The 57006-nt window shown below is 58.8% G+C and carries 49 protein-coding genes, 2 tRNA genes and 3 rRNA genes (1 of these 54 cut by a window edge); 35 read left to right on the top strand and 19 right to left on the bottom strand.

Annotation, left to right across the window (positions count from 1 at the left end):
• A protein-coding gene (locus tag ACSQ87_RS23135) for a PepSY-associated TM helix domain-containing protein (RefSeq protein ID WP_436274469.1) crosses the window boundary here: on the bottom strand, positions 1-530 show its beginning. 670 nt of this gene lie to the left of the window's left edge; the window shows 530 of its 1200 coding nt (coding positions 1-530); the start codon lies at positions 528-530; the stop codon falls past the left edge of the window.
• Positions 531-885: 355 nt separating this feature from the next.
• Entirely contained in the window at positions 886-1344 is a 459-nt protein-coding gene (locus ACSQ87_RS23130) for a VOC family protein (RefSeq protein WP_436274468.1), read from the bottom strand.
• A gap of 268 nt (positions 1345-1612) precedes the next feature.
• On the opposite strand from ACSQ87_RS23130, the gene ACSQ87_RS23125 reads away from it, so the two are divergent.
• The 3 genes from ACSQ87_RS23125 (at position 1613) to ACSQ87_RS23115 (ending at position 4341) form a co-directional block, all read left to right on the top strand.
• A complete protein-coding gene (locus tag ACSQ87_RS23125) occupies positions 1613-2827 on the top strand; it encodes an SfnB family sulfur acquisition oxidoreductase (protein ID WP_436274467.1) in 1215 nt (404 codons plus the stop codon).
• 2 nt (positions 2828-2829) lie between these two features.
• Positions 2830-3495, top strand: a complete 666-nt coding sequence (locus ACSQ87_RS23120) for a methionine ABC transporter permease (protein ID WP_033059210.1) — start codon at positions 2830-2832, stop codon at positions 3493-3495.
• Positions 3496-3570: 75 nt separating this feature from the next.
• A complete protein-coding gene (locus ACSQ87_RS23115; protein ID WP_436274466.1) occupies positions 3571-4341 on the top strand; it encodes a MetQ/NlpA family ABC transporter substrate-binding protein in 771 nt (256 codons plus the stop codon).
• A 222-nt stretch (positions 4342-4563) separates the two neighbouring features.
• Here ACSQ87_RS23115 and ACSQ87_RS23110 read toward each other — a convergent pair whose 3' ends face one another.
• The 4 genes from ACSQ87_RS23110 to msuE form a co-directional block, all read right to left on the bottom strand.
• Positions 4564-5667 (bottom strand): sigma-54 interaction domain-containing protein, encoded by a 1104-nt coding sequence (locus ACSQ87_RS23110; RefSeq protein ID WP_223431744.1) that lies wholly within the window; start codon positions 5665-5667, stop codon positions 4564-4566.
• A 23-nt stretch (positions 5668-5690) separates the two neighbouring features.
• Entirely contained in the window at positions 5691-6878 is a 1188-nt protein-coding gene (locus ACSQ87_RS23105) for an acyl-CoA dehydrogenase family protein (protein ID WP_436274465.1), read from the bottom strand.
• Between the two features lie 139 nt (positions 6879-7017).
• Positions 7018-8163: an FMNH2-dependent alkanesulfonate monooxygenase gene (ssuD, locus tag ACSQ87_RS23100; protein WP_436274464.1), complete on the bottom strand. Its 1146-nt coding sequence runs from the start codon at positions 8161-8163 to the stop codon at positions 7018-7020.
• A 10-nt stretch (positions 8164-8173) separates the two neighbouring features.
• Positions 8174-8737 (bottom strand): FMN reductase, encoded by a 564-nt coding sequence (msuE, locus tag ACSQ87_RS23095; RefSeq protein WP_436274463.1) that lies wholly within the window; start codon positions 8735-8737, stop codon positions 8174-8176.
• Positions 8738-9154: 417 nt separating this feature from the next.
• Between msuE and ACSQ87_RS23090 the strand changes: the two genes are divergently transcribed.
• The 4 genes from ACSQ87_RS23090 to ACSQ87_RS23075 all read left to right on the top strand — a co-directional run bounded on the left by ACSQ87_RS23090 (position 9155) and on the right by ACSQ87_RS23075 (position 13376).
• Positions 9155-9424 (top strand): lipoprotein, encoded by a 270-nt coding sequence (locus tag ACSQ87_RS23090; protein WP_033059223.1) that lies wholly within the window; start codon positions 9155-9157, stop codon positions 9422-9424.
• A 101-nt stretch (positions 9425-9525) separates the two neighbouring features.
• The gene (locus ACSQ87_RS23085) at positions 9526-10140 is read left to right on the top strand and encodes a LysE family translocator (protein ID WP_123368927.1); all 615 of its coding nucleotides are present in this window, start codon (positions 9526-9528) and stop codon (positions 10138-10140) included.
• A gap of 204 nt (positions 10141-10344) precedes the next feature.
• The gene (locus ACSQ87_RS23080; protein ID WP_223431749.1) at positions 10345-11502 is read left to right on the top strand and encodes a cysteine desulfurase family protein; all 1158 of its coding nucleotides are present in this window, start codon (positions 10345-10347) and stop codon (positions 11500-11502) included.
• 65 nt (positions 11503-11567) lie between these two features.
• Positions 11568-13376: an aminopeptidase P family protein gene (locus ACSQ87_RS23075; RefSeq protein WP_436274462.1), complete on the top strand. Its 1809-nt coding sequence runs from the start codon at positions 11568-11570 to the stop codon at positions 13374-13376.
• Here the strand turns inward: ACSQ87_RS23075 and ACSQ87_RS23070 are convergent.
• A complete protein-coding gene (locus tag ACSQ87_RS23070) occupies positions 13369-14289 on the bottom strand; it encodes a LysR family transcriptional regulator (RefSeq protein WP_223431751.1) in 921 nt (306 codons plus the stop codon). The genes ACSQ87_RS23075 and ACSQ87_RS23070 overlap by 8 nt on opposite strands.
• Positions 14290-14393: 104 nt before the next feature.
• Between ACSQ87_RS23070 and ACSQ87_RS23065 the strand changes: the two genes are divergently transcribed.
• Positions 14394-15392, top strand: a complete 999-nt coding sequence (locus ACSQ87_RS23065) for a zinc-dependent alcohol dehydrogenase family protein (protein WP_436274461.1) — start codon at positions 14394-14396, stop codon at positions 15390-15392.
• Here ACSQ87_RS23065 and ACSQ87_RS23060 read toward each other — a convergent pair.
• Positions 15389-15979, bottom strand: coding sequence for a 2-hydroxychromene-2-carboxylate isomerase (locus ACSQ87_RS23060; RefSeq protein WP_223431753.1), 591 nt, complete (start codon positions 15977-15979; stop codon positions 15389-15391). The genes ACSQ87_RS23065 and ACSQ87_RS23060 overlap by 4 nt on opposite strands.
• Positions 15980-16015: 36 nt before the next feature.
• The gene (locus ACSQ87_RS23055) at positions 16016-16744 is read right to left on the bottom strand and encodes an SDR family oxidoreductase (protein ID WP_102616716.1); all 729 of its coding nucleotides are present in this window, start codon (positions 16742-16744) and stop codon (positions 16016-16018) included.
• 107 nt (positions 16745-16851) lie between these two features.
• Between ACSQ87_RS23055 and ACSQ87_RS23050 the strand changes: the two genes are divergently transcribed.
• Positions 16852-17412, top strand: coding sequence for a TetR/AcrR family transcriptional regulator (locus ACSQ87_RS23050; protein WP_223431754.1), 561 nt, complete (start codon positions 16852-16854; stop codon positions 17410-17412).
• Between the two features lie 15 nt (positions 17413-17427).
• On the opposite strand, the gene ACSQ87_RS23045 is transcribed toward ACSQ87_RS23050, so the two are convergent.
• Together ACSQ87_RS23045 and rhtA are read right to left on the bottom strand one after the other, a co-directional pair.
• Positions 17428-17709, bottom strand: coding sequence for a hypothetical protein (locus ACSQ87_RS23045; RefSeq protein WP_149420568.1), 282 nt, complete (start codon positions 17707-17709; stop codon positions 17428-17430).
• Between the two features lie 168 nt (positions 17710-17877).
• A complete protein-coding gene (gene rhtA, locus ACSQ87_RS23040; protein ID WP_436274460.1) occupies positions 17878-18765 on the bottom strand; it encodes a threonine/homoserine exporter RhtA in 888 nt (295 codons plus the stop codon).
• Between the two features lie 660 nt (positions 18766-19425).
• Between rhtA and ACSQ87_RS23035 the strand changes: the two genes are divergently transcribed.
• The 5 genes from ACSQ87_RS23035 (at position 19426) to rrf (ending at position 24711) form a co-directional block, all read left to right on the top strand.
• Positions 19426-20964 (top strand): 16S ribosomal RNA (locus ACSQ87_RS23035).
• Positions 20965-21125: 161 nt separating this feature from the next.
• Positions 21126-21202, top strand: a tRNA-Ile gene (locus ACSQ87_RS23030).
• A gap of 27 nt (positions 21203-21229) precedes the next feature.
• Positions 21230-21305, top strand: a tRNA-Ala gene (locus ACSQ87_RS23025).
• 251 nt (positions 21306-21556) lie between these two features.
• A 23S ribosomal RNA gene (locus ACSQ87_RS23020) occupies positions 21557-24448 on the top strand.
• 147 nt (positions 24449-24595) lie between these two features.
• Positions 24596-24711 (top strand): 5S ribosomal RNA (rrf, locus tag ACSQ87_RS23015).
• The 16S, 23S and 5S rRNA genes sit together here with 2 tRNA genes alongside, the layout of an rRNA operon.
• A 115-nt stretch (positions 24712-24826) precedes the next feature.
• Here rrf and ACSQ87_RS23010 read toward each other — a convergent pair.
• Positions 24827-25750: a TIGR03571 family LLM class oxidoreductase gene (locus ACSQ87_RS23010; RefSeq protein ID WP_436274459.1), complete on the bottom strand. Its 924-nt coding sequence runs from the start codon at positions 25748-25750 to the stop codon at positions 24827-24829.
• Positions 25751-26022: 272 nt separating this feature from the next.
• Between ACSQ87_RS23010 and mrdA the strand changes: the two genes are divergently transcribed.
• Positions 26023-27915 (top strand): penicillin-binding protein 2, encoded by a 1893-nt coding sequence (gene mrdA, locus ACSQ87_RS23005; protein WP_223433190.1) that lies wholly within the window; start codon positions 26023-26025, stop codon positions 27913-27915.
• Between the two features lie 12 nt (positions 27916-27927).
• Here the strand turns inward: mrdA and ACSQ87_RS23000 are convergent, their stop codons facing one another.
• Positions 27928-28887, bottom strand: coding sequence for a LysR family transcriptional regulator (locus ACSQ87_RS23000; RefSeq protein WP_095131011.1), 960 nt, complete (start codon positions 28885-28887; stop codon positions 27928-27930).
• A 156-nt stretch (positions 28888-29043) separates the two neighbouring features.
• Between ACSQ87_RS23000 and ACSQ87_RS22995 the strand changes: the two genes are divergently transcribed.
• The 7 genes from ACSQ87_RS22995 to ACSQ87_RS22965 all read left to right on the top strand — a co-directional run bounded on the left by ACSQ87_RS22995 (position 29044) and on the right by ACSQ87_RS22965 (position 35913).
• Positions 29044-30345, top strand: a complete 1302-nt coding sequence (locus tag ACSQ87_RS22995) for an MFS transporter (RefSeq protein WP_008145464.1) — start codon at positions 29044-29046, stop codon at positions 30343-30345.
• The gene (locus ACSQ87_RS22990; RefSeq protein ID WP_056741989.1) at positions 30342-31097 is read left to right on the top strand and encodes a class II aldolase/adducin family protein; all 756 of its coding nucleotides are present in this window, start codon (positions 30342-30344) and stop codon (positions 31095-31097) included. Before ACSQ87_RS22995 ends, ACSQ87_RS22990 begins: the two co-directional genes overlap by 4 nt.
• Positions 31094-32023 (top strand): 2-hydroxyacid dehydrogenase, encoded by a 930-nt coding sequence (locus ACSQ87_RS22985; RefSeq protein WP_436274458.1) that lies wholly within the window; start codon positions 31094-31096, stop codon positions 32021-32023. The genes ACSQ87_RS22990 and ACSQ87_RS22985 overlap by 4 nt, the downstream gene beginning before the upstream one ends.
• A 127-nt stretch (positions 32024-32150) precedes the next feature.
• Positions 32151-33530: an MFS transporter gene (locus ACSQ87_RS22980; protein WP_056741987.1), complete on the top strand. Its 1380-nt coding sequence runs from the start codon at positions 32151-32153 to the stop codon at positions 33528-33530.
• An 18-nt stretch (positions 33531-33548) separates the two neighbouring features.
• Positions 33549-33941 carry a RidA family protein gene (locus ACSQ87_RS22975; protein ID WP_415767983.1) on the top strand — a complete coding sequence of 131 codons (393 nt, stop codon included), beginning with the start codon at positions 33549-33551 and terminating at the stop codon, positions 33939-33941.
• Positions 33934-34554, top strand: coding sequence for an RraA family protein (locus ACSQ87_RS22970; protein WP_436274457.1), 621 nt, complete (start codon positions 33934-33936; stop codon positions 34552-34554). Before ACSQ87_RS22975 ends, ACSQ87_RS22970 begins: the two co-directional genes overlap by 8 nt.
• 48 nt (positions 34555-34602) lie before the next feature.
• Positions 34603-35913: an OprD family porin gene (locus ACSQ87_RS22965; RefSeq protein ID WP_436274456.1), complete on the top strand. Its 1311-nt coding sequence runs from the start codon at positions 34603-34605 to the stop codon at positions 35911-35913.
• Between the two features lie 9 nt (positions 35914-35922).
• On the opposite strand, the gene ACSQ87_RS22960 is transcribed toward ACSQ87_RS22965, so the two are convergent.
• Positions 35923-36855 (bottom strand): LysR family transcriptional regulator, encoded by a 933-nt coding sequence (locus ACSQ87_RS22960; protein WP_033061190.1) that lies wholly within the window; start codon positions 36853-36855, stop codon positions 35923-35925.
• Positions 36856-37017: 162 nt separating this feature from the next.
• Here ACSQ87_RS22960 and ACSQ87_RS22955 point away from each other — a divergent pair, with 162 nt between their 5' ends.
• The 7 genes from ACSQ87_RS22955 (at position 37018) to qhpG (ending at position 46595) form a co-directional block, all read left to right on the top strand.
• Complete coding sequence (locus ACSQ87_RS22955) at positions 37018-38328, top strand: MFS transporter (protein WP_436274455.1); 1311 nt, start codon at positions 37018-37020, stop codon at positions 38326-38328.
• Between the two features lie 24 nt (positions 38329-38352).
• Entirely contained in the window at positions 38353-39582 is a 1230-nt protein-coding gene (locus ACSQ87_RS22950; RefSeq protein WP_436274454.1) for a Zn-dependent hydrolase, read from the top strand.
• Positions 39583-39749: 167 nt separating this feature from the next.
• Entirely contained in the window at positions 39750-40775 is a 1026-nt protein-coding gene (locus ACSQ87_RS22945; RefSeq protein WP_436274453.1) for a histone deacetylase family protein, read from the top strand.
• A gap of 193 nt (positions 40776-40968) precedes the next feature.
• Positions 40969-42873, top strand: a complete 1905-nt coding sequence (locus tag ACSQ87_RS22940; protein ID WP_436274452.1) for a sigma-54-dependent Fis family transcriptional regulator — start codon at positions 40969-40971, stop codon at positions 42871-42873.
• A complete protein-coding gene (locus ACSQ87_RS22935) occupies positions 42873-44591 on the top strand; it encodes an ABC transporter ATP-binding protein (RefSeq protein ID WP_436274451.1) in 1719 nt (572 codons plus the stop codon). Before ACSQ87_RS22940 ends, ACSQ87_RS22935 begins: the two co-directional genes overlap by 1 nt.
• Positions 44581-45258 carry a subtilisin-like serine protease QhpE gene (gene qhpE / locus ACSQ87_RS22930; protein WP_436274450.1) on the top strand — a complete coding sequence of 226 codons (678 nt, stop codon included), beginning with the start codon at positions 44581-44583 and terminating at the stop codon, positions 45256-45258. Before ACSQ87_RS22935 ends, qhpE begins: the two co-directional genes overlap by 11 nt.
• Positions 45255-46595, top strand: coding sequence for a flavin-dependent monooxygenase QhpG (gene qhpG, locus ACSQ87_RS22925; RefSeq protein ID WP_436274449.1), 1341 nt, complete (start codon positions 45255-45257; stop codon positions 46593-46595). Before qhpE ends, qhpG begins: the two co-directional genes overlap by 4 nt.
• A gap of 169 nt (positions 46596-46764) precedes the next feature.
• Here qhpG and ACSQ87_RS22920 read toward each other — a convergent pair whose 3' ends face one another.
• On the bottom strand, positions 46765-48255 hold the full coding sequence (locus tag ACSQ87_RS22920; RefSeq protein WP_046048401.1) for an aldehyde dehydrogenase family protein: 1491 nt from the start codon (positions 48253-48255) through the stop codon (positions 46765-46767).
• 275 nt (positions 48256-48530) lie between these two features.
• Here ACSQ87_RS22920 and ACSQ87_RS22915 point away from each other — a divergent pair, with 275 nt between their 5' ends.
• The gene (locus ACSQ87_RS22915) at positions 48531-48785 is read left to right on the top strand and encodes a DUF1652 domain-containing protein (protein WP_008145342.1); all 255 of its coding nucleotides are present in this window, start codon (positions 48531-48533) and stop codon (positions 48783-48785) included.
• Between the two features lie 50 nt (positions 48786-48835).
• Here ACSQ87_RS22915 and ACSQ87_RS22910 read toward each other — a convergent pair whose 3' ends face one another.
• On the bottom strand, positions 48836-49192 hold the full coding sequence (locus ACSQ87_RS22910; protein WP_223433205.1) for a hypothetical protein: 357 nt from the start codon (positions 49190-49192) through the stop codon (positions 48836-48838).
• A gap of 343 nt (positions 49193-49535) precedes the next feature.
• On the opposite strand from ACSQ87_RS22910, the gene peaA reads away from it, so the two are divergent.
• From peaA to peaD, 4 genes are all read left to right on the top strand, one after another.
• On the top strand, positions 49536-51116 hold the full coding sequence (gene peaA / locus ACSQ87_RS22905) for a quinohemoprotein amine dehydrogenase subunit alpha (RefSeq protein WP_436274448.1): 1581 nt from the start codon (positions 49536-49538) through the stop codon (positions 51114-51116).
• Positions 51117-51211: 95 nt separating this feature from the next.
• Complete coding sequence (gene peaB / locus ACSQ87_RS22900) at positions 51212-52642, top strand: quinohemoprotein amine dehydrogenase maturation protein (RefSeq protein ID WP_046048405.1); 1431 nt, start codon at positions 51212-51214, stop codon at positions 52640-52642.
• A gap of 1 nt (position 52643) precedes the next feature.
• Positions 52644-52967: a quinohemoprotein amine dehydrogenase subunit gamma gene (gene qhpC, locus ACSQ87_RS22895; RefSeq protein WP_008027961.1), complete on the top strand. Its 324-nt coding sequence runs from the start codon at positions 52644-52646 to the stop codon at positions 52965-52967.
• A gap of 24 nt (positions 52968-52991) precedes the next feature.
• Positions 52992-54110 carry a quinohemoprotein amine dehydrogenase subunit beta gene (gene peaD, locus ACSQ87_RS22890; RefSeq protein ID WP_436274447.1) on the top strand — a complete coding sequence of 373 codons (1119 nt, stop codon included), beginning with the start codon at positions 52992-52994 and terminating at the stop codon, positions 54108-54110.
• Positions 54111-54249: 139 nt separating this feature from the next.
• Here peaD and ACSQ87_RS22885 read toward each other — a convergent pair whose 3' ends face one another.
• Genes ACSQ87_RS22885 through ACSQ87_RS22875 form a run of 3 tightly spaced genes read right to left on the bottom strand, consistent with a single transcriptional unit; the run spans position 54250 to position 56032 of the window.
• Positions 54250-54651, bottom strand: coding sequence for a lysozyme inhibitor LprI family protein (locus ACSQ87_RS22885; RefSeq protein ID WP_436274446.1), 402 nt, complete (start codon positions 54649-54651; stop codon positions 54250-54252).
• 57 nt (positions 54652-54708) lie between these two features.
• Positions 54709-55107, bottom strand: a complete 399-nt coding sequence (locus ACSQ87_RS22880; protein WP_436274445.1) for a GFA family protein — start codon at positions 55105-55107, stop codon at positions 54709-54711.
• Positions 55100-56032, bottom strand: coding sequence for an ADP-ribosylglycohydrolase family protein (locus ACSQ87_RS22875; RefSeq protein ID WP_436274444.1), 933 nt, complete (start codon positions 56030-56032; stop codon positions 55100-55102). Before ACSQ87_RS22875 ends, ACSQ87_RS22880 begins: the two co-directional genes overlap by 8 nt.
• 196 nt (positions 56033-56228) lie before the next feature.
• Here ACSQ87_RS22875 and ACSQ87_RS22870 point away from each other — a divergent pair, with 196 nt between their 5' ends.
• Positions 56229-56717: an SRPBCC family protein gene (locus tag ACSQ87_RS22870; RefSeq protein ID WP_436274443.1), complete on the top strand. Its 489-nt coding sequence runs from the start codon at positions 56229-56231 to the stop codon at positions 56715-56717.
• Positions 56718-57006 lie beyond the last annotated feature (289 nt).

Raw genomic sequence — 57006 nt, 5'->3', positions numbered from 1 at the left:
CGCAAGAAACCTTTCCAGAAACGCTTGTAGACCACCAGCCCGGTGACCAACGAAGCCAGCAGCGGCAAGCTCAGGAATGACACCAGATACCAGCCCCAGCTGTAACCGTTGGTGAAGGGCACCAGCCACCAACCATGCAGGGCGCGGGTAAACGCCTTGAAATTGAATTGTGGGGCCGTGCCCTGAATCACGCCGCTGTAGGGATTGACGTAAACCGTCACGGAGCGACCGTCGGGATAGGTGACGTCCACATCGAGGGCGAAGTGCGATTCATCGGGTCGGCTGATGGCCTCAACCAGAGTGTTGGGCTCAGCCTTCTTGATGGCGGCGATGATCTGGTCATAACTGAGCAGCGGCGCATCGTCCGAAGGTTGGCTGGCGCGCATTTGCGGGTTGGCCAGCCAGACGATTTCCTGGCTGACCACCGCCAGGGTGCCGGTCACGCAGACGATCAGTACGAAAAACCAGATCGGCAATGCCAGCCAGCTATGGACCAGAAACCAGAGTTTTGAACGGGATTTCTTCGACATGATTAAAGGTCTTGTTTCGATGAGCGGGCCTCTGCTGCGGGCTTCCCAGCGATGAGGTCCATGAAAGGCCAGGCCGTGGCTTTTGCCTACGCGGGCCGACTGCATCTAAATAAGACGGATGAGCATCGAAAATCCCGAAGGGGGATATGAAAGAAAATGTTTCGTGTTCCGGTAAGCACATAACCCTGTGGGAGCGGGCTTGCTCGCGAAGGCGTCGTGTCAATCGACATCAGTTTGACTGACACACCGCTTTCGCGAGCAAGTCGAATCGTCGCACCGCCGCTCCCACAGTGGATCGGTGTTGAACATTAATTCTGCGTACACAGCCGATCCCCTGTGGGAACGATCATTGGGTTCAACCCTGGCTGAACATCTCCTTCGCCCGCTGCTCGATCTGCTCCTGAGTCAGATCTTCCTTGCGCGTGGCCAGAAACCACAGATGCCCGTAGGGATCCTTCAAGGTCCCCGAGCGGTCGCCATAAAACTGATCCTTGACCTCGGACACCACTGTGCCGCCAGCCGCAATCGCCTGTTTATAAGACTTGTCCACATCATTCACATACAGATGCAGCCCCACGGACGGCGACTTGTCCGGATTGCTCAATGGACCCTGATCGCAAGGCGTGCCGAGCATGATTAGGCAATCGCCGATGCGCAGTTCGGCGTGGCCGATGCCGCCATCGGGCATGGACAGGCGCATGACTTCGGTGGCGCCAAAGGCTTTCTTGTAGAACTCGATGGCTTCGGCCGCTTTTTGAATGCCCAGATACGGGGTGATGCTGTGATAACCCTCTGGAATGGGTTTGACGCTCATGGCTGTTCTCCCTGTTTTTGTTGTCAGTCGAGAAAGATCCTGTGCCGTTTTCCGGCCGAGTAACTATAGGTCAGCCTCTTTTCTGCAACCGAGTGTCCGACGAGCAGCAGTGCCACTGTTCAGCCATCAACAGCGAAGCAGCAGATTGCTCTTGCTCGTTATCTTGAGGTCGCGAAAGTACCGCTGAACTCCCCGAAAACATTGGCTCGGACGGTCAGGCACAGAAGCTGCAATGCCCTCTGGTAAACATTGGTACCGAGAGACTTGTATGCCTGAATCTGCCGTTTATCCGATCAACCCGCCGGCCGCCCATCGGATCGCCAACGAAGCCGAAGCCTTGCGCGTCGCCGAACGCATTGCCGCGGTGTTGCTGGAGCAAGACGCCGAGCGCGATCGCACCCGCCAAGTGCCCGCCGAGATCGTCGATCTGTATTCCAACAGCGGCTTGTGGGGCATCAGCGTGCCGAAAGAGTTCGGCGGCGCGCAGGTGTCCTATGCGGTGCTGGCGCAGGTCATTGCGATCATCTCGGCGGCCGATCCGTCCCTGGGGCAAATCCCGCAAAATCACTATTGCCTGCTAGAAGACATTCGCTTGCAAGGCACACCTGAACAGCAAGCGCACTTCTTCGGTCTGGCGCTGCAAGGTCACCGCTTTGCCAATGCCTTGTCGGAAACCGGCGGCAAGAACGTGCAGGACATTCAGGCGACCCTCCGCCGTTTCGGTGACGGCCATGTGATCAACGGCCGCAAGGGTTATTGCACCGGTTCGCTCTACGCCCACTGGCTGGCGGTGCTGGCGCTGGATGAAGAGCAGAAGGGCCAGTTGGCCTTCGTCGAGCGTGGCACCAAAGGGTTGGTGATCGTCGACGACTGGGACAGCATCGGTCAGCGCACCACCTCCAGCGGCACGGTGCTGGCTGAGGACCTGCACGTCTCGGCGTTCAATCTGTTCCCGACGTATCGCTCTTATGAAACACCCACCCTGGCAGGACCGTTCGCGCAGTTGACCACCGCCGCCATTGACGCCGGCATCGCCCGCGCGGCCCTGCGCGACACCATCACATTCGTTCAGCAATTCGCCCGGCCGTGGATCGATGCGGGTGTGGAAAAGGCCAGCGAAGATCCGCTGACCATCATTCAGGTCGGCGGCCTGGAGATTCGTCTGGAAGCGGCCGAAGCCTTGCTGGAACGCGCCGGTTGGGCGCTGGATGCCGCACGTTCGGCACCTGATGAAGACAACGTCGCGCAAGCTTCATTGGCCGTCGCCAAAGCCAAAGTGCTGACCACCGAAATCGCCATCGAGGCCAGCAACAAACTCTTCGAACTCGGCGGCACCCGCTCGACCCTGAGGAAACACAACTTCGACCGCCACTGGCGCAACGCCCGGGTCCATACCCTGCACGACCCAGTGCGCTGGAAGTACCACGTGGTCGGCAACTGGCTGCTCAATGGCGTCAAACCACCGCGCCACGACTGGTCGTGACCATGGCTGAGTGGCTGAAAAATATCTATTGGGCCGACATTGCCCAAGCCTGCCTCGACACCCTGAGCATGCTCGGTGCCGCCCTCGGTTTTACCGTGCTGCTGGGCCTGCCGCTGGGTGTGGTGCTGTTCCTCACCGGCAAGCGCCAATTGCATGAAGCGGTCGGTGTTTATCGGGTGCTGTCGGTGATCGTGAACATGCTGCGTTCGCTGCCGTTCATCATTTTGCTGATCGTGCTGATTCCCCTGACCACGTTGTTGGTCGGCACTTCACTTGGTGTGCCGGGGACTATCCCGCCGCTGGTCGTCGGTTGCACGCCGTTCTTCGCGCGCCTGGTTGAAACTGCCTTGCGCGAAGTCGATCGCGGGGTCGTGGAAGCGACTCAGGCCATGGGCGCCAACACGTGGCAGATCATCCGCCATACCTTGTTGCCCGAAGCACGGGGAGGGTTGCTGGCGGCGGTCACGGTGACCGCGATTGTGCTGGTGGATTACACGGCAATGGCCGGGGTGATCGGTGGCGGCGGTCTTGGCGACCTGGCGATCCGCTACGGCTATCAGCGTTTTCAGACCGACGTAATGGTGGTCACCGTGGTGCTTCTGCTGATCCTGGTCCAGGCCCTGCAAATGACCGGCGACCGACTGGTGGCGCGCTACAGCCGACGATAAAAACTCGATCTAACCCTTAAAAATCGGCCCAACGTCCGCCCCACGACGGCCACTCAATCTGCCTAGGAGCACAGCATGAAAAAGACCCTGGCCATTCTGGCTGCCGTCCTGTCGTTCAACGCTCACGCCAACGAAAAACTCATCGTCGGCGCCACCCCGGTGCCGCACGCGGAAATCCTCGAATTCGTTAAACCGACCCTGGCCAAGGAAGGCGTGGACCTGGACATCAAGGTTTTCACCGACTTTATCCAGCCCAACCAGCAATTGGCCCTGAAGAACCTCGACGCCAACTATTACCAGTACCGGCCATTTCTCGATGACTTCAACAAAACCCGCCATACCGATCTGGTGCCGGTGGTCGGCGTGCACATCGAACCGTTTGGCGCTTACTCGACCAGGATCAAAAACATCGCCGAATTGAAGGATGGCGCCACGGTGTCGATCCCCAACGATCCGGTGAACACTGGTCGCGCGTTGGTTTTGTTACACGAAGCTGGCCTGATCAAACTCAAGGACCCGAGCAACACCCTGGCCACTCAGCGCGACATCATCGAAAACACCAAGCACCTGAAAATTCGTGAACTGGAAGGTGCGCTGCTGGCACGTTCGGTGAGCCAGGTGGACCTGGCGTTTGTCTTCGCCAACTACGCACTGGAAGCGGGGATTGATACCAACAGCGCGTTGATTGTCGAGAAGGGCAAGAGTCTGTACATCGAGTTTCTGGTCGCGCGCCCGGACAACATCAATGATCCAGGCTTGCAGAAACTGGCCAAGGCGTTGAATTCCGATGAGGTTCGGCAGTTCATTTTGACGCGCTACAAAGGACAGATTGCACCAGGGTTCTAAGCGAATTAATTGTGGCGAGGGAGCTTGCTCCCGGTGGGCTGCGAAGCAGCCCAAAACCGGAAAATGCGGTGCTTCAGACAGACCGTGCGAGCCGGGTTTACGACTGCTGCGCAGCCGAGCGGGAGCAAGCTCCCTCGCCACAGGAGTGCGATCAATTCGACTCCAGCAGCTGCGCCCCTTGGAACGCAGCCATGACAACAAGCTGCACTGCAATCTGGTGGGTTAGATCGATAACTGCATGACACGCTCGCCCTGGAGATTTTCCGTGGGCCGGCGTTTGTTCACCGCCAGTTCGCCGATCTTGATCAGTCGCGTGCGCGTTACGTTGCGGCTCAGCCCCAGCAAAGCAGCGGTGTGCACCTGGTTGTAATGGCTGAATCGATAGGCCGCCCGCAGTAAAGCGTCTTCGACTTTCTCATGCAGCGCTCCAGCCTGTTCTTCGAAGAGCTTTTGAAAGGCCCGATCGAGCAGCGCTTCCGGTGAGTCGTCGACGTTGTTGTGGTAATCATCCTGACGCTCGATGCGCATGTTCGACAGGCGCAGGTCGTCGCGTTCGATCACGCCGTTTCGGCAGATCAGCAGGGTGTGGTGAATGACGTTTTCCAGCTCGCGGATGTTGCCCGGCCAGCTGTAGCTGCGCAGTTTCAGTTCGGCGTCTTTGCTGATGGTGATGGTGCCGTAGCCGAGACGCTGGCTGTAGGCTTCGACGAAGTGTCGGGTCAGCGGCAGGATGTCGCCGGGGCGGTCGCGCAGCGGGCTCAACTCCAGGCTGACCACGTCGAGGCGGTAGTACAAATCCTCACGGAAATGCCCGGCGTTGATGGCTTTCTCCAGTTGCACGTTGGTCGCGGCCAGCACCCGCACGTTGATGGGGATGCTCTTGCGCGAACCCAGTCGCACCACTTCGCGCTCCTGCAACACTCGCAACAACTTGACCTGAATCGCCATCGGCAAATCGCCGATTTCATCGAGGAACAACGTGCCGCCGTCGGCCTCTTCGAACCATCCGGCCTTGGCGCTCAACGCACCGGTAAAGGCGCCTTTTTCATGGCCGAACAACTCGGCCTCCACCAGGGATTCGGAGAACGCGCCGCAGTTCACCGCCACGAATGGCCGGTTGCGCCGGGCGCTGAGGTTGTGGATATGCCGCGCCACCAGCTCCTTGCCGGTGCCGGTTTCGCCGATGATCAGCACGCTGGCTTCACTCGGTGCGACTTGTTGAATGTGGGCGAGCAAGGCCTGGGATTTAGGGTCTTCGAACACCTGCGCCGTGGCACGAATTGAGGTGGCCAGGGCGGGCGAGGGCGGTAAGGTCAGCAGTTGCATGGGCAGGCTCCATGAGTAGAAGGCTATGAATAGAAAGTCGGAATCGGCAGGGACTGGTTGAGCGCCCAGTCACCGAGTTCATGGAGTTTGTAATCCACCGGGTCGTGCAGTGTTTGCGTGCGCAAGTTACGCCAGTGGCGATCCAGTCGCAGTGACGCATGGGTTGAACGGGCGCCGGTCACTTCGAACAACCGGCTACAGAGTTCCAGACCGTTGCGGGTGGCAGCGACCTTGGCCGTGGCGATGGCGTTAGCCAGGTGTCCACGTTCTTCGGCGCTGAGGTTCGGGCCTTTGGCCCAGGCCTTGTCGAGCAACCCGGCAGCGCGCTCCACCAGCAGTCGAACACTTTCGAGGGCGACCCAGAATTCGCCGTAGTGGCCGAGTACATAAGGATCCTGGCGCACATCCTGAGCACTGGATTTGTGCCACGGACGGGTCTCGGTGAGGGTGTATTGTCGCGCCTCTTCGAAGGCACCTTCGGCGATGCCGAGGAACATGTGGGTGAAGGTCAGCTGGGCAATCAACGGCCGCAGGCAGGCGAATGGCGTACTCAACGGACCCGGATCGAGGAGCAATTCCGACTCTTCGACCCGTACCCGTTCGAACGTCGCGCTACCGCTGTCGGTCTGGCGCTGGCCCATGTTGTTCCAGTCGTTATGCAAGGTGATGCCGCTGCGACCGCTGGGAATCGCGGCGATCAACAGCTTGCCGCCAGCGCTTTCATCCACCGCCGAGGCGATCAGCATTTCCGAATCGCTGGCGCCGGAGCAGAAACTTTTCTTGCCGGAAAACTCACGCCAGCCACCAAGGTTTTTCACCACGGTGCGGGTGTCCAGCGGATTGAGGGCGTTGCCCCAGAACCAGTTCTTGCGCGCGGTCTGTTCGAACCATGGCTGCCACTGCTCGGACCGGGCGAACAAGCGCACGGTGGCGAGCATCAGGTGATGGAAGCCGAAGACATGGGCAATCGAACTGTCGACCTTGGCGAACTCACGCACGATGCTCAGGGTGTCACTCCAGCTGGCGCCGTGGCCGCCGTATTGGGTGGGAATGCTTAACGCGAGCAGACCGCTGTGGCGCAAGGCATCACGTTCGGCTTTGGGTGTACCGCCACGTTCATCGCGCTCGACAGCGGTCAGGACAAACTCGGCGGCCAATCGGCGGGCGGTCTGCAGGGGAGATATCAGGGCGCTTTGCGGTTTGGCAGTCACAGAGATAATCCTTATTAAAATCGACACAAATCCCCTGTGGGAGCGGGCTTGCTCGCGAAGAGCGTCCGAACCGTCAACATTGATGTTGAATGTTATGGCCTCTTCGCGAGCAAGCCCGCTCCCACAGGGATTGCCCTGGTCAGGCCGTTGATTTAGCCGGCAACACATCATTGGCGATCATTTCGCCGAACGGCCCGGTGAGATTAGTGACGCCGCGCCCGGCCAGGCTGGCATACGGCTCAGGCAACAGCGGGAACACCAGCTCGGCAAAACGATAAGCCTCTTCGAGGTGCGGATAGCCGGAGAAGATGAAGCTCTCGATCCCCAGGTCCGCGTACTCCTTGATTCGCGCCGCCACTTGCTGCGGATCGCCCACCAACGCCGTCCCGGCACCGCCACGCACCAGGCCGACGCCGGCCCACAGGTTGGGGGAGATTTCCAGATTGTCACGACGCCCGTCATGCAACGCCGCCATGCGCCGCTGACCTTCTGAATCGAAACGCGAGAACGACTTCTGCGCGGCTGCAATGGTCTCGTCGCTGATGTGCTCGATGAGTTTGTCCGCGGCTTTCCAGGCCTCTTCGGCGGTCTCGCGAACGATCACGTGCAAGCGAATCCCGAACTTCACCGTGCGACCGTTTCGCGCGGCACGCTCACGCACATCGGCCAGTTTTTCCGCCACGGCGGCGGGTGGTTCGCCCCAGGTCAGGTAGACATCAACCTGCTCGGCGGCCAGTTCATGCGCTGCCTCGGAAGAACCGCCGAAGTACAGCGGCGGATAGGGTTTTTGCACCGGCGGATACAGCGCCTTGGCGTTCTGCACTTGCAGGTGTTTGCCTTCGAAATCCACCGATTCGCCTTGCAGCACCCGGCGCCAGATTTTCAGGAATTCGTCGGTCACTTCGTAGCGTTCGCTGTGATCGAGGAAGATGCCATCGCCACGGTTTTCATCCGGGTCACCGCCGGTGACCACGTTGATCAGCAAGCGGCCATTGGACAGTCGATCCAGTGTTGCGGCCATGCGCGCCGAGACTGTCGGCGAGATGATCCCCGGCCGAATCGCCACCAGATAACGCAGGCGTTCGGTCAGCGGCACCAGCGCCGAAGCAATCACCCACGAATCCTCGCAGGAGCGTCCGGTGGGAATCAATACACCGTGGTAGCCGAGGCTGTCGGCCGCCTGGGCCACTTGTTTCAGGTAGTTGAGTGTCACCGGGCGAGCGCCCTGAGTGGTGCCCAGGTAATGGCCGTCGCCGTGAGTCGGCAGGAACCAGAAAACATCCATGAAGAAGTCCTTAAGCGATTTTCAGCAGATTTTTTGGGTGCACGCCAAACAACGGCGCGGCGCGTTCTGCAGCAAGACGAATGCGGGCGTTCAAGGGCTCACTGGTTATTTGGTAATTGGAGAAGTCGGCTTCGGTGGCGTAGACGCCAATTGGCAAGGTCAATGCCTGGAAGAAACTGAACAGCGGCCGCAACTGGTGATCGAGGACCAGCGCATGGCGTTCGCTGCCACCGGTGGCGGCCAGCAATACCGGCGTGTCGATCAGCGCGTTGAGGTCGATCAGGTCGAACAGATGCTTGAGCAAGCCAGGGTAGGAACCGCGATAAACCGGCGCGGCGACGATCAGCAGGTCAGCGTTCTCGATCGCTTTCAGCTCGGCTTCGATCTCGGCGCTCAACTCCTGACGGGACAGCGCGGCACCCAACGGTCGGGCGATGTCACCCAGTTCAATCAGCTTGCTTTCAATCGGCAATTGCTCGGCCAGTTGCGCCAACAGCGCCTGGGTCAGCACCAACGTGCGGGACGGACGCCAGGTACCGCCGGAGAGGGCAACGACTTTCAATGGGCGCGACATGATCAGTTCCTTTTTAAACAGTTGCTCAGGGAGCAGTGAGTAGTCACTGACAGAGAGCAAGAGCTGTACCAATCCCTCGGAGCCCCGATTTACGGGGCTTTCAGCGTGTTGGCCGGTAGACACTGTACGAATGGCAGAGCTGTTTGTTGAATGACTGTTGCCTGGCAAACAGTTGCTTGGCAAACAGTTGCTTGGGCAACAGTGCGTGAAGCGATGACAGTTGTTATAAAGGCTCTGTGTTATTCCGTAAAAGACATAAAATTAATATTTATAGATCGTTTAGAGATATAAGGCGCTCTATCTGAGCGGCATTAGGCAAAGTTGATAGCCACTATCGAGAGCGTTGATTTCTGCTGATCGGATGCCCGGCGTAGCCTGTGTTTATTGCCCGAACCCAGATACACCAGGACGCTCACCATGAAACCTCTAATCGCTACTTTCTTGCTGCTTGCAGTCTCCGTGCTCGCCGGATGCGCCAGCCATGTTTCCCCGGAACTACGGCCGTACACCGCGGAAGAAACCAAGGAACTGGCACTTGAGGCGTTGAATCGTCGAGGTTTGTCCTTCGACGAATACCACGCGAAAAAAGCCGAATTGCTCGGCCAACCGCAAAAATCGTTCAGTTTCGACAAACAAGGCGAGATGAACGCCGAACGTGCTGTACAGCTTCATGGTCGTCCTAGCTGATCGAAAACTGTACCGCTCGAAGTTTCACGCAACTGTCCGTGGGTTTCCCTGAAGTCCTGCGATAGGGTCAACACCTGACTGACCCCAATGGACTGCCACCCATGACACTCTCGCTCGATCTGCTGCTGGGCTTTGCCCTGTTTGCACTTGTCACCTCGATTACTCCCGGCCCCAACAACACAATGTTGCTGGCATCGGGCGTGAACTTCGGCTTTAACCGCACCATCCCGCACATGCTTGGCATCACCTGCGGCTTCTTCGTGCTCGTGGTGGCGGTAGGCTTTGGCTTGGGCGCGGTGTTTCAGACCTATCCTTTGCTCTACAGCGTGCTGCGTTACGTCGGCGCGGCGTATTTGTTGTATCTGGCGTGGAAAATCGCCCATTCGGGACCGGTTTCCGAGAGTGAAAAGGGCGAGAACAAGCCGATCAGCTATTTGGGCGCCGCAGCGTTCCAGTGGGTCAATCCCAAGGCCTGGATCATGGCCATCGGTGCCATCAGCACCTACACGCCAATGCAGGGTTATTTCACCAACGTGATCGTGATTGCGGCCGTGTTCGCCTTGATCAACCTGCCGAGCGTCAGCGTCTGGGCAGGCTGTGGCACGTTGTTGCGCAACGTGCTGAAAGATCGTCGCTGGTTGCGTCTGTTCAACTGGGGCATGGCCTTGCTGCTGGTGGCTTCGCTGTATCCGTTGTTACTCGAAAGCTTTAGCTGACGCATTGCTTCAACCGGTTGCCCGATGCCTGTTAAGCTCGACTTCAGGAGCGTTCCTACGCACTTTTAAATGAAGTTGTACTTCTTTAACGGCCTCCGATCAGGTATTTCTAACGCTCTGAACGATCGGCGCAGCTCACGAGGCTGCGCTTTGACGTTTCAGTGACGAGCCTCCTGATCCCGGAACATGCTCTGCGAGTCTTCTATGAATAAACGTCCTCTGTATTTCGACTACGCCGCCACCACGCCGGTGGATGAGCGAGTCATCAAAGTCATGGTCGAGTGTCTGGGCTTTACCGGCAACTTCGGCAATCCGGCGTCCAGCTCCCATGCGTTCGGTCAACAGGCCCGGCAATCGGTCGAGCAGGCGCGGCGTCAGGTCGCCGAACTGGTCGGCGCCCAGGCGGACCAGATCGTCTGGACCTCGGGCGCCACTGAATCCAACAATCTCGCGCTCAAGGGCGTGGCCCAGGCTCGCGGCGTTTCTGGCGGCCACATCATCACCAGCCAGATCGAACACAAAGCGATTCTCGACACGGCAAAGCAGTTGCAGGACGCCGGTGTTGCGGTGACTTACCTGGTGCCTGACGCCGAGGGTCTGATTACCCCGCAAGCGGTCAGCGAAGCGATGCGCGAAGACACCTTTCTGGTGTCGCTGATGCTGGTCAACAACGAGCTGGGCACGGTCAACGACATCTCGGCCATCGGCGAAATCGTACGTGCTCGCGATGCGTTGTTCCATGTCGACGCGGCTCAAGGTGCAGGCAAAGTGGCGATCGATCTGGCCCGGTTGCCAGTGGATCTGATGTCATTTTCCGCCCACAAGATTTACGGCCCCAAAGGCATCGGCGCGCTGTACGTCGGGCCGCGCGCGCAGCAGCGTTTGCAGGCGCAGATTCACGGCGGTGGTCACGAGGGCGGTTTGCGTTCCGGCACCCTGGCGACTCACCAAATCGCTGGCATGGGTGTGGCGTTCTCGTTGGCGGCCGCCTCGTTCGATGAAGAGAAAGCCACGATCGTCCGGTTGCGTGAGCGCTTGCTCGAACAGCTGCTGAGTATTCCCGGCGTTCGCCTCAACGGCAGTCCGACCCAGCGCATCCCTCATACCCTGAGCCTGACCTTTAGCGAAGGCGAGTTCAATTCCGCGGCGTTGAGCACCTCGATCGCGTTTTCCGCGACCTCGGCCTGCAACTCCGCCAGCAATGCGCCCTCCCATGTGCTGCTGGCCCTGGGGCATGACGCCCGCTCGGCGAGTCGCACCATTCGCTTGAGTCTCGGCCGGTTCACCACCGAGCAAGACATCGACCAAGCGGTACACCTGATTAAAGCGGCCTGCGCCAGTGCTCCGGCATTTTGGCAATAAGGTCTGAAAGTGCCGGCGTTGATCGGCACTCAACAATAATGATGAAGTGATTAGCAGGAGACATGATGAGTACGCAGCCTTCGACCAATGGATCGGTGCCCCAACGCCTGGCGCAAACCCGCGAACTGATGAGCCGGGAGGGCATTCATGCTCTGCTGGTGCCGTCGGCCGACCCACATCTTTCTGAATACCTGCCGGGTTACTGGCAAGGGCGGCAATGGTTGTCGGGCTTCCATGGCTCGGTCGGCACGCTGATCGTTACGCCGGACTTTGCCGGCGTCTGGGCCGACAGCCGTTATTGGGAACAAGCGACCAAGGAACTCAAAGGCAGCGGCATCGAACTGGTCAAGCTGCAACCGGGTCAACCCGGCCCGCTGGACTGGCTGGCCGAGCAAACCCCTGAAGGCGGCGTCGTCGCGGTAGATGGTGCGGTAATGGCCGTGGCTTCGGCGCGTACGTTGGGCGGCAAGCTCGAAGAACGCGGCGCACGTCTGCGCACTGACATCGATGTGTTGAGCGAAGTCTGGAGCGACCGTCCGACGCTGCCGAATGAACCGATCTATCAACACCTGCCGCCTCAGGCGACGGTCAGTCGCGGCGAGAAACTGGCCAGGCTGCGTGAGGTTTTGAAAGATCGCGGTGCCGACTGGCATTTCATCGCCACCCTCGATGACATCGCCTGGCTGTTCAACTTGCGCGGCGGTGACGTGTCGTTCAACCCGGTGTTTGTTTCCTTTGCCTTGATCAGCCAGCAGCAGGCGACCCTGTTCGTGGCACTGAGCAAGGTCGATGCCGAGCTGCGCGCAATCCTCGAACAAGACGGCGTGACCCTACGCGATTACAGCGAAGTAGCCGCCGCCTTGCGCGCCGTACCGAGCGGGGCGAGCCTGCAAGTCGATCCGGCACGCGTCACTGCCGGCTTGCTGGATAACCTGGATAGCGGTGTGAAGCTGGTCGAAGGCCTGAATCCGACGACGTTGGCCAAATCGCAGAAAAGCCTGGCCGATGCCGAGCACATTCGTCAGGCCATGGAGCAGGACGGCGCGGCGCTGTGCGAATTCTTCACTTGGCTAGACACTGCGTTGGGCCGTGAGCGCATCACCGAACTGACCATCGACGAACACCTGACGGCCGCGCGTACTCGACGTCCGGGTTATGTGTCGCTGAGCTTCAACACCATTGCCGCGTTCAACGCCAATGGCGCAATGCCGCACTACCACGCCACCGAAGAAGAACACGCGGTGATCGAAGGCGACGGTCTGTTGTTGATCGACTCCGGCGGCCAGTACCTGGGCGGCACCACTGACATCACGCGGATGGTGCCGGTCGGTACGCCGACTGATGAGCAGAAGCGCGATTGCACGCGGGTGCTCAAAGGCGTGATTGCGTTGTCCCGTGCGCAATTCCCTCGTGGCATTCTCTCGCCCTTGCTCGATTCGATTGCCCGTGCGCCGATCTGGGCTGAAAGCGTTGACTACGGTCACGGCACCGGTCACGGCGTCGGCTACTTCCTCAACGTGCACGAAGGCCCGCAGGTCATCGCCTATCAAGCCGCCGTGGCACCGCAAACCGCGATGCAACCGGGCATGATCACGTCCATCGAACCGGGCACTTACCGTCCGGGACGTTGGGGTGTGCGGATCGAGAACCTGGTGTTGAACCGCGAGGCGGGCAAAAGCGAATTCGGTGAATTCCTGAAGTTTGAAACCCTGACCTTGTGCCCGATCGACACTCGCTGCCTGGAACCGTCGCTGCTGACCGATGACGAAAAACAGTGGTTCAACGCCTACCACGCTGAAGTGCGCCAGCGCTTGAGCCCGTTGCTCGACGGCGCAGCCCTTGAGTGGTTGAACACTCGGACTGCGGCTATTTGATCGGTTGGAGTTCAGGCGCTTCTTCGAGCGCCTGGCTCATGTAGTCGACAAAGGCTTTGACCCTGGCGGATTGGCGACGATTCGCCGGGGACACGGCATGAATCGGCAGCGACTGCGCGCTGTATTCCAGCAGAATCGCGGTCACACGTCCCGCCTTCAAGTCCTCGCTGAACAGCCAAACCGGCGACAGTGAAATCCCCAATCCCCCCACAACCATCTCGCGAATCGCCTCGGAGTTGTTACTTTGTGCGTTGCCCTTGATTCGCACTTCGTGACGCTGGGCCTCTCTCTCGTAAACCCATAGGTTCTGACTGTTCAGCAGGTTGAACTGCAGGCAGTTGTGCTCGCTCAGTGCTTGCGGTGTTTGCGGCCGGCCGTGTTGCGCAAGGTAATCGGGCGCTGCGACGGTCACTCGGTGGGTGGTGCCGATGTGGCGGGCAATCAATCCGCTGTCGTTCAACTCGCCGATCCTGAACGTGACGTCCAGTCCTTCACTGACCAGGTCCTGATTTTGATCGCTCAGTTGCAGATCAATCTGCACCTGAGGATGTTTTTTGAGGAATGCCGGCAGTCGCGGAGCAATCTGCAAGCGCCCGAAGCTCACGGAAGATCCGATTTTCAGGTTTCCGGCAACAGCTTCGCGGCCGGAGTGAAAACTGTGCTCTGCGGCGTCAACGGCCGCCAGAATTTGTCGACATTCGGCGTAGTACCGCTGGCCTTCGTCTGTCAGGGACAGTTGTCGGGTGCTGCGGGAAATCAACTTTCCACCCAGCTCAGTTTCCAGTGCTCGCAGCACTTTGCTGATGGTCGGCTGGCTGGTCTGCAATTCCCGGGCGACGGCAGAAAAGCTGCCACGTTCGACAACGCGGACGAAGATCGCCATTGCATTGAGTTTGTCCACGGGGTTTCTCATTGATGCCAAATGGGCATGGTCACTATAGCTATATAGCGTCTTATCGGCATGAGTGAGTGAGAGGAAGATTTATCCCACAGCCACCTCTGACGGGAAATTGCGAAATGACTGACTCACTTGAAATGCGCGCTCTGATTGTTGATTCGGCCAACGGGCCTTTACGCTTGGCTTCCATTCAACGGCCGGTGCCTGGAGCCGGTCAGGTGTTGGTCAGGATCAAGGCCAGTGGGGTGAACCCTTTGGATGGAAAGATTCGGTCGGGTCAGGCTGCTCATGCACGTCAACCGTTGCCGGCGGTGTTGGGGATGGATCTGGCGGGAACAGTGGCGGCATTGGGGGAAGGCGTCAGTGGATTGCTGCCGGGTGATGAGGTCTATGCGATGGCCACCGGCATTGGCGGTGCGCAGGGTTCACTGGCGGAGTACGCCGTCGTCGATGCACGCCTGCTGGCGCGCAAGCCAGGCAATCTGAGCATGCGCGAGGCGGCAGGGTTGCCGTTGGTACTGATCACAGCGTGGGAAGGATTGGTGGATCGTGCGCGGGTGCGGGCGGGGCAAAAAGTGCTGATTCACGGTGGTGCGGGTGGTGTCGGGCATGTGGCTGTGCAAATTGCCCGGGCTTTCGGTGCTGACGTGTTTGCCACCGGGTCGGCCAGGCAGCAGGCGATCATTGAAGGGTTCGGTGCGACGTTTATTGATTACCGCAAATCTTCGGTTGAGGAGTATGTGGCTGAGCACACGGCGGGGGAGGGCTTCGATATTGTCTACGACACGCTGGGCGGTGTGACGCTGGACGCTTCATTCAAGGCTGCTCGGGTCTACGAGGGGCATGTGGTGAGTTGTCTCGGATGGGGGACGCACAGTCTTGCGCCGCTCTCGTTTCGTGGGGCGACGTATTCCGGAGTGTTTACCTTGTTGCCGTTGCTGACTGGCAAGGGTCGCGAGCATCACGGGGAGATACTTCGGGAGGCGGCGCAGTTGATCGAGGCGGGTCAGTTGAAACCGTTGCTCGACCCTCGGCAGTTTACCCTGCAAACCGCCGAGGCCGCCCATGAGCTGCTCGTTTCGGGAGCTGCGCAGGGGCGGTTGGTTGTCGAGATTTAACTCAGGGCTTCAAGGACGAAGTCCAGGCGATCCTGGCCGAAGAACAGCTGATTATCGACAAACATGCTTGGGGCACCGAATACGCCCCGTTGCACCGCTTTCTCTGTGTTGTTCTTGAGAGTGGCTTTGACTTCCTCGTCGGCGGTCAGGGCCAGCACCTCATTTGGATCGAAACTGTTCTGTGTCAGTACTGAGGCGACGGTCGCCAGGTCATCGAGGCTGCGGCCTTCAACCCAGAGGGCGTGAAACAGGCAATCGATGAACGCCAGAAAGCGTTCGGGATGGCGCAACTGCATGCCGGTGACAGCGCGCATCAGCATCAGGGTGTTGATAGGAAAGTGGGGATTGAACTTCAGTGGCACGCCATAGCGCTTGGCATAGCGGTCCAGGTCTTGAAACATGTAGCGGCCCTTGGCAGGGATGGTCGCGGGGGAGGCGTTACCAGTGGCTTTGAAGACGCCACCCAGCAGGATGGGTATGTAGATCAACTGGCTGTCGGTCCGCTCGCAGATCTTCGGTAGTTGGGTATAGGCCAGGTAGGTGGCGGGGCTGCCGAGGTCGAAGTAGAACTCCACGGTTTTGCTCATGGTCGGTGCGCTCTGTTTATTATTGTGGGGGAGGGCTTACCAGCGTTCGCTCCAGGGGCGCAGGTCCAGCTCGAAGGTCCATGCGTCACGGGGCTGGCTGTGCAGGTACCAATAGTTCTCGGCAATGTGCTCTGGATTGAGAATGCCGTCCTGGTCCTTGGTCGCGTACTTTTCGGGGAAACTCTCGCGGATAAAATCGGTATCGATGGCACCGTCGACTACAACATGGGCGACGTGAATGTTCATCGGCCCCAGTTCACGCGCCATGCTTTGCGCCAGGGCACGAATCCCGTGCTTGGCGCCGGCGAACGCCGCAAATCCTGAGGCCCCACGCAGGCCAGCGGTAGCACCGGTGAACAAAATAGTCCCGCGTTGACGCTTGGCCATGCGCTTGGCCACTTCACGAGCGTTGAGAAATCCTGAGAAGCAGGCCATTTCCCAGATCTTGAAATATTTGCGCGCGGTTTCTTCAAGAATGCTGCAAGGCACATTGGCGCCGATGTTGAAGACGAACGCTTCGATTGGGCCAATCTGGCTTTCGATCTGCTCAACTAACGCAATCACGTCCTCTTCCTTGCGTGCATCGCAGGCAAACCCGTGGGCTTCACCGCCATCGGCCTTGATGGCGTCCACCAACGGCTGGAGTTTGTCCGCGCTGCGGCGGGTGACACACGCCACAAATCCCTCCTGCGCAAAGCGTTTTGCAATTGCGCCGCCGGTGGCATCCCCGGCACCTACAACCAGTACGACCTTCTTGTTATTCATGGGTAGTTCCCTTTGCTAAACGATCGTTAACTAAACGATCGTTAACTAAACGAACGTTATGCTACGATTCGGCAAGCGTCAAGGCGATCAATCCTGAGGGCAAGGCAATGCGTTACTCGGTCAATCACAAACTGGAAACCAAAGAGAAGCTACTTGAAAGCAGTGCGGTGTCGGCCAAGAAGTCTGGTTTTTCAACGGTGGGTGTCGACGGTTTGATGAAGGCGATCGGTTTGAGTGGCGGGGCTTTCTACAGTCACTTTTCGTCGAAGGATGAGCTGTTCGCTTCAATCGTCGAGCGTGAGCTGTCTCAAAGCCTGGAGCGTTTAGGGGCGGACCAGAATCCTGAGAAGCTCCAGCGCTGCCTGAAACACTATCTGAGCATGGCTCATGTCGAGCACCCGGAATCCGGTTGTGCTTTGCCGGCGTTGGGGGCTGAGATTGCACGTTCAGACGTGATGATTCGCCAGCAGGCGGAGAACTGGATTTGTCGGCTTCAAAAGAGTTGGGCGCAGGTTCTGGAAAGCGACAGCCTGGCATGGGCGATTCTGTCGCAATGTATCGGTGCGTTGGTCATTGCGCGAATGCTGGCCACGCCAGACATCCAGCGCGCGGTACTGAAGTCCAGTTACGATGAGATTGGCCGTCAGATCGCAGGTCCACGAACCTGACAAGACGGCATCAATCTATTTGCAGATGACGATCATGCTGCGACTGGTATAGCCGGCAGGGTTGAGGCCGAACGGGTAATCGCCTGGTTCTTCCACAGCGTCCCCTGACTTGGCGATGACCTTGTAACCTTTGGGAGCGCACGAGTTGGCAGCGCTGGTGTAGCACTTGTCCCAGGATGACGAGAGCCCGGAACAGTTGATATGCAGCCCTCTCTTGCCGTGTTTTATCTGGGTTTTCGATGTCGCCGCGCAGCCCGCAACCGCAAGTACGGCGATCAGTATCAAAATTCGTTTCATTACTGTCCTTATAGCGTCCCCGGATCTTTGCGCCCGGGTCTGGCTGCATTCGCTTTCGCTTGAAGCGTTCTGATGTCCCTATCTGAAAAATCCATGTCTGACACTGGGTTACGGGTCTAAACATGGCCTAATTGCGCGGCAAATACCAGACCCTCGTCAAATCCTGTCTCAATCTGCAGCGACAGCAGGCTTGGCTGTACTCCCCATCGTCATGGTCGCGCCTATGGAAGCCAGAATGATGCACATGATGGCCATCCATTGTGACAGCGAGAGGTACTCATGGAGAAACAACAGGCCTGACAGGGCGCCGATCGCAGGTTCAATACTCATCAACGTGCCGAAGGTCCGGGTAGGGATTCGGGTGAGGGCGACCATCTCCAGCGTGTAGGGCACGGCGGTGGACAGAATGGCGACAGCGATGGCCACGGGGATAAGTGAAGGAGTGAGCAGCGCGGCGCCAGCATGGACGATGCCGATAGGGGCTACAAAAAGTGCCGCAATCATCACACCCAGTGCCGCGGTCTGCACGCCATTGTCGGCGCCGGCCTTTTGGCCGAACAGAATGTACAGCGCCCAGCAGACACCTGCGCCCAGTGCGTAACCGGCGCCTACCAGATCGATTCCCGCGGTCGCTTCTCCCAAAGGTATTAACAGCAGCAAGCCGACGGCTGCCAGGGCGATCCACAAAAAGTCGATGGCGCGACGTGAGGCGTAGATGGCTACCGCCAGTGGGCCGGTGAATTCCAGCGCAACCGCGATACCGAGGGGGACGGTTTGCAAGGACATATAGAAGAGGAAGTTCATGCCGCCCAACGCCATTCCGTAGACGATGACGGTGCGCAGGGATTTTGCGGTGAGCTTCGCTCGCCAAGGGCGCAGTATCAACATCATGATCACACTGGCGAAGATCAGCCGCAGGGTGGTGGTCCCTTGCGCGCCGATAATGGGGAACATGCTTTTAGCCAGGGAGGCTCCCGACTGGATTGATGCCATGGCTATCAATAGCAGGCCAACCGAAAACAGGGTCGAGGCAAGGCTGCGAGGTTGGTCATTCATGGCGTGGCATCGTCCAAGTAGGAAGCGAGAGTGTTATTGGGCAATATACTGCGCATTCATGGCTGGCGCGTCTATATATAAGCAGCGATTTTGAGCATCCTTATAGAAAAGCGTAATTAAGGGTTGACGACAGATTCTGGAAGTCTATAATTCGCCCCACTTCCGGCGCGGTCGAAACGGAAAACTCCTTGGTAAACAACGAGTTATGCAGTTTTCGACAGCGAGTTGCTTCAGGTCATCGAAGCCCAGAAGGAGTTGAAAGAGCGAGGTGGTTTGGCTCTTTTAACGATTCGATCTTCTCGGTCGAAAGCGGAGAAAAAGAGGTGTTGACAGCAGCGAGTAACGCTGTAGAATTCGCCTCCCGCTAACGAGAGATCGCAAGCGCAAGTGGTTGAAGTTGCAAAGGAAATTTTGAAAACTTCTTAAAATAACCGCTTGACAGCAACAGAGGCTGCTGTAGAATGCGCGCCTCGGTTGAGACGAAAGATCTTAACCAACCGCTCTTTAACAACTGAATCAAGCAATTCGTGTGGGTGCTTGTGGAGTCAGACTGATAGTCAACAAGATTATCAGCATCACAAGTTACTCCGCGAGAAATCAAAGATGTAACCAACGATTGCTGAGCCAAGTTTAGGGTTTCTTAAAAACCCAAAGATGTTTGAACTGAAGAGTTTGATCATGGCTCAGATTGAACGCTGGCGGCAGGCCTAACACATGCAAGTCGAGCGGCAGCACGGGTACTTGTACCTGGTGGCGAGCGGCGGACGGGTGAGTAATGCCTAGGAATCTGCCTGGTAGTGGGGGATAACGCTCGGAAACGGACGCTAATACCGCATACGTCCTACGGGAGAAAGCAGGGGACCTTCGGGCCTTGCGCTATCAGATGAGCCTAGGTCGGATTAGCTAGTTGGTGAGGTAATGGCTCACCAAGGCGACGATCCGTAACTGGTCTGAGAGGATGATCAGTCACACTGGAACTGAGACACGGTCCAGACTCCTACGGGAGGCAGCAGTGGGGAATATTGGACAATGGGCGAAAGCCTGATCCAGCCATGCCGCGTGTGTGAAGAAGGTCTTCGGATTGTAAAGCACTTTAAGTTGGGAGGAAGGGCATTAACCTAATACGTTAGTGTTTTGACGTTACCGACAGAATAAGCACCGGCTAACTCTGTGCCAGCAGCCGCGGTAATACAGAGGGTGCAAGCGTTAATCGGAATTACTGGGCGTAAAGCGCGCGTAGGTGGTTTGTTAAGTTGGATGTGAAATCCCCGGGCTCAACCTGGGAACTGCATTCAAAACTGACAAGCTAGAGTATGGTAGAGGGTGGTGGAATTTCCTGTGTAGCGGTGAAATGCGTAGATATAGGAAGGAACACCAGTGGCGAAGGCGACCACCTGGACTGATACTGACACTGAGGTGCGAAAGCGTGGGGAGCAAACAGGATTAGATACCCTGGTAGTCCACGCCGTAAACGATGTCAACTAGCCGTTGGGAGCCTTGAGCTCTTAGTGGCGCAGCTAACGCATTAAGTTGACCGCCTGGGGAGTACGGCCGCAAGGTTAAAACTCAAATGAATTGACGGGGGCCCGCACAAGCGGTGGAGCATGTGGTTTAATTCGAAGCAACGCGAAGAACCTTACCAGGCCTTGACATCCAATGAATCTGCTAGAGATAGCGGAGTGCCTTCGGGAACATTGAGACAGGTGCTGCATGGCTGTCGTCAGCTCGTGTCGTGAGATGTTGGGTTAAGTCCCGTAACGAGCGCAACCCTTGTCCTTAGTTACCAGCACGTAATGGTGGGCACTCTAAGGAGACTGCCGGTGACAAACCGGAGGAAGGTGGGGATGACGTCAAGTCATCATGGCCCTTACGGCCTGGGCTACACACGTGCTACAATGGTCGGTACAGAGGGTTGCCAAGCCGCGAGGTGGAGCTAATCCCAGAAAACCGATCGTAGTCCGGATCGCAGTCTGCAACTCGACTGCGTGAAGTCGGAATCGCTAGTAATCGCGAATCAGAATGTCGCGGTGAATACGTTCCCGGGCCTTGTACACACCGCCCGTCACACCATGGGAGTGGGTTGCACCAGAAGTAGCTAGTCTAACCTTCGGGAGGACGGTTACCACGGTGTGATTCATGACTGGGGTGAAGTCGTAACAAGGTAGCCGTAGGGGAACCTGCGGCTGGATCACCTCCTTAATCGACGACATCAGCTGCTCCATAAGTTCCCACACGAATTGCTTGATTCATTGAAGAAGACGATAAGAAGCAGCCCTAACAGGTTGTAGCTTAGTTGGTTGGAACGCACCCCATGCTCTGTGGTAAAGAGCAGGGTGAGGTCGGACTTAAAGCTCGAAATTGGGTCTGTAGCTCAGTTGGTTAGAGCGCACCCCTGATAAGGGTGAGGTCGGCAGTTCGAATCTGCCCAGACCCACCAATTTTGTGTGGGAACCTGTAGAAATACGGGGCCATAGCTCAGCTGGGAGAGCGCCTGCCTTGCACGCAGGAGGTCAACGGTTCGATCCCGTTTGGCTCCACCACTACTGCTTCTGTTTGTTGAAAGCTTAGAAATGAGCATTCCATCGTGATGATGGTGAATGTTGATTTCTAGTCTTTGGCTAGATCGTTCTTTAAAAATTTGGGTATGTGATAGAAAGATAGACTGGACGTTACTTTCACTGGTAACGGATCAGGCTAAGGTAAAATTTGTGAGTTGCTCTTGATTAAGAGAGCATGCGAATTTTCGGCGAATGTCGTCTTCACAGTATAACCAGATTGCTTGGGGTTATATGGTCAAGTGAAGAAGCGCATACGGTGGATGCCTTGGCAGTCAGAGGCGATGAAAGACGTGGTAGCCTGCGAAAAGCTTCGGGGAGTCGGCAAACAGACTTTGATCCGGAGATGTCTGAATGGGGGAACCCAGCCATCATAAGATGGTTATCTTAAGCTGAATACATAGGCTTAAGAGGCGAACCAGGGGAACTGAAACATCTAAGTACCCTGAGGAAAAGAAATCAACCGAGATTCCCTTAGTAGTGGCGAGCGAACGGGGACTAGCCCTTAAGTGGCTTTGAGATTAGCGGAACGCTCTGGAAAGTGCGGCCATAGTGGGTGATAGCCCTGTACGCGAAAATCTCTTGGTCATGAAATCGAGTAGGACGGAGCACGAGAAACTTTGTCTGAATATGGGGGGACCATCCTCCAAGGCTAAATACTACTGACTGACCGATAGTGAACTAGTACCGTGAGGGAAAGGCGAAAAGAACCCCGGAGAGGGGAGTGAAATAGATCCTGAAACCGTATGCGTACAAGCAGTGGGAGCCCACTTTGTTGGGTGACTGCGTACCTTTTGTATAATGGGTCAGCGACTTATTTTCAGTGGCGAGCTTAACCGAATAGGGGAGGCGTAGCGAAAGCGAGTCTTAATAGGGCGTCTAGTCGCTGGGAATAGACCCGAAACCGGGCGATCTATCCATGGGCAGGTTGAAGGTTGGGTAACACTAACTGGAGGACCGAACCGACTACCGTTGAAAAGTTAGCGGATGACCTGTGGATCGGAGTGAAAGGCTAATCAAGCTCGGAGATAGCTGGTTCTCCTCGAAAGCTATTTAGGTAGCGCCTCATGTATCACTGTAGGGGGTAGAGCACTGTTTCGGCTAGGGGGTCATCCCGACTTACCAAACCGATGCAAACTCCGAATACCTACAAGTGCCGAGCATGGGAGACACACGGCGGGTGCTAACGTCCGTCGTGAAAAGGGAAACAACCCAGACCGTCAGCTAAGGTCCCAAAGTTATGGTTAAGTGGGAAACGATGTGGGAAGGCTTAGACAGCTAGGAGGTTGGCTTAGAAGCAGCCACCCTTTAAAGAAAGCGTAATAGCTCACTAGTCGAGTCGGCCTGCGCGGAAGATGTAACGGGGCTCAAACCATACACCGAAGCTACGGGTATCACTTAGGTGATGCGGTAGAGGAGCGTTCTGTAAGCCTGTGAAGGTGAGTTGAGAAGCTTGCTGGAGGTATCAGAAGTGCGAATGCTGACATGAGTAACGACAATGGGTGTGAAAAACACCCACGCCGAAAGACCAAGGTTTCCTGCGCAACGTTAATCGACGCAGGGTTAGTCGGTCCCTAAGGCGAGGCTGAAAAGCGTAGTCGATGGAAAACAGGTTAATATTCCTGTACTTCTGGTTATTGCGATGGAGGGACGGAGAAGGCTAGGCCAGCTTGGCGTTGGTTGTCCAAGTTTAAGGTGGTAGGCTGGAATCTTAGGTAAATCCGGGATTCTAAGGCCGAGAGCTGATGACGAGTTACCCTTTGGGTGACGAAGTGGTTGATGCCATGCTTCCAAGAAAAGCTTCTAAGCTTCAGGTAACCAGGAACCGTACCCCAAACCGACACAGGTGGTTGGGTAGAGAATACCAAGGCGCTTGAGAGAACTCGGGTGAAGGAACTAGGCAAAATGGCACCGTAACTTCGGGAGAAGGTGCGCCGGTGAGGGTGAAGCATTTACTGCGTAAGCCCATGCCGGTCGAAGATACCAGGCCGCTGCGACTGTTTATTAAAAACACAGCACTCTGCAAACACGAAAGTGGACGTATAGGGTGTGACGCCTGCCCGGTGCCGGAAGGTTAATTGATGGGGTTAGCTAACGCGAAGCTCTTGATCGAAGCCCCGGTAAACGGCGGCCGTAACTATAACGGTCCTAAGGTAGCGAAATTCCTTGTCGGGTAAGTTCCGACCTGCACGAATGGCGTAACGATGGCGGCGCTGTCTCCACCCGAGACTCAGTGAAATTGAAATCGCTGTGAAGATGCAGTGTATCCGCGGCTAGACGGAAAGACCCCGTGAACCTTTACTATAGCTTTGCACTGGACTTTGAATTTGCTTGTGTAGGATAGGTGGGAGGCTTTGAAGCGTGGACGCCAGTTCGCGTGGAGCCAACCTTGAAATACCACCCTGGCAACTTTGAGGTTCTAACTCAGGTCCGTTATCCGGATCGAGGACAGTGTATGGTGGGTAGTTTGACTGGGGCGGTCTCCTCCTAAAGAGTAACGGAGGAGTACGAAGGTGCGCTCAGACCGGTCGGAAATCGGTCGTAGAGTATAAAGGCAAAAGCGCGCTTGACTGCGAGACAGACACGTCGAGCAGGTACGAAAGTAGGTCTTAGTGATCCGGTGGTTCTGTATGGAAGGGCCATCGCTCAACGGATAAAAGGTACTCCGGGGATAACAGGCTGATACCGCCCAAGAGTTCATATCGACGGCGGTGTTTGGCACCTCGATGTCGGCTCATCACATCCTGGGGCTGAAGCCGGTCCCAAGGGTATGGCTGTTCGCCATTTAAAGTGGTACGCGAGCTGGGTTTAGAACGTCGTGAGACAGTTCGGTCCCTATCTGCCGTGGACGTTTGAGATTTGAGAGGGGCTGCTCCTAGTACGAGAGGACCGGAGTGGACGAACCTCTGGTGTTCCGGTTGTCACGCCAGTGGCATTGCCGGGTAGCTATGTTCGGAATAGATAACCGCTGAAAGCATCTAAGCGGGAAACTAGCCTCAAGATGAGATCTCACTGGGACCTTGAGTCCCCTGAAGGGCCGTCGAAGACTACGACGTTGATAGGTTGGGTGTGTAAGCGCTGTGAGGCGTTGAGCTAACCAATACTAATTGCCCGTGAGGCTTGACCATATAACACCCAAGCAATTTGCTGACCTGAAGAGGCACCAGATTGCGGTGTGTGAAGACGACACAAGTCGAAAATTCGCAACGCAACACACAAATCTATTGCATACCCAATTTGCTGATACGTCGAAAGACGGCTCAGTACCCGAATTTCTTGACGACCATAGAGCATTGGAACCACCTGATCCCATCCCGAACTCAGCAGTGAAACGATGCATCGCCGATGGTAGTGTGGGGTTTCCCCATGTGAGAGTAGGTCATCGTCAAGATTAAATTCCGAAACCCCTATCTGCATCTGCAGGTAGGGGTTTTGTTTTGCCCGCAGGAAAGTGCCGTGGCGAAAAAGGGACGCCCCATCGGCTATCCCTGGTTCCAGCAGCATCGTTAGTGAAACGTCGGCAGAACGTATTCAGCGATCTCTTCAATAACCTCGGCAACCGGCCGCTCGCTACGACGCAGATGCAAGCCAACGTGCTGCACACCGGCTTCACGCAAATCCTGAAGCTCATCAATCAATGCCAGCCTCCCGCAGCTGCCGCCAAAACGTACACGCCGCATCGGTGCATGAGGATTGGCCGCCAGATCCAGGTGAACGAAGCTGATGTAGGGTTTGTCGCCGCCGACCTCCCGCCACAGCCCCACTCGGCGCCGATGCTCATCCGGAGTGCCGGGGTAGGCGAGCCAGCCATCCATGTGTTGGCCGATCCACGCTGGGGATTGCTGACCAAGACCTGCAACCAGCAATGGCACTGGCTGATCTCGCTCCGGTAACAGGCGAGCACCTTCCGGCAAGCGTCCTTCACCTTGGCTGCGCAACAACTCAACCGTATCGCGAAAGATCTCTCCCCGCTGATCGTAGTCCACACCAAACAACGGATACTCCATAGGTCGGTCGCCACTGGCCACACCCAGTAGCAGACGTCCATCACTCAGTTCATCAACACTGTTGGCTGCCTTGAGCGTCAACCACGGTTGACGTAGCGGTAATACAACCGCCGCTGTACCCAGCATGATGTTGTCAGTGATCCCTGCCAGGTAACCAAGGTAGGAAAAGGTTTCGAAGACCTGTGCGGCGTCGCCGAAGTTGGGGACGTAAACCGGGACATCGCGCACCCACAGGGAGCGGAAACCAGCCTTGTCTGCGAGGCGCGCCATAGCGGCGTGCTGCTTCAGGTCCGGAGCACCAAAAGGCCGGTCTTCGGCAATCCGCAGCCGCTGCCCATCGCTGGACCAATCATTATCCAGCGGGAGTTCAAGCCCAATGGAAAATCCATTGGAGCCCAGTAATCGTTGAAATCGTGGATGCATGAAAAGACTCCAAAAAAACATAACGGAATGACATGCATCCAGTATCTATAGGCCCTCCTTCAAGAAAAATGCATGAATGGGAATATCAATCTTGATCAAAACGCACGGGTCATAAAAAAACCGAACGTCGTTTTGGCCCTCAAGGACAACCGTTAGAGGAAATCGCACTAAAGTGACCGTCCGGTTTTTGGTATGGTGCAGCTCGTTTTTTAACGGACTGATTTCAAGCCTACGGATTGGCGCCCCTTCACAGTCAAAGAGCTGCTGCAGAGATGCCCCAACCGATACCGATCAAGGACCACGAAAAAGAGACGCGCCTGGTCAACAAAAGACTGATGGCTTGCGCCCTGTTCGTTGTCGCCATTACCTGTGCACTGGTAGTGCGCATGTATGTCCTGCAAGTGGTCGAATTTGACTATCACTCGACGATCTCTGAAAACAACCGCGTCCACGTCCTGCCGATCACCCCCACCCGCGGATTGATCTATGACCGCAACGGCGTAGTTCTGGCGGACAACCGTCCCAGCTTCAACCTGACCATCACCCGCGAACGCGCCTCCGATGTCAAAGAGGAACTGGATGAGGTAGTCAACCTCCTGCACTTGCCGACTGAAGACCGCTCGCTGTTTGACAAGGCGATGAAGCAGGCGCGCCATCCATTCGTGCCGGTCACCTTGTTCTACGAGCTCAGCGAAGAACAGATCGCCGTGTTGGCGGTCAACGAGTTCCGTCTGCCGGGGATCGACGTAGAGCCACAATTCGTTCGCCACTACCCGATGGGCGCGCACTTTGCGCATTCGATCGGCTACGTCGGCCGCATCAACGAGAAAGAGTCCAAAGCCCTGGACACGGTGGAATACCGTGGCACTCAATCCATCGGCAAGACCGGCATCGAAAAATTCTACGAGTCGCAGTTGCACGGCCAAGTGGGTTACGAAGAAGTCGAAACCAACGCTCAGGGCCGGGTCCTGCGAGTGCTCAAGCACACCGATCCGATCCCGGGCAAAAACATCGTACTGAGCCTCGACGTCAAACTTCAGGAAGCCGCCGAGGAAGCCTTGGGTGATCGTCGCGGTTCGGTGGTCGCCCTCGATCCGTCGACCGGCGAAGTACTCGCGATGGTCAGCAAGCCGAGTTTCGACCCGAATCTGTTCGTCACCGGCATCAGCTTCAAGGAATACGCAGCGCTCCACGATTCCATCGACCGGCCGCTGTTCAACCGCGTACTGCGCGGTCTCTATGCACCGGGTTCGACCATCAAGCCGGAAGTGGCCATTGCCGGCCTCGACACCGGAGTCGTTACCCCGCAGACCCGCGTCTTCGACCCCGGTTATTACCAACTCCCGGACTTCGATCACAAATACCGTAACTGGAACCACAGCGGCGATGGCTGGGTGGACATGGACGCGGCGATCATGCGCTCCAACGACACCTACTTCTACGACCTGGCCCACAAGTTGGGTATCGATCGTCTGCATGACTACATGGCCATGTTCGGTCTCGGCGAGAAAGTCTCGCTGGACATGTTCGAAGAGTCTGCCGGTTTGATGCCATCGCAAGCCTGGAAGCGTGCCACGCGCCGTCAGGCATGGTTCCCGGGTGAGACGGTGATTCTCGGCATCGGTCAGGGCTACATGCAGGTCACGCCGCTGCAACTGGCCCAAGCGACTGCGCTGATCGCCAACAAAGGTGTCTGGAACCGGCCGCACCTGGCCAAGACCGTGGACGGTGTTGCGCCCGTGGATGAGCATCCAATGCCAAACATCCTGTTGAAAGACCCGCGTGACTGGGAGCAGGTCAACCATGGCATGCAAATGGTGATGCACGACGCTCGCGGGATTGCACGGGCGGCAGCGGCGGGGGCTCAGTACCGCATCGCCGGCAAGAGTGGTACCGCGCAAGTGGTGGCGATCAAGCAGGGCGAACGTTACAACCGGGCGAAAACCCTGGAGCGTAACCGCGACAACGCCTTGTTCGTCGGTTTTGCCCCGGCCGAACATCCGAAAATTGTCATCTCGGTGATGATCGAAAACGGCGAGGCCGGCGGTCGCGTCGCAGGTCCCGTGGTGCGGCAGATCATGGACGCCTGGCTACTCGATCAGGACGGTCACTTGAAGCCGCAATACGCTACGCCTAGCAAAGCACCGGGTGATCCTCACGTCTAAGCGATCAAGGCTTCACAGCACAGGCTCACGAATACTGAGCATGTGCTGGAAGCTTTCGAGGAACACGGTTTCGGCCTGACTCATCTTCTGCTCACGATTCCACAATAGCTGGATATCGAAATCCACCACCCCATCTTCCGGCGGCAAACGCCAGAGCAAACCTTGCTCGACATCCCTTCGTACCAGGTGCGTCGGCAGACAGCCAATGCCGAACCCTGAACAGATCAAGCGATAAATCTCTTCGAAACTCGTCGATGAAGCGACGATCTTGCCGGTAAAGCCTTGTTGGTCGCGGAACAATGTCAGGGGCGAAAGATTGCCCCCGAGTTGGTCACTGGTGAAGCTGACAAAGTTCTCCGCCGCGAGCTGTTCCAGGGTCAGATTCTCTTGCCCGAACAGTCGATGACGCTGCCCGCAGAAGTACGCATAAGTCTCACGAAACAGTACTCGCTGCTCCAGCCGCGGCTGCGGTAAACGGCACAGGCCGACGCCAATGGTCGCTGTCTTTTGCAGCAGTGAACTGATGATGTTCGAGCTACCCATCACCTCGACTTCAAACTCGATTTTTGGATGAGTTTCGTGGAAATCGGCGAGGAACTCGTCGTAATGTCGTGCTTGCACGCCGCTGACGGTAAGGATGCGGATCTTGCCGACCACGTCGTCGTTACGACTCTCCACCACCGTGCCCAGTCGTGAAATATCGCCGTAAATGTCCGCCGCAATACGCAGGACTTCCTCCCCGGTTTCGGTCAAATCAAACCGTCGCCCACTGCGGGCAATCAACACACATTCCAATTGTTCCTCCAGCCGTTTCAGTGCCTGGCTGACGGCTGACTGCGTGATGTGCAATCGCGCGGCGGCCCGGCTCATGCTGCCTTCCTGGCCGATCACCAAATAGGTGCGTAACAGGTTCCAGTCGAGGCGGTCATTCAGAAAGCGGCGACCGACCCAAGGGTTAGAAGTGGAGGGCATAAAACTCCTGGTAGTAGCAAGGCTAATAGTAAAGATAAGAATTTGAAAATTGACTAATCCTGGCACGGAAGCGATAAAGCTAACAAGCGCCACAGAGTGCAACCCGTAAACAGCCTTCAGTACCTGCCCAAAACTATAAATACACAGGGTCCTTGCATGCACACTACCCCTCAACCGCGTCGAGCGGCGGCGGCAGCCTTCATTGGCACGACCATCGAGTTCTACGACTTCTACATCTATGCCACGGCGGCAGCGCTGGTGCTCGGGCAAGTGTTCTTTCCCAGCCACGACCCGGTGATGAGCACCCTGGCAGCGTTCGGCAGTTTCGCCGTTGGCTTCATCGCTCGCCCAATGGCCGGCATGGTGTTCGGTCATCTCGGTGATCGCCTGGGTCGCAAGAAAATGCTGCTGGTGACCATGGCGTTGATGGGGCTGGCCACCGCTGGCATCGGGATGTTGCCGAGCTACGCCAGCGCCGGTATCTGGGCGCCGATCGGCCTGATCGTGCTGCGGTTGATTCAGGGCATTTCAGTCGGCGGCGAGTGGGGCGGGGCGGTGCTGATGGCCAGCGAACACGCCCCGGCCAAGCGCAAAACCTTCTACGCCTCGTTCGCTCAGCTCGGTAGCCCAGCGGGTTTGCTGCTGGCTTTGATCGCCTTTCGCTTGGTGACATCCCTTGAGCCGGAAGACTTCCTCGCCTGGGGCTGGCGTCTGCCGTTTCTCGCCAGCGGTGTGCTGATGATGGTCGGCCTGATGATTCGTTCCGGTGTTCACGAGTCGCCGGAGTTCGCCAAGGCCCGGGACAACAACGAGACTTCCAAGTACCCGGTGAAGGACGTGATCCGCACCTGCTGGCGGCAGATCCTGTTTGCTGCCGCCGCCGTGACCATCGGTTCGGCCGGGTTCTTCTTTACCAATACCTTCATGATCACCTACGTCACCCAGTATCAGGGCATCGCGCGCTCGACGATTCTCGATTGCCTGTTCCTGGTGACCGTCATTCAGCTGCTCTCGCAACCGCTCTCCGCGTTGCTGGCCGAGCGCATCGGCGAAGGCCGCTTCCTCAAACTCGTCGCGCTGCTGTGCATGGTCACGCCGTATCCGATGTTCATGCTGGTGGGCACACAGAACATTGTGCTGATGACTGTCGGCATTGCTCTGGCGGTGGTGATTCTTTCGGCGCTGTACGCGGTGATCGCCGGCTACATGACCCAGGCGTTCCCGGTGCACCTGCGCTACTCGGGCATTTCTATCGCCTACCAACTCAGCTGCGCGCTGGCCGGCGGCACCACGCCGCTGATCGGCACGCTGCTGGCGAGCAAGTTTTCCGGACAATGGTTGCCGTTGGCGGTGTTCTTCACCTTGCTTTCGGCCCTGTCCTTGATCGGTGTTTGCGGCCTGGCCCGCCTGCGCGCCAACCCGGTCGTCACCCACGCTGCTAAAGAGGTGTATTCGTGAGTAAACCTGAACACATCGGCCCGGTTGAATGGCAAGCCCGTTGCGAACTGGCTGCGCTGTATCGCCTGGTCGCGCACTTTCGCATGACCGACTTGATCGACACCCACATCACCCTGCGTATTCCGGGGCCTGAGCATCACTTCCTGATCAACCGCTACGGGGTGATTTTCGACCGCATGCGCGCTTCGGACCTGGTGCGTATCGATCAGGACGGGCGAGTCGTCGATCCGGAATATGAAGGTCATCGGGTCAACGCTGCCGGCTTCGTCATTCACTCGGCGATCCACATGGCCCGCCCGGATCTCAACTGCGTGATTCACACCCACACGGCCGCCGGCATGGCAGTCGCCGCCCAGAAGCACGGCTTGCTGCCGATCAGTCAGCACGCGCTGAAGTTCTACGGCAAGTTGGCGTATCACACCTATGAAGGCATCGCGCTGTCACTGGATGAACGCGAACGTTTGATTGCCGACCTGGGGCCGCACCGGGCGATGATCCTGCGCAATCATGGACTGTTGGTTGGTGGTTCTGGTGTGGCCCAGGCGTTCCAGGAGATTCACTTTCTGGAGCGTGCCTGTCAGGCGCAGGTTGCGGCGTTGTCCGGTGGTTCGGCGTTGCATTACCCGTCCCCTGAAGTCTGTGCACACACTGCCGAACAGTTTGACCGCGATGAACAGGACAACATCATCGACCTGGCCTGGGAGGCCGCTTTGACCCTGATCGAATCCCAGCGCGAGTCCTATCTGTCATGAACACCGTGGTTCTGCTGTCCCGCGACACCTTGCTGCTCAAGCAACTGCAGGCAGCCTTTGCCCGCAGTGCGCCGCAACTCAAGGCAGTCCTTGCCGATGATCCGTTGGCCAGGAATGCGCAAATTGCCGCGTGCTGGTTTCCCTTGCCGGGCAGCCTCGCCGCATTGCCGAACCTGCAAGTCATTCACTCGGTGGCCGCCGGCATCGATCACCTCGATCACGACCCGTCGTGCCCGGATCTGCCGATCTGCCGAGTGGTCGATCCCGGCCACCGCCAAGGCATGACCGAGTACGTGCGCTGGGCGGCGATTCACTATCACCGCGGCTTCGATCAGGTGCTGTTGCAGCAACAGGACCAGCGTTGGGAGCGGCCGCTGCAACGGGCAGCGGGACAGTTCAAGGTCGGGGTGATGGGGCTTGGGTCGTTGGGCAGCGCGATTGCCCAGGACCTGGCCGCTGCCGGTTACGACGTCCGTGGCTGGGCGCGCCGCAGTAAGGATTTACCAGGCGTACAGACGTTCGCCGGTGCGGAAAAACTGAACCCGTTTCTCGATGGATTGGAGTTGCTGATCAACCTGTTGCCGCTGACCAGCGAAACCCGCGGCATCCTCGGCAGCGCAACGTTCGAGCGGCTCGCCAACGGCGCCGCGCTGGTCAATTGTGGTCGGGGTGGTCATCTGAATATCGACGACCTCGAACAAGCCTTGGCCCGAGGAAAACTGCGCGGCGCTTTGCTGGATGTTTTCGAGGAAGAACCGCTGCCGGTCGATCACCGTCTCTGGACAATGCCCGGCGTCACCATCACCCCGCACATGGCATCGGCGGCCTCCCACGACTGTATCGCCGAACAAGTAGCAGAGAACTTTCGCCGTTTAAATACCGGTGAATCGTTATTGAATTGTGCGGACCGAACACTCGGTTATTAATAAGAAAGCGCCTTGCAAACTCGCCCATTGAGTTGGGCGATATATAACAACACTCCCTCACCTCGAAAGTTTTACTGCCAGTTAAAACAATTAAATACGAGTTCTTGATGAACTCCTGGAGACAGTAATGAGCGATCTATCGCCTGTAGAAAAGTCCGGCGCACCTCCGGAAGTTGCAGTCAGCATGAAGAAAGTCGCGGTGGCCAGTGTGATTGGCACCACGGTGGAATGGTACGACTTGTTTGTGTTCGCCACGGCTTCGGCGCTGGTGTTCAACAAAGTGTTCTTTCCGGATTTCGATCCGTTGATCGGTACATTACTGGCGTTCGGTACGTTTGCTTCGGCGTATCTGGCCCGGATTGTCGGCGCGGCACTGTTCGGTCATTTCGGTGACCGTTTGGGACGCAAGTCGATGTTGTTGGTTTCACTGTTGACCATGGGGGCCGCTACTTTCGCCATCGGGTTATTACCTAACTACGCGGCCATTGGTATCTGGGCGCCGATCCTGTTGTTGCTGCTGAGGGTGATTCAAGGCTTGGCGTTGGGCGGCGAGTGGGGCGGTGCGGTGCTGATGGCGGTGGAACACGCTCCCGCCAACAAACGTGGCTTGTACGGCTCGTGGGTACAGATCGGCGTCCCGGCCGGGACCATGATTGCCAACCTGGCCTTCCTGCTGATTGCCGCGTGGCTGTCCCCTGAAGACCTGTTGGCCTGGGGCTGGCGTATCCCGTTCCTGGGCAGCGTGCTGCTGATCGCCGTGGGCTTGTACATCCGTTTGAACATCTCTGAAACCCCGGCCTTCAACAAGGTCAAGGAAGCCGAGGTGCAAGTGAAAATGCCGCTGGCGGAAGTGTTTCGCAAGTACTGGAAACAAGTCGTGCTGGGCGGGATCGCCACCATGTCGACCGGGGCGTCGTTCAACATCATCGTTGCCTTCGGCCTGACGTACGGCACGCAGAATCTGGGGTTCAGCCGCAGCGTGATGCTCGGCGTGGTGTTGCTGTCCTGCGCCTGGTGCATCGTCATGTTGCCGGTGTTCGGCGCGCTGTCGGATCGTTACGGACGCAAGCCGATCATCGTTGCCGGCATCGTCGCCGAAGCGTTGGTGGCGTTCCCGCTGTTCTGGTTGATGGACACCAAAGAGTTGCCCTGTGTGATCTTCGGCTACCTGCTGTTGATGACGGCCTTCGCGGCCAATTACGGGCCGATTGCGACCTTCCTCGCCGAACTGTTCGGCACTCGGGTGCGCTATTCCGGGTTGTCGATCAGCTACATGTTGTCCGGCCTGCTCGGCAGCGCCGCGACGCCCATCGTCACCACCGCATTGCTGGCAGCGACCGGCAAAGGCTCCTCGGTGGCCTGGTACATGATCGGTGCAGCGTTGATTTCGTTGGTGGCGCTGTTGTTGCTGACCGAGACCTTCAAGCGAGATATCAGTGAAGTCCCAGCGGCAGTGCCGGCCAACGAGCCAGCCCTCGGCAAACCTGTCAAATCGGCCGCCGCCTGATTAATGGAGTTCAACAACATGCGCAGAATTCAGTCAGCCCCGGGCTTCATCGGCCCGGTCGGCCCTTACTCCCAGGCGGTGGTCAGCGGCCACCTGGTGTTCACCGCCGGGCAGATTCCGGCCCAGAGCGGGCTCGATGACCAGCCCGCCAGTTTCACCGAACAAGTGCGGCAAACCTTGCGCAATCTGGAAGCGATCCTGATTGAAGCCGGGTCCGACTTCAGCCACGTGATCAAGGTTAATGCGTACCTCACCGATCCCGCACAACTGGAGCCGTTCAATGCGGTGTATCGCGAGTTCCTCGGCCATGCGCCGCCAGCACGCACCACGGTGTGCGTGGCGCTGTGGGGTGTGTCGCTGGAAATCGATTGTGTTGCCGAGTTGATTGCCAAGGAGGCGCAACATGGATGAATCGCAGCTGATCGAGCAGCTCAACGCGGTGAGCTTTCCGACCCTCGGGCATTTTCTCGAGGAAGGCTTTGCCGACTCGCAACTGCGGGCCATGGTGCCTAATGTGAAGCTGGTCGGCCGCGCGCTGACCCTGAAACTGGTGGGCGCCGATGCCATCGCGGTCAACCAGGCCCTGGCGCTCATCCAGCCCGGCGATGTGCTGGTGATCGACACCGATGGCGACTGGCAACACGCGCCCGTTGGCGCGGTCACCAGTTGCGCCGCGAGTTGTGCCGGTGCGGTGGGCATCGTGGTGGACGGCGCGGTGACCGACTTGCTGGAACTGCGCGAGGCCGGGTTGCCGGTCTTCGCTCGCGGCACCAGCCTGCTGACCACCAAGTTGCATGGCCGTGGCGACAGTCAGATCAATCAGCCGATTCACTGTGCCGGCGTCACGGTGCATCCCGGGGATTTCGTGCTGGCGGACGACAACGGCGTGCTGTTTCTCGATCCGGTCACCGCGCAAAACGTCATCGAGCGCGCGCTGGCATCGGACCGGGCAGAACCGCACCTGCTGACCCGGTTAATGGCGGGCGAACCAGTGTCCAGTGTCTTGAGTATCAAACTTTCTTAATGACCGGCAGCCAGCGCAAAAGCTGGCTGCTCAGGAACTTCAAAATCAATGAACAAACAACCGTTGGCACTTATTGCGATCGGCAGTGCGCTATTCAGTCCGTTAAGCATGGCGGACTTTATCAAAGACAGTAAAGCGACCCTCGGGATGCGTAACTATTACTTCAATAACGATAATCGCGATGGCACCGCGAACCCTTCAAAAACCGAAGAGTGGGCGCAGGGTTTCATGCTCAACTATCAGTCCGGATTCACCGAAGGCACCGTTGGCTTTGGTGTCGATGCGCTAGGGCTGCTGGGTATTCGCCTGGACAGCGGTGACGGTCGCCATGTCGGCAGTTCGATGATCCCCAACGATGGCAACGGCGCCGCCGAGCAATGGTCGCGTTTCGGTGCGACGGCGAAGATGCGCTTTGCCCAGACTGAAATGCGTTACGGCACGCTGACACCGAAGTTGCCGATTCTGCAGGCCAATGACGGGCGGCTGCTGCCGCAGACATTCGAGGGTGGGCAGATCGTCTCGAATGACTTCGAGCATCTGACCCTGACCGGTGGTCATCTCGAACACGCCACGGGTCGCGGCTCCAGCGACAGCACCGGCCTGGCCGTGGCCGGCGGCACCCGGGAAAGCAACGCGTTCAATTTTGCCGGTGCCGATTACAAAGTCACCGATGCGCTTCTGGCGCAGTACTACTACGCCAATCTTGAAGACTATTACCAACAGTATTTCGCCGGTCTGGTTCACAACCTGACACTGGGGGATTTCGGCGCGCTGAAAACCGATCTGCGTTACTTCAAGACCTCCGCCGACGGTGCCAATGACTCGGCCAGCGGGCGGGCCAGCGGCTACCGTACCAGCGGTTATACGCAGAACGGCGACGGCAAGATCGACAACAATACCTGGAGCCTGGCGTTCACCTGGAGCATCGGTGCTCACGCGCTGATGACCGGTTATCAGCAGGTGTCCAGTGACAGCGGATTCGTGCAGCTCAACCAGGGTGGTTTACCGGACAAAGGCGCTGGAGGCGCCAGCGTCTACCTGCTGACCGACCGTTACATCCAGAACTTCACCCGCGCCGGTGAACGTACCGGTTTCGCCCAGTACAGCTACGATTTCGCCGCCCTTGGCGTGCCGGGGCTCAAGGCTTCGGCGATGTACCTCTCAGGCAGCGGCATTAAAACGGTGGCCGGACCTGAGCAAGAGGAATGGGAGCGGGACCTGAGCCTCGACTACGTGATCCAGAGCGGGCCGTTGAAAAACGTCGCACTGGGTTGGCGCAACGGCATGTCGCGCAGTGAAGCATCGCGCGATGCGGACCAGAACCGCCTGGTGGTCAGCTACAGTCTGCCGTTGTTCTGATCGGGTAACTCAGTCCAGCAAGCACTGTTGCAGGCTCTCGAGAAAAATCGTCTCGGCCCGGCTCATGCGCTGCTCGCGATTCCACAGCAAATGAATGTCCACATCGGCAATCCCTTCGTGGGGCGGCAGGCGCCAGAGCAATCCGGCGTCGACGTCCGCCGCCACCACGTGCTCGGGCAAACAGCCGATCCCGTACCCGGCGATCACCAGTCGCCGGACTTCTTCCAGGCTCGGTGACGAGGCGACGATCCGTCCGCTGAAACCTTGCTGATCACGAAAAATCGTCAGCGGCGAGAGCATGCCGCCGATCTGGTCGCTGGTGAAACTGACGAAGTTCTCCCGCTGCAAATCCCCTTCGGCAACGTTCTGTTGGCCGAACAGTGCATGGTGCTTGCCGCAGAAAAACGCATAGCGCTGACGCAGGAACAGCCGTTGTTCCAGGCGCGGCTGCGGGCGGCGATTGAGGCTCAGGCCGAGGGTCGCGGTTTTTTCCTGGAGGGCGCTGACGATGTCGGAGCTGCGCATCACGTCGACTTCCAGATCCACTCGCGGATGCTGCCGATGGAAGTCCGCGAGGAAGTCATCGAAGCGCTCCGAGAAGATCCGGCTGATGATCAGCAAGCGAACCTTGCCGATCACTTCGTCGGCCGGTTGCTCCAGCACGCTGCTGACCTGGGACATCTGCCCGTAGATTTCCCCGGCCAGTTCGAAGATTTGTTCGCCGACTTCGGTCAGGGCAAACCGTGGCCCGCGACGGGCGATCAGTTGTCGGCCCAGTTGCTCCTCCAGACGCTTCAGTGCCTGGCTCACTGCCGGTTGCGTCAGGTGCAGGCGGGCGGCGGCGCGGCTGATGCTCAGCTCCTGACCGATCACCCGAAAAGTGCGTAGCAGGTTCCAGTCCAGACGGTCATTGAGCAGGCGTTGTACATCGCGTTCGGCCATGGTGGCTCTCGATTATAAGCTGGCGTAATAGTCCGCATAATAAATAGAAAATTGACTAATCATAGCCCCAAGACGATAAATCATCTCCAGACAGGCGCCGTCAGAGCGCCTTGATTTTGCAGTTTCACTCCTGCCAAAAAAATAACCAAAGGAGCCCGACCCATGAAGCCCCAAGCTTCTCCTCAGCCGCGCCGTGCGGCAGCCGCAGCCTTTATCGGCACCATGATCGAGTGGTACGACTTTTACATCTATGCCACCGCCGCCGCGCTGGTATTCGGCGCGCTGTTCTTCCCTTCCGACGACAAACTGTTCAGCACCATGGCTGCCTTCGGCACCTTCGCCGTGGGCTTCTTTGCGCGGCCGTTGGGCGGGATTATCTTCGGCCATATCGGCGACCGCATCGGCCGTAAAAAGTCGCTGATCATCACGTTGCTGATGATGGGCGTGGTCACGATCTGCATCGGCTTGCTGCCGACCTACGCACAAATCGGCGCAGCGGCGCCGGTGCTGCTGATTCTGCTGCGCATCGTCCAGGGCATCGCCGTCGGTGGCGAGTGGGGCGGGGCGGTGTTGATGGCCGGCGAGCATGCGCCGAAAGGTCGACGCAACTTCTTCGCGTCCTTTGCGCAGCTGGGCAGCCCGGCCGGTTTGATCCTGTCACTGTTGGCTTTCAGTGCGGTCACCCGTCTGCCGGAAGAAGACTTGATGAGCTGGGGCTGGCGCCTGCCGTTCCTCGCCAGTTCGTTGCTACTGCTGGTGGGCCTGGCGATTCGCCTGGGCGTGAATGAGTCGCCGGAGTTCCTCGCCAGCCGTGAACTGGCGCGCAAAAGCACACGCAAGGAGCAGGCGCCGGTCATGGAAGTGTTGCGTACCGCGTGGCGCCCGTTGCTGCTGTGCATCGGCGCCAACACCCTCGGGATCGCCGGGGTGTATTTCACCAACACCTTCATGATCGCCTACACCACCCAGCAACTCGAATTGCCGCGCTCACTGATTCTTGAGTGCCTGTTTGTGGTGGCGATCATTCAGTTCTGCATTCAACCGCTGGCGGCGTGGGTCGCCGAGAAAATGGGCGCCACGCGATTCCTGTGCCTGGTGTCGTTGTTGGCCATCGCCTCGCCGTACCCGATGTTCGTGCTGGTCAGCTCGGCCCAGGCGCCGCTGATCATCCTCGGCATCGCTCTGGCGGTGGTGTGCATGGCGTCGTTCTACGCGGTGATCGCCGGTTACGTCAGCGGCATGTTCGAAACCCGCGTGCGCTACACCGCGATTTCGTTGGCCTATCAGATTTGCGGCGCCGTGGCCGGTGGCCTGACGCCGCTGATCGGCACCTTGCTGGCACACAAGTTCGCCGGCCAATGGTGGCCGATGGCGGTGTTCTACAGCCTGATTGCCGCGACTTCGCTGATCTGTGTCCTGTCCCTTGCCCGTCGCCATGCCAGCGCTGAACGCCTCGAATTGGCCAACGCTTGATTAACGTTTTCCCAGGAGTAACTCATGTTGAAAATTAATGGTGAACGCCTCTGGGCGAGTCTGATGGACATGGCCGAAATCGGCGCCACCGCACGTGGCGGCAGCTGCCGCCTGGCCCTGAGCGATGAAGACAAGGCCGGTCGTGAATTGTTTTCCCACTGGTGCCGCGAAGCCGGCATGACCCTGAGCGTGGATGCTATCGGCAACCTGTTCGCCCGCCGCGCCGGCACCGACCCCGATGCCGCGCCCGTGATGATGGGCAGCCACCTCGACACCCAACCTGAAGGCGGGCGTTTCGATGGCGTCTACGGCGTACTCGCCGGCCTGGAAGTGGTGCGTTGCCTGAATGACCTCGGCATCCAGACCCGCAAGCCGCTGGAAGTGGCGGTGTGGACCAACGAAGAAGGCGCACGCTTCACCCCGGCGATGTTCGGCTCGGCGGTGTTCACCGGGATCATGCCACTGGACGCAGCGCTGGCGGTGCGTGACATCGACGGCATCAGCGTTGCCGAAGCGTTGCAACGCACCGGTTACGCCGGCGAACGCCCGTTTGGCGGCGCGGTGGATGCGTACTTTGAAGCGCACATCGAACAAGGTCCGATCCTCGAAGACAACGCCAAAAGCATCGGCGTGGTCAGCGGTGGCCAGGCGATTCGCTGGCTCGACGTGCGGGTCGAAGGCATGGCTGCCCACGCCGGTACTACGCCGATGCCGCTGCGCAAAGACGCCCTGTATGGCGTGGCGCGGATGATCCAGGCCATCGAAAGTCTGGCCACCGATTTCGCGCCGGAAGGGCTGACCACTGTCGGCGAGTTGAGCATCAACAAGTCCTCGCGCAACACCATTCCGGGGTTGGTGAATTTCACCGTCGACCTGCGTCATCACCGCGACGAAGCCATCGAGGCCATGGAGCAGCAAGTCCGCGAGCGGCTTCAGGCGATTGCCGATAGCCGAGGCTTGAACCTGACGATTACGCCTCACTGGATCAGCCCGGCAACACCGTTCGATGCCGATTGCGTGGCGGCCGTGCAGCAGGCGGTGGACGCGCTGGGCTACGCTCAGCAATCGATTGTCAGCGGCGCCGGGCATGATGCGATTCATCTGGCGCGGTTCTGCCCGACGGCGATGGTGTTCATTCCTTGCGTCGGTGGCTTGAGCCATAACGAAGCCGAAGATGTGCTGCCCGAAGACGTGCGTCAGGGCACTGATGTGCTGCTCAACGCCGTGCTGGCCCGCGCCGGTAAAGTCGAATAAACGCAATCCAATGTGGGAGCGGCGGTGCGGCGTTCCGACTTGCTCGCGAAGAGGGTGTGTCAGTCGACACAAATGTTGTTTGACACACCGCATTCGCGAGCAAGCCCGCTCCCACAGTTGAACGCACTCGGTTTCAAGATCTACGTTAACTGACAGGTATTAGAACCATGCGCAGTTTTTTCCACCCCGAACAATTGCTTCACCATCCACGCAGCTACTACTCCCGTGGGCAGATGCGCACGCCACAGGAAGTACCCGAGCGCGCTCAGCGTTTGGTCCAGGCGTCGCACTCGCTGGGCTTTAACGTCGAGCAACCGGTCGATGCCGGGCTCGATCCGCTGCTGGCGGTCCACGGCGCGCCGTACCTGACGTTTTTGCAGGAGGCGCATCAACGCTGGAAAGAGATCCCCGAGGATTGGGGCGACGAGGTGATGTCGAACATCTTCGTCCGCGAGCCCAATGCCCTGCGCGGGATTCTCGCCCAAGCTGCGAGGTATCTGGCCGATGGCAGTTGCCCGGTGGGTGAGCAGACCTGGCGTTCGGCCTATTGGTCGGCGCAAAGCGCGATCGCTGGCGCCCAAGCCTTGCTCGATGGCGAGCCGGCGGCTTACGCCTTGTGCCGTCCACCAGGGCACCATGCCCGGGCCGAAGCGGCGGGCGGTTTCTGTTATGTGAACAACGCTGCGGTGGCTGCTCAGGTTCTGCGTGCCGGGTTTGCACGAGTCGCGGTACTCGACACCGACATGCACCACGGTCAGGGAATTCAGGAGATTTTCTACGACCGCGATGACGTGCTTTATGTCTCGGTGCATGGCGATCCGACCAACTTCTATCCGGGGGTGGCCGGGTTCGCTGATGAGCGGGGTGTCGGGAAGGGTGAGGGCTTCAATCTCAACTTGCCGATGGCGCATGGCGCCAGTGAGGCGGATTTCCTGGGGCAGTTGGACGTGGCGTTGACGGCGGTGAAAGACTTCGGCGCCGAGGTGCTGGTGTTGTCCCTGGGCTTCGATATTTTCGAGCTGGATCCGCAGAGCAAAGTGGCGGTGACCCGTGAAGGGTTTGCGGCGCTTGGGGAGCGGATTCGCAGCCTGGGGGTGCCGTGTCTGATTGTGCAGGAGGGTGGGTATCACCTGGAGAGTCTTGAGGATAATGCGCGGGCGTTTTTTGTGAATGCCGAGGTGTGGAACCTCTGACCGTGGCGAGGGGGCTTAACCAGCGACCGCATGTCTTCAGAAGCACTACGTTCGTCGGTTTACGACTGCTGCGCAGCCGAACGGGGGCAAGCCCCCTCGCCACAGGACTTGCCATCGCCCTGACGTTAACGTAAAGATTGCGGCAGGGCGCTGATCTTAAAAAAGCGCAGGGCGGACCGATCCGGAGCGCTTGATGACGCTAATAAAAACAACTCCTCCCAAGCTGCACCGCGAAGCCCGGCTGGCCCGGGAAAAGCTCCATCTCGAGGGCGAAGTCCCGGATGGCGTGCTGCGGGCGGAAATCGATGCGTCGTGGCGGCGTAGCCTGAGCCATGGCGTGCATTTCAATGCCAAGCACGAGCTGGCGCTGGAATCGAGCGCGAGCCTCGACGTCCTGTTGGCAAGCAATCGGCTGCTGATCGATGCGGCATTGCCGGCCATCGATTACCTGGCCGAGCGCCAAGGCAAGGAAGGGCTGATCATCCTCGCCAATTCCGACGCCACCATCCTCGCTGTCGAAGGACGCGCCGATCGCCTCAAGGGCAGCGGCCTGCAAGATATCACCCTTGGCGCCTGCTGGAGCGAAGCCGCTCGCGGCACCAATGCGTTGGGCACCGCACTGGTGGAAGCCCGGCCAACGATGATCGATTGCGGCGAACATTACCTCGATCGCCTGACCGATTTCTCCTGCACCTCGGTGCCGATCCATTGCCCGCAGGGCGACATCCTCGGTGTACTCGACCTGACCCGCGAAGGCCCGCTGGGCCGCGTCCATGACAGCACCGCGTTGCTGGCGATGGCCGTCAGCCAGATCGAAAGCCGGGTGTTCAACGCCAGTTATCCGGACGAAATCGTCCTGGCTTTCCACAGCCGTCGGCAGTACCTCGAATCCCCTTGGCAAGGTCTGTTGGCGGTGAGCCTTGGCGGGCAGATTCTCGCGGTCAGCGCCCAAGCCTGTCAGTTGCTCCACGCTGAGCGCACGGCGCTGGTCGGTCGACGCTGTGAAGAGTTTCTGGGCGTCGATGGCCTGCAACTTCTGTCGCGTCTGCATCAGGGCGGTGTCGGCAGTTTGCAAACGGCCAAAGGCGAGTTCTTCTACAAAACCCTGCGTGCGCCGCAGCGTTCGATCAATGTCAGCACGCCGCCGCGCAGCACAGCGAAAACCGCCAAAGCACAACCGGATCTCGAATCCCTGGCCGGCAGTAATGTCCGTTATGCCCGAGCCTTGCGCATGGCGCGTCAAGGCCTGGCGAATGAGCTGCCGGTGTTGCTGCTGGGCGAAACCGGCACCGGTAAGGAAGTAATCGCCCGTGCCCTGCACATGGCCGGCACCCGCTGCGACAAACCCTTCGTCGCGGTGAACTGCGCGGCGATCCCCGAAGGCCTGATCGAGTCGGAACTGTTCGGCTACCGCGAAGGTGCGTTCACCGGCTCGCGTCGCGGCGGCATGATCGGTCGTCTGCAACAGGCCCATGGCGGCACCTTGTTTCTCGACGAAATCGGCGACATGCCGCTGGCCTTGCAGGCCCGTCTGCTGCGGGTGTTGCAGGACCGTAAAGTGGCACCGTTGGGCGCCGGTGAAGAGCAAGACATCGACGTCGCATTGATCTGCGCCACGCACCGCGATCTCAAGCGTCTGGTCGAAGAAAAACATTTCCGCGAGGACCTGTTCTACCGCGTCAACGGCATCAGCGTGATGCTCCCGGCTCTGCGCGAGCGCGAGGATTTCAGTGGTCTGGTCACTCGCCTGCTGGCCAAGCTGGATGCGCCGACGATGGTCCTGCATGACGATTTGAACCGCTTGCTCGGCGGCTATCACTGGCCGGGCAACATCCGCCAACTGGAAATGGTTTTACGAACGGCGCTGGCCATGCGCGAGCCGGGGGACACCGTACTCACCCTCGACCACTTGCCCGACAGCATGCTCGACGAGTTGAGCGCCACCGAACGCCCTCAGGCCGGCAGCATTCGCGAAAATGAACTGGAGCTGATTCGCCAGTCCCTGGACACTCATCAGGGCAACGTCTCGGCCGCCGCCGACGCCTTGGGCATCAGCCGCGCGACCTTGTATCGCAAGCTCAAACAGTTGCGCTCGTGATGCAGCGCTTGATCGTTCGGCTGATCGACAGCCAGAACCCCGAAGCCCTGCAAGCGGCCTTGCGCTGGCTCTACAGCTTCGTGCGACCGCATCGTCTGGCGATTGCCGGGTTGCTCGGGTTATCGGTCTGCGCCTCGTTGCTGGTGTTGGTCCAGCCCTGGCTGACCAAGCTGCTGATCGACGATGGTTTGCTGGCGCGCAACTTTCCGATGCTGGTGCTGATCGCCGGGCTGATGATTGTGGCCGGGTTGTTGGGCACTGCGCTGTCGGGGATCAACCGTTACCTGCACACGCGGCTGTCCGGGCGGATTCTGTTCGCCCTGCGCGATGATCTTTATCGTCATCTGCAAACGCTCTCGCCGAGTTTCTACGGACAGCGCCGCATCGGTGACCTGATGTCTCGCCTCGATGGCGACGTTGCGGAGATCCAGCGCTTTGCCGTGGACTCCTTGTTCTCGGCGGTGTCGAGCGTGATCGGTCTAGTCTGTGCCGTGGCGATGCTGCTGACCCTGTCGTGGAAACTCTCGTTGCTGGCGCTGGTGCTGATTCCCCTCGACGTGCTCTGGCTACGCTGGATGCGACGCAAGGTCGAACGGGATGTGCGGCAATTGCGCGAGCGTTCGGCGGACATGTCCTCGTTCATGGTCGAGACCTTGCCGGTGATGAAATTCATTCAGTCTGCCGGCCAGCAACAGCGTGAATCGCGGCGCCTGGAGACATTGGGTCAAGGCTACATGAGCCAGTTGCTGCGCCTGCAAGTCACCGAGTTTTTCACTCAGGCGGTGCCGGGCACACTGACGTCCCTGTCTCGTGCCTGCGCGTTCCTGATCGGCGGATATTGGGTGGTGCAGGGAACCTGGCAACTGGGCGCACTGATCGCGTTTTCCACCTACCTGGGCATGGCCGTCGGACCGGTGCAGAGCCTGCTGGGCCTCTATGTCGCGGTCCAACGAATGACCGTCAGCCTCGGGCGCGTGATGGAGTTGCGCGGCGAAGAGCCGAGCGTTCTCACGCCGGTCACGCCGCAGCCGATGCCGACCTCTGGCGAGCTGCGTTTCGACGACGTGCACTTCAGCCATCCCGGTCGCCCGACAACCCTGCGCGGCATCGAAGCGCGAATTCCCTACGGTTTGAAAGTCGCCCTGAGCGGCGGCTCTGGCGTCGGCAAAACGACCCTGATCGACCTGCTGCAACGGCACCACGACCCGCAGTCCGGTCGGGTGTTGCTGGGGGAGGTCGATCTGCGCGAACTGGACCTGTTCCAGCTACGTCGGCGGATTGCCGTGGTCAGTCAGGACATCGTGCTGTTTCGCGGCAGCCTCGCCGACAACCTCGCCTACGCGGTGCCGGACGCCAGCCGTGAAGCGATTGCCGAGGTGGCGCGGCTGGCGCAACTCGACAGCCTGATCGAGTCCTTGCCCGAAGGCCTCGACAGTCCGTTGGGCGAACGCGGTCAGCAGTTGTCCGGCGGGCAGAAGCAGCGCATCGCCATCGCCCGGGCGCTGTTGCAGGATCCATTGATTCTGGTGCTGGACGAAGCGACCTCGGCGGTGGATGAAGCCACCGAGCGCGAAGTCATTGAAGCCATCGATCGACTGTTTGCCGGACGCACGCGGATCCTCATCAGCCACCGTCCTTCAACCTTGGCGGATGCCGATTTGCGCTTTGAATTGCTCGACGGCGTACTCACTTCAAAAACGGTGCTGCATGAAGCCTGAGCTGCGGATTGGCGTGGTGGACAGCGGTCACTCGGCGGCACAGCGGGTGCAAGTGGTCGCCGGACGGCGTTTCTCGTTGCTGGCGGATGGATTGGCCGAAAGCGACTTGCGCGACGATCCGCTGGGCCACGGCAGCGCGGTGATCGAGGCCATCGGTCGGCGGGCGCCTTTGGCGGTATTTTGCGTGGCTCAGGTGTTCGACCAGCGCGGGGTCACCAGCGCGTTGCAGATCGCTACGGCGATTGACTGGCTGGTGGCGCAGGACGTTCGGCTGATCAATTTGAGCCTCGGTCTGCGTCAGGATCGCAGCCTGTTGCGTGAAGCCTGTGCGGCGGCGGTAGCGCGAGGTGTTTTGCTCTGTGCGTCCAGTCCGGCGCAGGGCGAGGGCGTGTTTCCGGCGAATTATCCCCAGGTGCTGCGAGTCACCGGCGATGCGCGTTGCGCCGAACAGGAATGGTCGTGGCTCAACAGTGCTCAAGCGGATTTCGCCGCGTGTGTGCATGGCACCTATCCGGGGCAGTCTGGCGCCAGTCTCGGTTGTGCGGCGTTGAGTGGGCACATCGCGGGTTTCCTAGTTGCGCATCCCGAGGCGAGCAACGAACAGGTCATTGAGTGGCTGCGGGAGAATGCCCGTTATCGCGGCCCTGAACGGCGCTTCGGGCCATGATTTTGATTCTTGGTGCAGGGCCAGCGGGCGCGGCGGTTGCCTTGGGTTTGCGTCGACTCGGTTATCCCGTGACGCTGGTCAGCGAATGGCGGCGGTTTGCGGCGCTGGAAGGCGTTTCCATTCGGGTGCTGGAGGCCTTGCGTGGCGCGGGGCTTCATCAGGCGCTGGCGGATGCGGCGCTGCCGTCGCAAAGACAGGTGTCATGGAACGGTCAGCAGCATGCGCAGAACATCGAATTTTTACTGGATCGCCCGAGCTTTGATCGAGGCTTGCGCGAGGATCTGCGCCTGGCTGGCGTTGAGCTGATCGAAGGCCGCGTGCTGACGGTGCAGTCATCGGTTTCGGGGCATCGGATCGAGGTCGAAGGGCGCGAGGCGCTGTTGGCGGATTTTCTGGTTGAGGCGCGTGGGCGTCAGGCGCCTGCACTCGGCAAAGGCCTGCGCGGACCGGAGACGGTCAGCCTGCTCAATCGTTGGCAAGGCACGCCAGGCAGCACCGCCAGCGCGGTGGAAAGCCTTGAGGACGGCTGGGCCTGGATGGCCCGGCGAGCCGACGGTCAGTGTTACTGGCAATGGACGGTGGACGTGGCCAGTGCTGAATTGCCGGGCAAGGCGATGTTGCTCGACTACTGTCGTGAGCGACGTCAGGGTTCGGCGTTGGCGCGATCGTTTTTCGGCGCCGGGCCTGAGGTCGATCTACAGCTTCATGCGCGCAGCAGCACAGCGATTCTTTGCCCGCAGGTGTGTGGCGAAAACTGGATTCGGGTCGGCGACGCGGCGATGGCGGTGGATCCGCTGTCGGGCAACGGGATTTTTCAGTCATTGTCCTCGGCATTACAGGCGCCGACGGTGATCAACACGTTGTTGCGTAAACCCGAGCGAGCGGCGTTGGCTCAGCGCTTTCATCAGCAACGGGTGGAGCAGTTGTTTTTGCGTTTTGCGCGGATCGGGCGGGATTTTTATGCCGATGAGCAACGTTGGTTGGAGCAGCCATTCTGGCTTGCGCGCCGGCAGTGGCCGGATGCTGAAGTGGCGCATGCCGAGGCGGATTTTTCTTCGTTGAGGATTGAGCGCGCGCCGGTGTTGAACGAGGGGTTTGTGGATGAGGCTGAGGTGGTGATCACGGCGGATCAGCCGCTGGGGATCTGGCATGTGCAAGGGGTTGAGCTGGCGCCGTTGGTGCGGCGGTTGCGGACCGAACCGGCCGAGCAGGCGTTGGCCGGGTTGACGGTGGAGCAGGGACGGGTGGTTCGGAGTTGGTTGTTGAGTCAGGGATATCGTCCCCTCACCCTAACCCTCCCGAAACGTCGGACCGCCCCAAAGGGGCGAGGGGACTGACCGAGGTGTTCTTAGAGCTACATCGACCTGAAATATCGAGTCGAACTCAGGTTCTGAAAACCATGAAGATCTGCTCCCTTTCCCCCTCTCCCCATTGGGGAGAGGGATGGGCGGGCGGCGTTCCGATGAGGGGTGGCTCTTGAATTGCACACCCAACTCGCTGAACCCGCTACAACTTGATCAACACCGACTTCAACTCGGTGTAATGCTCAATCGCCGCATACCCCATCTCCCGCCCAACCCCGGACATCTTGTACCCACCAAACGGCAACGCCGGGTCCAGCGCACTGTGGCAGTTGACCCACACCGAACCCGACTTGATCCGCGGAATCATCCGGTGCACCGCCGCCAGATCGTTCGACCAGATACTCGCCCCCAGCCCATAGGGACTGTCGTTGGCCATGCGCAACGCATCGGCCTCATCATCAAACGGAATCGCCACCAGCACCGGCCCGAAGATCTCCTCCTGCACCAGCGAGTGCTTCTGATCGACATCCACAATCACCGTCGGTTTGACGAAAAAGCCCGGCCCGAACTGCTCGCCACCGCAAGCGATGGTTGCGCCGCTTTCCCGACCCTTTTCGATGTACCCGTAAACCCGCTCCTGCTGGCGCGCCGAGATCAGCGGCCCCATCTCGACGCTAGGGTCTAGTCCGTTACCCAGTTTCATGGCGTTGGCGATGTCGGCGATGTCCGCCACCACATTGTCGAAATGCTTACGCTGCACATACAGCCGCGAACCTGCGCAGCACACCTGGCCCTGATTGAAGAAAATCGCACTGGCGGCGCCGGCTGCGGCGGACTTCAGGTCGGCGTCGGCCATGACGATGGTCGGCGATTTGCCGCCCAGTTCCAGGGTCACCCGGGTCATGGACTCCATGGCGATCTTGCCGATCTGCTTGCCCACGGCGGTGGAGCCGGTGAAGGTCAGCTTGTCCACCAACGGGTTGTGGGTCAGGGCGGAACCTGCGGTGATGCCGGTGCCGGTGACCACGTTGAACACGCCTTCGGGGTAACCGGCTTCCAGCACCAGTTCGGCCAGTTTCAGTGCGGTCAGCGGGGTTTCGTCGGCGGGTTTGAGTACCACGGTGCAACCGGTGGCCAGGGCCGGGCCGAGTTTCCAGCAGGCCAGCAGCAGCGGAAAGTTCCAGGCAACGATGGCGCCGACCACGCCCACTGCTTCGCGGCGGATGAAACTGTGGAATTGATCGTTGGGCATCAACGGCAACGACACTTCAACGCTTGAGCCTTCGATCTTGGTCGCCCAACCGGCCATGTAGCGCAGGAAGTCGATGGACAGTTGCACGTCCATCACTTGGGCCACCGCCGCGCTTTTGCCGTTGTTCAGGCATTCCAGTTGCGCCAGCAGTTCGGCGTCGCGTTCCATCAGGTCGGCGAGTTTCCACAGCAGGTTCTGCCGCTCCCGAGGTCGGGTGCGGGTCCAGGCCGAATCATCGAAGGCCTGACGCGCAGCGAGTACGGCGCGATCGACATCCTCAGGCGTGGCCCGCGGCACGACGCACAGCACTTCGCCGGTGGCCGGGTTGTGCAGGGGCATGGTCTGGCCGTCGGCGGCCTCGACCCAGTCGCCGCCGATGAGCATGCGCGGAGCGCGCTGGATGAACGCCGAGGTGGCGGGAAGCAAATAAGGCAGGGGCATGGCGAGACCTCTTGTTGTTCGTGAGAACGAGGGCTTTCGCAATGGCTGTGCCAAGTGCCCGAAAAGGCAGAACCACCCTTGGTCGGCGGGGTTTTTGGGCACTCAAGGGAATCGCGGGCGCTGTGAGATTGTTGCAAATTGCGACAGCTGTGAGACGACGAGCAACCGGGTTGCGACCTTGAGGTACCCATTATTGAGGACTAGAATTTTCAGGATAGGTGGGTGAAATGACGGACCGTTCATCCGGCAATACATCTGGCGTGAGGGAGGTAACGATGTTCCTTTCAACCCTGGAAATTCAAAACATCATTGAACACAGTTTTCTGCCGTCCGTATGCACCTGCACCATGGCGGCGGACCAGTCCCTGACGATTCGGGTCTGCGACTGCATGACCGGCAAAGTGGATATTGTGGCCACCCACGTTCCCCTGTGGACACTGGACAGTCCCCATGCGATCGCGTCGCTGGTGGCGGACATGCAGCACGAGATCGACGTACACAAAAGCGTTTCCCCCACCTATGACATCTGAACCGGCGTCACGCCGCACCGTGGGGCCGCGGTGCGGCCCGCGCCGATTATTCAGGCTGCAAACTTCCGGGAAATTTCTTCGAACGTGTCGCCATCCACGGCAGCCAACAGCTTTCTGTCGTCCTTGAGCGTCGCCAGAAAGGTCACTTCGGTTTCCTTGCCGGCCAGCATGAACCCGGCAATTGCGCCGATGGGCCCCAACAGCATGGCCCCGGCCACGCCAAAGCCGATGGCATCCTTGATGTTGTTGATCGAATCCTCGTTGGCCACTTCCACGCTCTTGAACGATGAGAGCGGGAGGGTAATGCCAGGCCATGGATGAAGCGACGTTCTGAGGGTGAAAACGCCGTCTCTGTACTCTCCATCACCCTGCAGAAAGTCCCCCGCCAGGACAGTGATGCTTGCCATTTTTTTATCCCCTGGTGGCAATCGGTGAACAACCATTTCGCGCTTGCAGGGGATCGGCGTCAATCGCCGGCCGATGAGCTGTTCCGGTCAGGCCATCTATGCTGTCTCAGACTGCAACAACTGTCGCGATATTAGACGCAGGCGATCTCGTTCAGCGATGGCGCAAAGCAGTCATCTTCGCGCAACGACTTGATTTAAAAGGTAATCGGCAAGCTGGCACGCTCCGTGTATTGCTCATCGCAGACGTTTCTCTTGCCTCCGTCAGCGGTGCGCCGCCGACGGCAGAAACCATAAAAACGATAAGCCACAAAAATAAGAAAGCACCGTGCGAGGTTCGACGTTGATGAAGAGAAAACTCCGTTCAGGCCTGAGTGTCAGTCTGCTGGCCGTGGCCGCTTGTGTGGCGCTGCATTCGCCTTACAGCCTGGCAGCCCGCGACGCCCAGACCATCCTCAAGGAAACCTGTCAGGGCTGTCATACCCCCGAAGCCGATAACGCCCTGAGCCGCATCAGCCACCAGCGCAAAACCCCTGAAGGTTGGCTGATGAGCATCGCCCGCATGCAAACCATGCACGGTTTGCAGATCAGTGATGACGACCGCCGAACCCTGGTCAAATACCTGGCCGACACCCAAGGCCTGGCCCCAAGCGAGACCGATGGCGTGCGTTATGCGCTGGAGCGTCGACTCAATACCGTCGAGAAATTTGACGACCAGACCAGTCAGATGTGCGGTCGCTGCCACTCCGGTGCGCGGGTCGCGCTGCAACGGCGTCCGGCCCAGGAATGGGAGCGTCTGGTGAACTTCCACCTCGGCCAGTGGCCGTCGCTGGAGTACCAGGCTCTGGCTCGTGACCGTGATTGGTTCGACCTTGCTCGAAAAGACATGGTGCCGCTGTTGGCCAAGCGTTATCCGCTGGACAACCCGGCCTGGAAAAAATGGCTGAGCACCGCGCCGAAATCTGATGTTCTGGTCGGTGACTGGAGCTTCAGCGGCCACTTGCCGGGCAAGGGTGAATTGGCCGGCGTGATGAGCGTCACTGCCGATGGCAGCGACACGTTCAAGGTCAGCGTCAAAGGCCAATACGCCGACGGCAGCCCGTTCAACGGCGATGGCAGCGCGATTCTCTACACCGGTTACGAATGGCGCGGCAACGTGACCATCGACGGCGTGACCATGCGCCAGGTGTTCGCCGCCCAAGGCAATGCGATGCAGGGCCGGATGTTCGAGGCCGAGCATGATGAGCGGGGGCTGGACTTCGTCGCCGCCAAGCAGGGCTGCAGTCGTTTGCTGGCGGTGCAGCCGGGTTACCTGAAGGCTGGCGCTGAAACGGAAGTCACGCTTGTCGGCAGCGGTCTCACCGGCAAACCGAACTTTGGCAAAGGCGTGGAAGTGGTCGAAGTCATCGAGCAGAGCCCGGAGCGCATCAAGGTCAAACTCAAGGCCGCTGCCAACGCTCAACCGGGTCTGCGCAACGTCACCGTCGGCACGCTGAAAGGCCCGACCCTGTCGGTCTACAGCAAAATCGCCGAAGTCAAAGTCGTGCCCGAGTTCTCGGTGGCGCGAATCGGCGAGGGTGGTGGTTCGACACCGAAAGTCCAGGGCCGTTTTGATGCCGAAGCCTGGGGCAAGGGCGCTGACGGCAAGCCGTATCGCATCGGCGTATTCCCGGCGCAGTGGTCGGTCGAAGCCTTCGACGACCGTGCCAAGGAAGACGAGGACGTCAAGTTCGCCGGCACCATGCAGGCTGACAGCGGCGTGTTCACACCGGGCGATGCCGGGCCAAACCCGCAGCGCAAAATGTCCACCAACAATGCCGGCAACCTCAAGGTGATCGCCGCCGTCGACGACGCAGGGAAATCCCTGACCGGCGAAGGCCACATGATCGTCACCGTGCAACGCTGGAACAATCCACCCATTCCATGATTTTGAAAACGTGAGCTGGCTGACTTCAACGGCTTCAGACATTTTTTTGGAATGACCGTGAGCCCCGTAGAACGGGGTTTGCACAGGAGGTTGCAATGGGCGCTATTTTGAATCTGGTTGAGCGGAACCTGCACGAAGTGCACGTCGATGCTGACCGCATGTTGTTTCACATCCCAAGCAGTTCGCTGTTCGCCAGCGATGAATTGACGGGCACCATCATCGACACCTTGCGCGGTCCTGGCTGTTCGTCGGACGACCTGATCCAGCGTTTGTCGTCACGCTTCAACGGCGAAGAAATCACCGAGACCTTGCGTGAGTTGATGTCCCTGGAGTTGGTCAGCGACGGCTCGCCGCTGACCCCGGACATCGGCACCAAACGGGTCGAGCGTACGGCGATCAACACCGTGGTGCTCAACGTCAACACCGGCTGTAATTTGAGCTGCACCTACTGCTACAAGGAAGACCTGGACAAGCCGTCGGCCGGCAAGAAAATGGACGTCGAAACGGCGGTCGCGTCGGTGGAAATGCTGCTGCGTGAATCGCCGGACGAAGAGCGTTTCACCGTGGTGTTTTTCGGTGGTGAGCCACTGAGCAATCGCAAGCTGATCGAGTACATGGTCGACTATTGCGAGAAGCGTTTCCGCGAGGCCGGCAAGTTCGTCGAGTTCGTCATGACCACCAACGCGACGCTGCTCACCGAAGAGACCGTGGACTACCTCAACGCCCACCGTTTCGGCCTGTCAGTCAGTATCGACGGACCGAAAACCGTGCACGACCGCAACCGCATCACTGTGGGCGGGCAGGGCACTTACGACGTGGTGCGGCGCAAGGCTGAAATGCTGCTGTCGCGCTACAACAGTCGTCCGGTCGGTGCCCGCGTGACCCTGACCACCGGCGTCACCGACGTCGAAACCATCTGGGATCACCTGTTTAACGAACTGGGTTTTGCCGAGGTCGGTTTTGCCCCGGTGACCTCCGGCGACATCAGCACCTTCAACCTGTCCAGCGACGAGCTGATCGAAGTCTTCGCCAACATGAAGAAACTCGGCCGGCGTTATCTGGAAGCGGCGCTGGAGCACCGCAATATCGGTTTCTCCAACCTGCACCAGTTGATCACCGACATCCACGAAGGCCACAAAAAAGCCCTGCCCTGCGGCGCGGGCCTGAAGATGCTGGCGGTGGATCACAAGGGCGAATTGAACCTGTGCCACCGCTTTACCGGCTCATCGTTGCCAACCTTCGGCAACGTTCACAGCGGGGTGAAGCAGGTCGAGTTGAACGACTTCCTGTCCCAGCGCCTCGACCGCACCAACACCGGTTGCGAAGACTGCCAGATCCGCAATCTGTGCTCCGGCGGCTGCTACCACGAGAGCTATGCCCGTTACGGCGATCCGACCCACCCGACCTATCACTACTGCGAACTGATGCGTGACTGGGTCGACTTCGGCATTGAGGTCTACACCCGGATCATGGCCCACAACCCTGCGTTTATCAGCAGCTACATCACTCCGCGCAAGGCTCACTGATATGAAACATCTCAAGGCAATCAATAATAAAGCGCTGAAACTCGATGAGGCCGCGGCCGAAAACCGCATCGAAGAAGTGGTGGCGATGAGTTCCGTCGCCGGCTGCGCCTCGACCACTGACCCGGGTTGGGAAATCGATGCGTTTGGCGGTGTGTCGTCGCTGTGCCAGCCGATGGAAGCCGACCTTTACGGCTGCTCCGACCCTTGCTGGTGGCCGGCCCAGGTGCCCGACATGATGAGCACCTACCCGGACTGGAACAAGGATGCCCAGGCGTCCAACGACAACTGGCGCAATCTCGGGACTGTCTTTCCAAAAGACAAGTAATCGGTCAGATATAAGGATTCCAGCATGCCTAGCATCAAAGCCTGCGGCCTGGCCGCATTCGCCGTCCTGAGCGCCTGTTCGCTCAACGTTCTGGCCGATGAAAACACTGCACTCGAGACCGGTCACGAGTACATGTTGACTACCAATTACCCGAACAACCTGCACGTCATCGACCTGGCCACCGACACCTTGTTCAAGACCTGCAAAATGCCGGATGCCTTCGGTCCCGGCACCGTGCAGTTGTCGCCGGACCGCAAGACCGCCTATGTGTTGAACAACCACTACGCGGATGTCTACGGCGTTGAACTCGACAGCTGCAAGCAGGTGTTCCACGCCAGCATCACCCAGAAACCGGGGGAGAAAGCGAGGTCCATGTTCGCGTTCACCCTCAGCCACGACGGCAAGGAACTGTTCACCATTGCCAACCCGACGTTGATGCTCAATGACCGCTACGAAGTGCAGCAACCGCGGCTCGATGTGTACGCCACCGACGCCGGCATGGACGCCAAACCCGTGCGCAGTTTTTCGGCGCCACGGCAATTGACCATTATGCAGAGTGGTGACGACGGCACGCTGTACGTGGCCGGGGCGGATGTCTACAAGGTCGATGTGAAGACCGGCAAGTTCGACGTGCTGATCCCCAGCCGTCACTGGAAGCGCCCGAACTACAGCGCGCCGGACGTACTCTACGTGTGGAACCAGCAGACTTATCGCCATGACTTCTCGCTGCTCTACACCGCGGCGAAATTCAAGGACAAGAAGCAGGATCCAGCGACTGCCGAATACCTTTACGGGCTGTTCAGCATCGACCTGAAAACCGGCAAGACCGAAACCACCGACTTCGGTCCTCTGACGGAAATCTACTTCAGCGGCATGCGCTCGCCGAAGGATCCGAACCTGATGTTCGGTGTGCTCAACCGTTTGGCGAAGTACGACATCAAGGAAAAGAAAATGCTCCAGGCGGCGACGCTGGATCATTCCTACTACTGCATTTCGTTCAACAAGGACGGCAGCAAGATTTATCTGGCGGGGACGTTTAATGACGTGGTGATCTTTGATCCCGAGAGCATGAAGCAGATTGGCAGCATCAAGTTGCCGGGTGGGGATATGGCGATCACGACCGCGCAGATATTTGTTCGGTAATTGCGGCGCCTGAACTGACGCCTTCGCGAGCAAGCCCGCTCCCACATTTGTTCTCGGGTGTACACAAAATATGTGTTCACCGAAAATCTAATGTGGGAGCGGGCTTGCTCGCGAAGAGGCCCTCACAGGCACCCAAGTATCAAGCCCCCGGCACAGGGCAACTCAAATCCCCCTCCTGGCACTTCAGGTAATTCTTGAAAGTCTCAACCCGCGCCTTGGTCAACTCAGTAACACAGTTGCTGTAGATCAGCGGATACACACTCCCGCCTTCCACCCCGGCGCTCGAGAACTTGCACTCGGCATCCCGAAACGCAACCCACGAACGCTGCGCCCCGATCAGCAGCTTTTTGCTTTCGGGGTTGCTCTTCAAACGCTCATTGATCTGCTGGTAAAGCGCATTCAACTCCTTGTCCGCCGTCTTGTGTTGCTGCGCCGCGCACTGATTCATCGTGGCCTGATCGGCGGCGTTGTCGCAGTCCACAGCATAAGCAGCGGTGGTGAACAGCAGAGGCGTCAGTGCCAGAAGAAAGCGTGGGTGCATGGGGATTCTCGCTGTGACAGGAAAGTCGGGATGCAGTTTAGTGCCGTATTCGACCCTTTATGTTTGCCATTCAGGGCGTTTTTTAATCGATTCATAGGCAAGCCACGGCACGGCATGTGACGTCCAGATATGCGCCTGAGGCGTCATTTTCGGGTCATCGTCCAGTGTCGCCACACGAACGATAACGTGGGATTGGGCCAATCGCTCAGCCATCAAGTGTGAACCACAGACCGAACAGAAATGCCGAAGCTTGCCCGGTGACGATTCGTAGCTGCTCAGGTGGTCCTGACCTTTGGTCCAGCGAAAATGTTCGCGCATGACCCCGGCTGTCGAGGCGAATGCCGCCGCGTGTGCCTTGCGACAGGTTTGGCAGTGGCAATGACTGATGGGCATGTCGAGGATATCGGCTTGGTACTCGACGGCTTTGCACAAGCAACTGCCATGCAGGCTATTCATCGCGTGCTCCTGATTGCGTGAGGGTGGCTGCCCGCAGCAAAGCGTCAGCCGTGGCTTCGATGTCTTCACGCAAATGTAACTGCTCCAGCCAACGGTCGGGAATGCCCTGCACACCGTAATGAGCCCCGGCCAACTGGCCAACGATGGCAGCAGTGGTATCGGCGTCGTCGCCCAGGTTGGCGGCTTTCAGGATGGCGGCTTCAAAACTGTCAGTCTGATGAAAGCACCACAGGGCTGCTTCCAGTGAGGCAACGCAGTAACCGCTGCCATGGATTTCGCGTTCAGGTTTACCGAAATAATCGCCTCGCGCGATGGCGGCCACTTTGGGTTCCAGGTATGTCGTTTCTGACAAGCTGAGCACTTCTGCCTTGGACGCGCCTTGTAACGCTCGGTGGATCAGCTCGGCGAACAACTGACAGCATTCAACCGCTTCCGGTGCGGCGTGGGTGGTTCGTGAGCTGTTGGCGGAAAACGCCAGGATCCGGTCGCGATCGGGAAAGTAATACAGCACCACCGGCACCAGGCGCATCAGCGAGCCGTTGCCTGCCGTGCGGGGATCGGTGGAGCCGGCGAACGGCTCCCCGGTTTTCTGATAACGCGTCAGGGCGTCACGTACGGTCATGCCAATGTCGAAGCATTCACCCGTTGAGCTCAGATAACCCCATTGCCACCAATTCAAGTAACGACCCATCTGGTCGGCCGCCTCGAAGCCGTTTTTGCTCAGCAGGCTTTCGGCCAGGCACAGCGCCATCGAGGTGTCATCGGTCCATTGCCCGGCTTCCAGATTGAAAGGGCCGCCACCCACCATGTCGGTCAGGGGCTTGAATGAGCCGCGGGTCTGGAACTCGACGCTGGTGCCAATGGCATCACCGCAAGCCAGGCCCAGCAGGGCTCCGCGATAACGTTCCGTAAGTGAAAGCTGCATGAATCGTCCTTGTCTGAGTCAACTTCGTCCTGAACGTTAGCAGTTTCGGGCACTGACTATCGTCTTGAAGCCAGAACTTACACCTTGAAATACAGCCGAATATTTCAGGTAGGGTTGATTGCGATACCCGATTGATACAACTTTAGGGTTGGTCTTGTGGTCTTACAGGCCTACTGTTCAGTACAGGAGGTGACATATGAATCCAGCATCAGATCGCATCGAAAGGAAGATCCTGCTCAAAACGCCGCGCTCGCAGGTCTGGCGAGTGCTGGCCAATGCCGAAGCCTTTGGGCAGTGGTTTGGCGTGGAGCTGGAGGGCAAGCGTTTTGTCGCCGGTGAATGGACCCAGGGGCAGATTACGTACCCGGGTTATGAACACTTGCTGTGGAACGTACTGGTGGAGCGGGTCGAGCCGGAACGGGTGTTTTCGTTTCGCTGGCATCCGTACGCGATTGAGCCCGATATCGATTACTCCCAGGAACCCACCACGCTGGTGAAGTTCGAGCTCGAAGACATGGATGAAGGCACGTTACTCAAGGTCACCGAGTCCGGTTTCGATCACATCCCTCAGACGCGACGACTCAAGGCGTTCCGCATGGACAGCCGCGGTTGGGATGAACAGATGAACAACATCGAAGAGTTTCTCAAAGTCAGTGCCAAGGCGCGCGAGCGTCAGGAAGAGTGATGGCTGCATGTTCGAACCTTGGCTGAAACGCTGGGCGTTTCTCGAGGACGGCACCCCGGCGGCCGAAGGTCAGCTACAGGCCGCGAAACTCGCGGCTTCAATGCTTGAAACCTGAGCCGTCTAAGGGTTTTCGGAAGGGTGGCTATAGCGAATGTCCTACACGCGATGGTAGCTATGTCGTCTATTGCACATTGGATCCTAAGCGTAATCTAGCCTCATCAACCGAAGCACAGGAAGTGCTCGGGATCACGGATGATCGACCATAAGCAAGGAATCGCTGCCGACAGGG

Source organism: Pseudomonas sp. LjRoot277, assembly GCF_964253845.1.
Lineage (GTDB): Bacteria > Pseudomonadota > Gammaproteobacteria > Pseudomonadales > Pseudomonadaceae > Aquipseudomonas.
This window is presented reverse-complemented; position numbering and strand designations above follow the sequence as displayed.

Bases quoted from the DNA above. Each gene is read 5' to 3' on its own strand.
- ACSQ87_RS23130 (WP_436274468.1), bottom strand. From the start codon at position 1,344: ATGAGCGTCAAACCCATTCCAGAGGGTTATCACAGCATCACCCCGTAT.
- ACSQ87_RS23125 (WP_436274467.1), top strand. From the start codon at position 1,613: ATGCCTGAATCTGCCGTTTATCCGATCAACCCGCCGGCCGCCCATCGG.
- ACSQ87_RS23120 (WP_033059210.1), top strand. From the start codon at position 2,830: ATGGCTGAGTGGCTGAAAAATATCTATTGGGCCGACATTGCCCAAGCC.
- ACSQ87_RS23115 (WP_436274466.1), top strand. From the start codon at position 3,571: ATGAAAAAGACCCTGGCCATTCTGGCTGCCGTCCTGTCGTTCAACGCT.
- ACSQ87_RS23110 (WP_223431744.1), bottom strand. From the start codon at position 5,667: ATGCAACTGCTGACCTTACCGCCCTCGCCCGCCCTGGCCACCTCAATT.
- ssuD (WP_436274464.1), bottom strand. From the start codon at position 8,163: ATGGATGTTTTCTGGTTCCTGCCGACTCACGGCGACGGCCATTACCTG.
- msuE (WP_436274463.1), bottom strand. From the start codon at position 8,737: ATGTCGCGCCCATTGAAAGTCGTTGCCCTCTCCGGCGGTACCTGGCGT.
- ACSQ87_RS23090 (WP_033059223.1), top strand. From the start codon at position 9,155: ATGAAACCTCTAATCGCTACTTTCTTGCTGCTTGCAGTCTCCGTGCTC.
- ACSQ87_RS23085 (WP_123368927.1), top strand. From the start codon at position 9,526: ATGACACTCTCGCTCGATCTGCTGCTGGGCTTTGCCCTGTTTGCACTT.
- ACSQ87_RS23080 (WP_223431749.1), top strand. From the start codon at position 10,345: ATGAATAAACGTCCTCTGTATTTCGACTACGCCGCCACCACGCCGGTG.
- ACSQ87_RS23075 (WP_436274462.1), top strand. From the start codon at position 11,568: ATGAGTACGCAGCCTTCGACCAATGGATCGGTGCCCCAACGCCTGGCG.
- ACSQ87_RS23070 (WP_223431751.1), bottom strand. From the start codon at position 14,289: ATGAGAAACCCCGTGGACAAACTCAATGCAATGGCGATCTTCGTCCGC.
- ACSQ87_RS23065 (WP_436274461.1), top strand. From the start codon at position 14,394: ATGACTGACTCACTTGAAATGCGCGCTCTGATTGTTGATTCGGCCAAC.
- ACSQ87_RS23060 (WP_223431753.1), bottom strand. From the start codon at position 15,979: ATGAGCAAAACCGTGGAGTTCTACTTCGACCTCGGCAGCCCCGCCACC.
- ACSQ87_RS23055 (WP_102616716.1), bottom strand. From the start codon at position 16,744: ATGAATAACAAGAAGGTCGTACTGGTTGTAGGTGCCGGGGATGCCACC.
- ACSQ87_RS23050 (WP_223431754.1), top strand. From the start codon at position 16,852: ATGCGTTACTCGGTCAATCACAAACTGGAAACCAAAGAGAAGCTACTT.
- ACSQ87_RS23045 (WP_149420568.1), bottom strand. From the start codon at position 17,709: ATGAAACGAATTTTGATACTGATCGCCGTACTTGCGGTTGCGGGCTGC.
- rhtA (WP_436274460.1), bottom strand. From the start codon at position 18,765: ATGAATGACCAACCTCGCAGCCTTGCCTCGACCCTGTTTTCGGTTGGC.
- ACSQ87_RS23010 (WP_436274459.1), bottom strand. From the start codon at position 25,750: ATGCATCCACGATTTCAACGATTACTGGGCTCCAATGGATTTTCCATT.
- mrdA (WP_223433190.1), top strand. From the start codon at position 26,023: ATGCCCCAACCGATACCGATCAAGGACCACGAAAAAGAGACGCGCCTG.
- ACSQ87_RS23000 (WP_095131011.1), bottom strand. From the start codon at position 28,887: ATGCCCTCCACTTCTAACCCTTGGGTCGGTCGCCGCTTTCTGAATGAC.
- ACSQ87_RS22995 (WP_008145464.1), top strand. From the start codon at position 29,044: ATGCACACTACCCCTCAACCGCGTCGAGCGGCGGCGGCAGCCTTCATT.
- ACSQ87_RS22985 (WP_436274458.1), top strand. From the start codon at position 31,094: ATGAACACCGTGGTTCTGCTGTCCCGCGACACCTTGCTGCTCAAGCAA.
- ACSQ87_RS22980 (WP_056741987.1), top strand. From the start codon at position 32,151: ATGAGCGATCTATCGCCTGTAGAAAAGTCCGGCGCACCTCCGGAAGTT.
- ACSQ87_RS22975 (WP_415767983.1), top strand. From the start codon at position 33,549: ATGCGCAGAATTCAGTCAGCCCCGGGCTTCATCGGCCCGGTCGGCCCT.
- ACSQ87_RS22970 (WP_436274457.1), top strand. From the start codon at position 33,934: ATGGATGAATCGCAGCTGATCGAGCAGCTCAACGCGGTGAGCTTTCCG.
- ACSQ87_RS22965 (WP_436274456.1), top strand. From the start codon at position 34,603: ATGAACAAACAACCGTTGGCACTTATTGCGATCGGCAGTGCGCTATTC.
- ACSQ87_RS22960 (WP_033061190.1), bottom strand. From the start codon at position 36,855: ATGGCCGAACGCGATGTACAACGCCTGCTCAATGACCGTCTGGACTGG.
- ACSQ87_RS22955 (WP_436274455.1), top strand. From the start codon at position 37,018: ATGAAGCCCCAAGCTTCTCCTCAGCCGCGCCGTGCGGCAGCCGCAGCC.
- ACSQ87_RS22950 (WP_436274454.1), top strand. From the start codon at position 38,353: ATGTTGAAAATTAATGGTGAACGCCTCTGGGCGAGTCTGATGGACATG.
- ACSQ87_RS22945 (WP_436274453.1), top strand. From the start codon at position 39,750: ATGCGCAGTTTTTTCCACCCCGAACAATTGCTTCACCATCCACGCAGC.
- ACSQ87_RS22940 (WP_436274452.1), top strand. From the start codon at position 40,969: ATGACGCTAATAAAAACAACTCCTCCCAAGCTGCACCGCGAAGCCCGG.
- ACSQ87_RS22935 (WP_436274451.1), top strand. From the start codon at position 42,873: ATGCAGCGCTTGATCGTTCGGCTGATCGACAGCCAGAACCCCGAAGCC.
- qhpE (WP_436274450.1), top strand. From the start codon at position 44,581: ATGAAGCCTGAGCTGCGGATTGGCGTGGTGGACAGCGGTCACTCGGCG.
- qhpG (WP_436274449.1), top strand. From the start codon at position 45,255: ATGATTTTGATTCTTGGTGCAGGGCCAGCGGGCGCGGCGGTTGCCTTG.
- ACSQ87_RS22920 (WP_046048401.1), bottom strand. From the start codon at position 48,255: ATGCCCCTGCCTTATTTGCTTCCCGCCACCTCGGCGTTCATCCAGCGC.
- ACSQ87_RS22915 (WP_008145342.1), top strand. From the start codon at position 48,531: ATGTTCCTTTCAACCCTGGAAATTCAAAACATCATTGAACACAGTTTT.
- ACSQ87_RS22910 (WP_223433205.1), bottom strand. From the start codon at position 49,192: ATGGCAAGCATCACTGTCCTGGCGGGGGACTTTCTGCAGGGTGATGGA.
- peaA (WP_436274448.1), top strand. From the start codon at position 49,536: ATGAAGAGAAAACTCCGTTCAGGCCTGAGTGTCAGTCTGCTGGCCGTG.
- peaB (WP_046048405.1), top strand. From the start codon at position 51,212: ATGGGCGCTATTTTGAATCTGGTTGAGCGGAACCTGCACGAAGTGCAC.
- qhpC (WP_008027961.1), top strand. From the start codon at position 52,644: ATGAAACATCTCAAGGCAATCAATAATAAAGCGCTGAAACTCGATGAG.
- peaD (WP_436274447.1), top strand. From the start codon at position 52,992: ATGCCTAGCATCAAAGCCTGCGGCCTGGCCGCATTCGCCGTCCTGAGC.
- ACSQ87_RS22885 (WP_436274446.1), bottom strand. From the start codon at position 54,651: ATGCACCCACGCTTTCTTCTGGCACTGACGCCTCTGCTGTTCACCACC.
- ACSQ87_RS22880 (WP_436274445.1), bottom strand. From the start codon at position 55,107: ATGAATAGCCTGCATGGCAGTTGCTTGTGCAAAGCCGTCGAGTACCAA.
- ACSQ87_RS22875 (WP_436274444.1), bottom strand. From the start codon at position 56,032: ATGCAGCTTTCACTTACGGAACGTTATCGCGGAGCCCTGCTGGGCCTG.
- ACSQ87_RS22870 (WP_436274443.1), top strand. From the start codon at position 56,229: ATGAATCCAGCATCAGATCGCATCGAAAGGAAGATCCTGCTCAAAACG.